52 protein-coding genes, 1 tRNA gene, 1 pseudogene and 3 riboswitches (1 of these 57 running past the window's edge) are annotated in these 55,724 nt (G+C 65.6%); of the genes and pseudogenes, 21 read left to right on the forward strand and 33 right to left on the reverse strand.

Translation table 11 applies throughout. The annotated features are described in order from the left end of the window. Positions 1–465 (reverse strand): annotated as a pseudogene (locus IV113_RS12690) (polyhydroxyalkanoate depolymerase); the annotation flags it as partial. Between the two features lie 133 nt (positions 466–598). Between IV113_RS12690 and IV113_RS12695 the strand changes: the two are divergent. Further along, positions 599–1,255: a glutathione S-transferase gene (locus IV113_RS12695; protein WP_291085400.1), complete on the forward strand. Its 657-nt coding sequence runs from the start codon at positions 599–601 to the stop codon at positions 1,253–1,255. A 191-nt stretch (positions 1,256–1,446) separates the two neighbouring features. Here the strand turns inward: IV113_RS12695 and IV113_RS12700 are convergent, their stop codons facing one another. Further along, a complete protein-coding gene (locus tag IV113_RS12700; protein WP_291085403.1) occupies positions 1,447–1,869 on the reverse strand; it encodes a cupin domain-containing protein in 423 nt (140 codons plus the stop codon). A 163-nt stretch (positions 1,870–2,032) separates the two neighbouring features. Here IV113_RS12700 and aroC point away from each other — a divergent pair, with 163 nt between their 5' ends. Both aroC and IV113_RS12710 read left to right on the forward strand, forming a co-directional pair. Further along, a complete protein-coding gene (aroC, locus tag IV113_RS12705) occupies positions 2,033–3,133 on the forward strand; it encodes a chorismate synthase (protein ID WP_291085698.1) in 1,101 nt (366 codons plus the stop codon). Between the two features lie 76 nt (positions 3,134–3,209). After that, the gene (locus IV113_RS12710; protein WP_291085407.1) at positions 3,210–4,388 is read left to right on the forward strand and encodes an MFS transporter; all 1,179 of its coding nucleotides are present in this window, start codon (positions 3,210–3,212) and stop codon (positions 4,386–4,388) included. Here the strand turns inward: IV113_RS12710 and IV113_RS12715 are convergent. Further along, a complete protein-coding gene (locus IV113_RS12715; RefSeq protein ID WP_291085410.1) occupies positions 4,345–5,235 on the reverse strand; it encodes a DMT family transporter in 891 nt (296 codons plus the stop codon). The genes IV113_RS12710 and IV113_RS12715 overlap by 44 nt on opposite strands. 7 nt (positions 5,236–5,242) lie before the next feature. After that, the gene (gene aroQ, locus IV113_RS12720) at positions 5,243–5,701 is read right to left on the reverse strand and encodes a type II 3-dehydroquinate dehydratase (protein WP_291085413.1); all 459 of its coding nucleotides are present in this window, start codon (positions 5,699–5,701) and stop codon (positions 5,243–5,245) included. 197 nt (positions 5,702–5,898) lie between these two features. Between aroQ and IV113_RS12725 the strand changes: the two genes are divergently transcribed. After that, positions 5,899–6,924 (forward strand): SGNH/GDSL hydrolase family protein, encoded by a 1,026-nt coding sequence (locus IV113_RS12725; protein ID WP_291085416.1) that lies wholly within the window; start codon positions 5,899–5,901, stop codon positions 6,922–6,924. On the opposite strand, the gene aroE is transcribed toward IV113_RS12725, so the two are convergent. Beyond that, positions 6,897–7,718 carry a shikimate dehydrogenase gene (gene aroE, locus IV113_RS12730; RefSeq protein ID WP_291085418.1) on the reverse strand — a complete coding sequence of 274 codons (822 nt, stop codon included), beginning with the start codon at positions 7,716–7,718 and terminating at the stop codon, positions 6,897–6,899. The genes IV113_RS12725 and aroE overlap by 28 nt on opposite strands. A 91-nt stretch (positions 7,719–7,809) precedes the next feature. On the opposite strand from aroE, the gene IV113_RS12735 reads away from it, so the two are divergent. Continuing rightward, positions 7,810–8,463 (forward strand): DsbA family oxidoreductase, encoded by a 654-nt coding sequence (locus IV113_RS12735; protein WP_291085420.1) that lies wholly within the window; start codon positions 7,810–7,812, stop codon positions 8,461–8,463. A 180-nt stretch (positions 8,464–8,643) separates the two neighbouring features. After that, positions 8,644–9,531: a LysR substrate-binding domain-containing protein gene (locus IV113_RS12740; protein ID WP_291085423.1), complete on the forward strand. Its 888-nt coding sequence runs from the start codon at positions 8,644–8,646 to the stop codon at positions 9,529–9,531. Here IV113_RS12740 and IV113_RS12745 read toward each other — a convergent pair. From IV113_RS12745 to IV113_RS12755, 3 genes are all read right to left on the reverse strand, one after another. Next, positions 9,522–10,268 (reverse strand): amino acid racemase, encoded by a 747-nt coding sequence (locus IV113_RS12745; RefSeq protein WP_291085425.1) that lies wholly within the window; start codon positions 10,266–10,268, stop codon positions 9,522–9,524. The genes IV113_RS12740 and IV113_RS12745 overlap by 10 nt on opposite strands. Continuing rightward, on the reverse strand, positions 10,265–11,122 hold the full coding sequence (locus IV113_RS12750; protein ID WP_291085701.1) for an amino acid ABC transporter substrate-binding protein: 858 nt from the start codon (positions 11,120–11,122) through the stop codon (positions 10,265–10,267). The genes IV113_RS12745 and IV113_RS12750 overlap by 4 nt, the downstream gene beginning before the upstream one ends. A 153-nt stretch (positions 11,123–11,275) precedes the next feature. Further along, on the reverse strand, positions 11,276–13,210 hold the full coding sequence (locus IV113_RS12755) for a B12-binding domain-containing radical SAM protein (RefSeq protein ID WP_291085428.1): 1,935 nt from the start codon (positions 13,208–13,210) through the stop codon (positions 11,276–11,278). Between the two features lie 147 nt (positions 13,211–13,357). Between IV113_RS12755 and IV113_RS12760 the strand changes: the two genes are divergently transcribed. Then, positions 13,358–14,098 (forward strand): Ivy family c-type lysozyme inhibitor, encoded by a 741-nt coding sequence (locus IV113_RS12760; RefSeq protein ID WP_291085431.1) that lies wholly within the window; start codon positions 13,358–13,360, stop codon positions 14,096–14,098. 7 nt (positions 14,099–14,105) lie between these two features. Here IV113_RS12760 and gcvP read toward each other — a convergent pair whose 3' ends face one another. The 5 genes from gcvP to IV113_RS12785 all read right to left on the reverse strand — a co-directional run bounded on the left by gcvP (position 14,106) and on the right by IV113_RS12785 (position 21,311). Continuing rightward, positions 14,106–16,997 carry an aminomethyl-transferring glycine dehydrogenase gene (gene gcvP / locus IV113_RS12765; RefSeq protein ID WP_291085434.1) on the reverse strand — a complete coding sequence of 964 codons (2,892 nt, stop codon included), beginning with the start codon at positions 16,995–16,997 and terminating at the stop codon, positions 14,106–14,108. Between the two features lie 155 nt (positions 16,998–17,152). Beyond that, positions 17,153–17,524 carry a glycine cleavage system protein GcvH gene (gene gcvH / locus IV113_RS12770; RefSeq protein ID WP_291085437.1) on the reverse strand — a complete coding sequence of 124 codons (372 nt, stop codon included), beginning with the start codon at positions 17,522–17,524 and terminating at the stop codon, positions 17,153–17,155. A 27-nt stretch (positions 17,525–17,551) separates the two neighbouring features. After that, positions 17,552–18,613 carry a glycine cleavage system aminomethyltransferase GcvT gene (gene gcvT / locus IV113_RS12775; protein WP_291085704.1) on the reverse strand — a complete coding sequence of 354 codons (1,062 nt, stop codon included), beginning with the start codon at positions 18,611–18,613 and terminating at the stop codon, positions 17,552–17,554. Between the two features lie 121 nt (positions 18,614–18,734). After that, positions 18,735–18,839, reverse strand: a riboswitch (glycine riboswitch). Positions 18,840–18,851: 12 nt separating this feature from the next. Further along, positions 18,852–18,953, reverse strand: a riboswitch (glycine riboswitch). A gap of 30 nt (positions 18,954–18,983) precedes the next feature. Beyond that, positions 18,984–19,496 carry a hypothetical protein gene (locus IV113_RS12780; RefSeq protein WP_291085440.1) on the reverse strand — a complete coding sequence of 171 codons (513 nt, stop codon included), beginning with the start codon at positions 19,494–19,496 and terminating at the stop codon, positions 18,984–18,986. 129 nt (positions 19,497–19,625) lie between these two features. Next, positions 19,626–21,311, reverse strand: a complete 1,686-nt coding sequence (locus IV113_RS12785; RefSeq protein WP_291085443.1) for an electron transfer flavoprotein-ubiquinone oxidoreductase — start codon at positions 21,309–21,311, stop codon at positions 19,626–19,628. 133 nt (positions 21,312–21,444) lie between these two features. Between IV113_RS12785 and IV113_RS12790 the strand changes: the two genes are divergently transcribed. Genes IV113_RS12790 through IV113_RS12800 form a run of 3 tightly spaced genes read left to right on the forward strand, consistent with a single transcriptional unit; the run spans position 21,445 to position 23,591 of the window. After that, complete coding sequence (locus tag IV113_RS12790; protein WP_291085446.1) at positions 21,445–22,227, forward strand: SDR family oxidoreductase; 783 nt, start codon at positions 21,445–21,447, stop codon at positions 22,225–22,227. Then, the gene (locus IV113_RS12795; RefSeq protein ID WP_291085449.1) at positions 22,228–23,172 is read left to right on the forward strand and encodes a DMT family transporter; all 945 of its coding nucleotides are present in this window, start codon (positions 22,228–22,230) and stop codon (positions 23,170–23,172) included. After that, positions 23,169–23,591, forward strand: coding sequence for an acyl-CoA thioesterase (locus IV113_RS12800; protein WP_291085451.1), 423 nt, complete (start codon positions 23,169–23,171; stop codon positions 23,589–23,591). Before IV113_RS12795 ends, IV113_RS12800 begins: the two co-directional genes overlap by 4 nt. A 2-nt stretch (positions 23,592–23,593) precedes the next feature. Here IV113_RS12800 and IV113_RS12805 read toward each other — a convergent pair whose 3' ends face one another. Then, positions 23,594–24,172 (reverse strand): peroxidase-related enzyme, encoded by a 579-nt coding sequence (locus tag IV113_RS12805; RefSeq protein WP_291085453.1) that lies wholly within the window; start codon positions 24,170–24,172, stop codon positions 23,594–23,596. Between the two features lie 69 nt (positions 24,173–24,241). Between IV113_RS12805 and IV113_RS12810 the strand changes: the two genes are divergently transcribed. Together IV113_RS12810 and IV113_RS12815 are read left to right on the forward strand one after the other, a co-directional pair. After that, complete coding sequence (locus IV113_RS12810) at positions 24,242–24,634, forward strand: carboxymuconolactone decarboxylase family protein (RefSeq protein ID WP_291085455.1); 393 nt, start codon at positions 24,242–24,244, stop codon at positions 24,632–24,634. A 54-nt stretch (positions 24,635–24,688) separates the two neighbouring features. Further along, positions 24,689–25,660, forward strand: a complete 972-nt coding sequence (locus tag IV113_RS12815) for a Bug family tripartite tricarboxylate transporter substrate binding protein (protein WP_291085458.1) — start codon at positions 24,689–24,691, stop codon at positions 25,658–25,660. A gap of 109 nt (positions 25,661–25,769) precedes the next feature. Here the strand turns inward: IV113_RS12815 and IV113_RS12820 are convergent, their stop codons facing one another. Continuing rightward, entirely contained in the window at positions 25,770–26,324 is a 555-nt protein-coding gene (locus tag IV113_RS12820) for a LuxR C-terminal-related transcriptional regulator (RefSeq protein ID WP_291085460.1), read from the reverse strand. 89 nt (positions 26,325–26,413) lie between these two features. Between IV113_RS12820 and IV113_RS12825 the strand changes: the two genes are divergently transcribed. From IV113_RS12825 to IV113_RS12840, 4 genes are all read left to right on the forward strand, one after another. Next, positions 26,414–27,121: a CoA transferase subunit A gene (locus tag IV113_RS12825; RefSeq protein ID WP_056275559.1), complete on the forward strand. Its 708-nt coding sequence runs from the start codon at positions 26,414–26,416 to the stop codon at positions 27,119–27,121. Between the two features lies 1 nt (position 27,122). Further along, positions 27,123–27,761, forward strand: a complete 639-nt coding sequence (locus tag IV113_RS12830) for a 3-oxoacid CoA-transferase subunit B (RefSeq protein ID WP_291085465.1) — start codon at positions 27,123–27,125, stop codon at positions 27,759–27,761. A 17-nt stretch (positions 27,762–27,778) separates the two neighbouring features. Next, positions 27,779–27,954, forward strand: a riboswitch (yybP-ykoY riboswitch). Positions 27,955–27,958: 4 nt separating this feature from the next. Beyond that, entirely contained in the window at positions 27,959–28,525 is a 567-nt protein-coding gene (locus IV113_RS12835; protein WP_291085468.1) for a TMEM165/GDT1 family protein, read from the forward strand. A gap of 227 nt (positions 28,526–28,752) precedes the next feature. After that, positions 28,753–29,730: a PEP-CTERM sorting domain-containing protein gene (locus IV113_RS12840; RefSeq protein WP_291085471.1), complete on the forward strand. Its 978-nt coding sequence runs from the start codon at positions 28,753–28,755 to the stop codon at positions 29,728–29,730. A gap of 124 nt (positions 29,731–29,854) precedes the next feature. Here the strand turns inward: IV113_RS12840 and IV113_RS12845 are convergent. The 9 genes from IV113_RS12845 to gabT form a co-directional block, all read right to left on the reverse strand. After that, a tRNA-Gly gene (locus tag IV113_RS12845) sits at positions 29,855–29,928 on the reverse strand. Between the two features lie 13 nt (positions 29,929–29,941). After that, entirely contained in the window at positions 29,942–31,432 is a 1,491-nt protein-coding gene (locus IV113_RS12850; protein WP_291085474.1) for an NAD-dependent succinate-semialdehyde dehydrogenase, read from the reverse strand. A 40-nt stretch (positions 31,433–31,472) separates the two neighbouring features. Then, on the reverse strand, positions 31,473–31,757 hold the full coding sequence (locus IV113_RS12855) for a cupin domain-containing protein (protein WP_291085477.1): 285 nt from the start codon (positions 31,755–31,757) through the stop codon (positions 31,473–31,475). A gap of 26 nt (positions 31,758–31,783) precedes the next feature. Then, complete coding sequence (gene speB / locus IV113_RS12860; RefSeq protein ID WP_291085480.1) at positions 31,784–32,743, reverse strand: agmatinase; 960 nt, start codon at positions 32,741–32,743, stop codon at positions 31,784–31,786. A 13-nt stretch (positions 32,744–32,756) separates the two neighbouring features. Further along, on the reverse strand, positions 32,757–33,575 hold the full coding sequence (locus tag IV113_RS12865; RefSeq protein ID WP_291085483.1) for an ABC transporter permease: 819 nt from the start codon (positions 33,573–33,575) through the stop codon (positions 32,757–32,759). A 13-nt stretch (positions 33,576–33,588) separates the two neighbouring features. Beyond that, the gene (locus IV113_RS12870) at positions 33,589–34,818 is read right to left on the reverse strand and encodes an ABC transporter permease (RefSeq protein WP_291085486.1); all 1,230 of its coding nucleotides are present in this window, start codon (positions 34,816–34,818) and stop codon (positions 33,589–33,591) included. A 2-nt stretch (positions 34,819–34,820) separates the two neighbouring features. Further along, a complete protein-coding gene (locus tag IV113_RS12875; protein ID WP_291085489.1) occupies positions 34,821–35,852 on the reverse strand; it encodes an ABC transporter substrate-binding protein in 1,032 nt (343 codons plus the stop codon). Positions 35,853–35,932: 80 nt separating this feature from the next. Continuing rightward, complete coding sequence (locus IV113_RS12880; protein WP_291085707.1) at positions 35,933–37,018, reverse strand: ABC transporter ATP-binding protein; 1,086 nt, start codon at positions 37,016–37,018, stop codon at positions 35,933–35,935. A gap of 313 nt (positions 37,019–37,331) precedes the next feature. After that, positions 37,332–38,630, reverse strand: coding sequence for a 4-aminobutyrate--2-oxoglutarate transaminase (gabT, locus tag IV113_RS12885; RefSeq protein WP_291085492.1), 1,299 nt, complete (start codon positions 38,628–38,630; stop codon positions 37,332–37,334). Between the two features lie 145 nt (positions 38,631–38,775). Here gabT and IV113_RS12890 point away from each other — a divergent pair, with 145 nt between their 5' ends. Both IV113_RS12890 and alaS read left to right on the forward strand, forming a co-directional pair. After that, entirely contained in the window at positions 38,776–40,182 is a 1,407-nt protein-coding gene (locus IV113_RS12890) for a PLP-dependent aminotransferase family protein (protein WP_291085495.1), read from the forward strand. Between the two features lie 133 nt (positions 40,183–40,315). Then, the gene (gene alaS, locus IV113_RS12895; protein WP_291085498.1) at positions 40,316–42,937 is read left to right on the forward strand and encodes an alanine--tRNA ligase; all 2,622 of its coding nucleotides are present in this window, start codon (positions 40,316–40,318) and stop codon (positions 42,935–42,937) included. A gap of 12 nt (positions 42,938–42,949) precedes the next feature. Here the strand turns inward: alaS and IV113_RS12900 are convergent, their stop codons facing one another. The 4 genes from IV113_RS12900 to IV113_RS12915 form a co-directional block, all read right to left on the reverse strand. After that, positions 42,950–44,155: a CoA transferase gene (locus IV113_RS12900; RefSeq protein WP_291085501.1), complete on the reverse strand. Its 1,206-nt coding sequence runs from the start codon at positions 44,153–44,155 to the stop codon at positions 42,950–42,952. Beyond that, positions 44,152–44,931, reverse strand: coding sequence for an enoyl-CoA hydratase/isomerase family protein (locus IV113_RS12905; protein WP_291085504.1), 780 nt, complete (start codon positions 44,929–44,931; stop codon positions 44,152–44,154). The genes IV113_RS12900 and IV113_RS12905 overlap by 4 nt, the downstream gene beginning before the upstream one ends. A gap of 10 nt (positions 44,932–44,941) precedes the next feature. After that, the gene (locus tag IV113_RS12910) at positions 44,942–45,919 is read right to left on the reverse strand and encodes a tripartite tricarboxylate transporter substrate binding protein (RefSeq protein ID WP_291085506.1); all 978 of its coding nucleotides are present in this window, start codon (positions 45,917–45,919) and stop codon (positions 44,942–44,944) included. A gap of 62 nt (positions 45,920–45,981) precedes the next feature. Then, the gene (locus tag IV113_RS12915; RefSeq protein ID WP_291085509.1) at positions 45,982–47,217 is read right to left on the reverse strand and encodes an aminotransferase class V-fold PLP-dependent enzyme; all 1,236 of its coding nucleotides are present in this window, start codon (positions 47,215–47,217) and stop codon (positions 45,982–45,984) included. A gap of 107 nt (positions 47,218–47,324) precedes the next feature. Here IV113_RS12915 and IV113_RS12920 point away from each other — a divergent pair, with 107 nt between their 5' ends. Continuing rightward, on the forward strand, positions 47,325–48,026 hold the full coding sequence (locus tag IV113_RS12920) for a GntR family transcriptional regulator (protein ID WP_291085511.1): 702 nt from the start codon (positions 47,325–47,327) through the stop codon (positions 48,024–48,026). Beyond that, entirely contained in the window at positions 48,023–51,124 is a 3,102-nt protein-coding gene (locus IV113_RS12925; protein ID WP_291085513.1) for an FAD-binding and (Fe-S)-binding domain-containing protein, read from the forward strand. Before IV113_RS12920 ends, IV113_RS12925 begins: the two co-directional genes overlap by 4 nt. A gap of 12 nt (positions 51,125–51,136) precedes the next feature. On the opposite strand, the gene IV113_RS12930 is transcribed toward IV113_RS12925, so the two are convergent. From IV113_RS12930 to trmB, 3 genes are all read right to left on the reverse strand, one after another. After that, the gene (locus IV113_RS12930; protein WP_291085516.1) at positions 51,137–52,033 is read right to left on the reverse strand and encodes a hypothetical protein; all 897 of its coding nucleotides are present in this window, start codon (positions 52,031–52,033) and stop codon (positions 51,137–51,139) included. A gap of 84 nt (positions 52,034–52,117) precedes the next feature. Continuing rightward, on the reverse strand, positions 52,118–53,050 hold the full coding sequence (locus tag IV113_RS12935) for a pseudouridine synthase (RefSeq protein WP_291085518.1): 933 nt from the start codon (positions 53,048–53,050) through the stop codon (positions 52,118–52,120). A gap of 36 nt (positions 53,051–53,086) precedes the next feature. After that, the gene (trmB, locus tag IV113_RS12940; protein WP_291085523.1) at positions 53,087–53,815 is read right to left on the reverse strand and encodes a tRNA (guanosine(46)-N7)-methyltransferase TrmB; all 729 of its coding nucleotides are present in this window, start codon (positions 53,813–53,815) and stop codon (positions 53,087–53,089) included. 247 nt (positions 53,816–54,062) lie between these two features. Between trmB and IV113_RS12945 the strand changes: the two genes are divergently transcribed. Next, positions 54,063–54,587 (forward strand): hypothetical protein, encoded by a 525-nt coding sequence (locus IV113_RS12945; RefSeq protein ID WP_291085526.1) that lies wholly within the window; start codon positions 54,063–54,065, stop codon positions 54,585–54,587. A gap of 63 nt (positions 54,588–54,650) precedes the next feature. On the opposite strand, the gene gluQRS is transcribed toward IV113_RS12945, so the two are convergent. Together gluQRS and IV113_RS12955 are read right to left on the reverse strand one after the other, a co-directional pair. Beyond that, the gene (gluQRS, locus tag IV113_RS12950) at positions 54,651–55,553 is read right to left on the reverse strand and encodes a tRNA glutamyl-Q(34) synthetase GluQRS (protein WP_291085529.1); all 903 of its coding nucleotides are present in this window, start codon (positions 55,551–55,553) and stop codon (positions 54,651–54,653) included. Positions 55,554–55,613: 60 nt separating this feature from the next. Further along, positions 55,614–55,724, reverse strand: the end of a protein-coding gene (locus IV113_RS12955; protein WP_291085710.1) for an FAD-dependent oxidoreductase. Its footprint extends 924 nt past the window's final position; the window shows 111 of its 1,035 coding nt (coding positions 925–1,035); its start codon lies off the right edge, out of view; the stop codon is at positions 55,614–55,616.

Genomic DNA, 55,724 nt, shown 5'->3' on the forward strand with positions numbered 1-55,724 from the left:
GATCATGTAGCTGATGTAGTCGTCGAGCGAAAAGCCGCCGTGCAGCAGCGAGACGTCGCGTGCGTTGTGCCAGTCGGTGATGTAGACATCGTGGTCCTGCAGCAAGGTGCGGGCGGTTTCGCGCAGCAGGGTGGCGAAGTGGCCCGAGAGCGGTGCCACCAGCAGCACCGGCGGCTGCGGCTCCACGCCCGCCTTGCGAAAATGCAGCAACGTGCCGAAGGGCAGGGTGAGCACAACTTCTTCGGTCACGGGCACTTCCTGGTCACCCACCATCACCTGGCCAATGTTGTAGGGCGGGCGCGAGTGCGTGAGACGCAGGCGCGAGATCACGTCGCAAGCCGAGGCCACTTTGCGCAGCACGCTGCGTTCGGTGTCTTGCAGCCACAGCGATGCGCTCAGGTGCTGGGCCATGAGTCGCAACGGCGAGAGCAGGTCGGACTGGGTCTGGTAGGCCTGGTACAGCATGGTGGGGTCCTGAAACAACGTGTTGCTGTGCAGGCAAGTAACGCGCCAGCCGGGTCTGCACCGCCCCGGTGCGTGGCTGGGCACTTTTGTGGCACAGCCCTTGCTCAGAGCAGGGTCAACCAGGAGCATGTCCATGACCGCCACGGTACTCACGATCAGCAGCAAGAACTACGGAGCCTGGGCCCTGCGCGGCTGGCTGATGGCCCGGCTGGCCAAGCTGGAGTTTTCCGAGAAGGTCATCTCGCCCGACGACCCGGCCATGAAGGCCGAGATGTTGCTGCTCTCGGCCTCGATGCGGGTGCCGGCGCTGGAGCACCAAGGCATTCACGTGTGGGACACGCTGGCCATTGGCGAATACATCAACGAAATCAAACCCAAGGCGGGTCTGTTGCCGGCCGACCGCGCAGCACGTGCGCACTGCCGGGCGATCTGTGGCGAGATGCATTCGGGCTTCAGTTCCATGCGTTCGTCGCTGCCGATGAACATCAAGGCGCATTTTCCGAACTTCAAGCTCTGGTCACGCGCGCAGACGGACATCGACCGCATCGAGGCGATCTGGATCGAGTGCCTGGAAACCTATGGTGGCCCATACCTGTTTGGGGCCAAGCCCTGCATGGCGGACGCGATGTTTGCACCGGTGGTGACGCGTTTCATCACCTACGGGGTGGCGATCGACGAGGCGTGTGTGGCGTATTGCGACACCATCATGGCGCTGCCGGCGATGAAGGAATGGGTGGCCGCTGCGGAGGCTGAGCCTGATGACATTGATGAGTTGGATGCTGAGTTCTGACGGGTTCTTCGTTCGCTGCGTTTCTGGCGTCTACCTCGCGGGATCGGGCACCTGGGCGCTCTGCTCCGCGAATGTCCTCCGTGCCGGCTTCAAGGAGGAGGGGGCCGCAGGCCACCGGGGGACATTCGCGGAGCCGCGCACCCATCCTCCCGGGCCACACAAACCAGGCAAGCCAGAAATCCCCCAACCACCTAAACCCAAGGCGCAGGTTTGGGAATCTCACACACCGGCTCAACATCAATGGTCTTGAAGTCCGCCGGCGACACGATCTCCAGGTACTCCATGTCCGGCGAATAGTCGAACAGGTAGTGGCGGATGCCCGGGCGCTGGTGCACGCAGTCGCCGGCTTCCACCAAGGTCACCTGATCCTCGTACATGAACTTTGCCCAGCCCTTGATCATGATCACGATCTGGAAGTCCGCCTCGTGGCGGTGCCAGCCCGTGCCCTCCTCGGGCGGCAGGTTGGCCTTGACCAGATGCGCAATCACCTGGCCGTGGGTGGCGGCGGCAATGCCGAGGTCGCGGTAAAGGAAAAAATCCCTCAGACCGCCGGTGGCGTAGGGGTTGTCGGTGCCTTTGACGTGCGAGAACAGGGTGCTGGTGCGGTCGAGCATGGAACGCTCCTTTCTGGGGCTGGACAGCAACGATTTGCTGCACTGCAGCGCGAAGCACGAAGTGTTCCTGTCGCCCGACGGCTCTCAGGCACGGCATGTCGGGCAGACCACGCACCAGACTGGCCCATCGGTGCACCAGCGAGCCTCAGGGATAATCCAGCGCATGAGCGGCAACACCTTCGGCACCCTGTTTTGCGTCACCAACTTTGGTGAATCCCACGGCCCGGCCATTGGCTGCGTGATCGACGGCTGTCCGCCGGGCATGGAACTCAGCGAGGCCGACATCCAGACCGACCTGGACCGCCGCCGCCCGGGCACCAGCAAGTTCGTCACGCAGCGCAACGAGCCCGATGCGGTGGAGATCCTGAGCGGCGTGTACGAGGGCAAGACCACCGGCACACCCATCGCCCTGCTGATCCGCAACACCGACCAGCGCAGCAAGGACTACGGCAACATCCTGCAGACCTTCCGCCCCGGCCACGCCGACTACACCTACTGGCAGAAATACGGCATCCGCGATCCGCGCGGCGGTGGGCGCAGCTCGGCCCGCCTGACCGCGCCCACCGTGGCCGCCGGTGCCGTGGCGCGCAAGTGGCTGAAAGAGAAGTTCGGCACCACGTTCGTGGGCTGCATGACGCAGATCGGCGATGTGGTCGTGCCGTTCGAGAGCTGGGAGCATGTGCCCAACAACCCGTTCTTCGCGCCCGTGGCCGACGTGTCGGCGCTGGAGGACTACATGAACGCGCTGCGCAAGAGCGGCGATTCGTGTGGCGCGCGCATCCGCGTCACCGCGCAGGGCATGCCCGTGGGCCTGGGCCAGCCGCTGTACGACCGGCTCGATGCCGACATCGCCTACGCCATGCTCGGCCTCAATGCCGTCAAGGGCGTGGAGATCGGCGCCGGGTTTGCCAGCGTGTCCGACAAGGGCAGCACGCACGGCGACAGCCTCACGCCCGAGGGCTTCGCGGCCAACAAGGCTGGCGGTGTGCTGGGTGGCATCAGCACCGGGCAAGACCTGGAGGTCTCGATCGCGATCAAGCCCACCAGCTCCATCCTGATCCCGCGCGAGACCATCGATGTGGCAGGCGCGCCCACCGAGATCATCACCAAAGGCCGTCACGACCCCTGCGTGGGCATCCGCGCCACGCCGATTGCTGAAGCGCTGCTGGCGCTGGTGGTGATGGACCACGCGCTGCGCCACCGCGCGCAGTGCGGCGACGTGCAACTGCCCACACCCGATATCGCTGCCAAAGCGCGCGGCTAACCATCGACCCGTTCGGGCTGAGCCTGTCGAAGCCCTCGCGAGCCCTTCGACGGGTTCAGGGCGAACGGAGATTCCTGTGAGCCAGAAAAGACAGTTGTTTCCGTTTGCCATGCTCAGCGCGAGCTACTTCGCGCACATCGGCTTCTTCAATCCCTACCTCCCGCTCTGGCTCAAGGAGCTCGGGTTCAGCCTGCTGGCCATCAGCGTGCTGACGTCGGTGCAGTCGGCATCGCGCCTGTTTGCGCCCTACCTTTGGGGGTCGCTGAGTGATCGCACCGGCGAGCGGGTGCGGCTGCTTCGCTATGGCGCCACCGTGGCCCTGCTGCTCTCGCTCGGCCTGTGGTTCGAACTGGGCGGCGTGGGGCTCTTTGTGGTGCTGCTGCTGATGTTCACCCACACCAGCGGGATGATGCCCATGAGCGAGGCCGCGCTGGCGCATCTGGTGAGCCACGGCGGTGCGTTCGACGCCCGGCGCTACGGCCGCATCCGCCTGTGGGGCTCGCTGGGGTTTCTGGTGACGGTGGTGACGGCGGGGTTCTGGTTCGAGCGGTTCGGTCTGGTGCACTTTCCCGCCTGGACACTGGCCACGCTGGCCGCCGTGACGATCAGCGTGTGGCTGCTGCCCGACTTTCGCGAACCGGCCCACGCCGACGAGGTGCAGCCCAGCGTGTGGCCGGTGTTGCGCCAGCCGCCGGTGCGCTGGTTCTTCGCGGCGGTGTTCTTTCATGTGCTCGCGCACATCTTCATCTACATCTTCTTCTCGCTCTACCTCGACTCGCTGGGCTACAGCAAGACGGTGATCGGTCTGCTGTGGGCGCTGTCGGTGGTGATCGAGATCGGCTGGTTCTTCACCCAGGGCCGTTGGCTGCCGCGCCTGTCGCTCTCGGCCTGGCTGGTGCTGGCCGCGGCGCTCATGGCCTTGCGCATGGGTCTCACCGCCGGTTTCCCGCTGGTGTGGCCGCTGCTGCTGGTGGCCCAGGCACTGCACGCCATCACCTTCGCCGCGCACCACACGGTGTGCATCGCGCTGCTGTCGCACCACTTTCCCGGCCGCCTGCGTGGGCGCGGCCAGGCGCTGTACACCGTGGTGGGCTACGGCCTGCCGGGCGTGGTGGGCGGTGTGGCCGGCGGGTTCCTCAGTTCGGCGCTGGGGCTGGCCAGCGTGTTCTGGCTGTCATCGGCCTGCGCCGTGGCCGCCTGCGCCTGCGCGCTCAGGGTTTGGGCGTTTCAGCGGACCAGCGCTGCAGCGGGTTGAAGCCCGTCACCAGCGCGGTGGCCAGCAGCACCAGCGCCCCGCCGGCAAAGATGCCGGACGACAAGGTCTCACCGAGGAACAGGTGGCCCCAGGTCACACCGAACACGGGAATCAGGAAGGCCGGGCTCATGGCCGCTACCGGGGTCACGTGTCGAATGATGCGCAAGTGCGCCCAGTAGGCCAGGCCCGAGGTGACCACGCCCATGACGACCAGCGCACCCGTTGCCGCCGGTGTGAACTGGGCTTGCGGCCAGGCCCACACAGCGCCGGGGAACACCAGCACCATGGCGGCGAGGTGGATGCCCGCTGCGATCGCCAGCGGCTGCATGCGGGTGGTGGCGCGTTTCATGAGCGGGGTGGAGCAGCCGTAGCAGGCGGCCGCCAGGATGCAGGCCAGGGCAGCGGCGATGGTCCCGGCGTCGGGATGCACCGGGCCCAGCCGCACGATCAGACCCACGCCGATGAAACCGCACAGGCAGCCCAGCAGCTTGCGCGCGGTGAGGGTGTCTTCCTTGAACCAGCTGGACGCCAGCGTGCCGAACAACACCGCCGTGGTGTTGAGCAGGGCGCTGTAGCCGGCCGGCAGGCGCAGCGCGGCCCAGGCGTAGAGCAGGAAGGGCACGGCCACCGACAGCGCGCCCAGCAGCAACAGCTCGCGCCAGTGCTCCCACGGCCAGCGCTGTTTCAGGCCCCGCATGATGAAGCCCAGGGTGAGACCGGCCAGCGCCACACGGCAACCCGCCAGCACCATCGGCCCCGTCACGGGACTGGCGATGCGGATGAACAGGAAGGACGCGCCCCAGAGGGCTGACAGGCCCACGAGCTGGGCGAAATGGCGGGTTTTCACCGCACGATCAGGCGGCGCCGGCTTTGCGAGCCAGGCCTTCGATGGCCAGGCGGTAGCCGTCGGTGCCAAAGCCGACCACGATGCCTGCCGCGGCCGGCGACAGGTACGAGTGGTGGCGGAAGGCCTCGCGTGCGTGCACGTTGGAGATGTGCACCTCGATCACCGGCAGGGGTTTGACGCCACCGATGGCGTCGAACAAGGCCACCGAGGTGTGGGTGAGGGCGCCAGCGTTGAACACCACGCCGGCCAGTTCTCCAGCCTTGAAGCGCCGGCCCGCGTCCTGGATCTGGTCGATCAGAGCGCCCTCGTGGTTGCTCTGGAAACACTCCACCGCAAACCCCAGCCGCTTGCCGTGGTCAACGCACTCGGCTTCCACCTCGGCCAGCGTGGTGGCGCCGTACACCGCGGGTTCGCGGGTACCGAGCAGGTTGAGGTTGGGGCCGTTCAGGATGAGCAGGGTCTTCATGGCGTTTGGGTGTGCTGGCCGAGGGTTGGGCGACGGAAGTATAGGCCGCGGGTGGCGGCTGTCCGGCCGGCGACTGCCTTGCGTGGGCCTGAGGGTTTGCCCCGTGTCGGCGGCCGGGACTCGCGGGGATGCTTCGGTTGCGCCCATCGTTTCCGCAAACAGAACGGCGCATCACAACAAACATCAGGAGACATTTCATGACTTTCAAGCGCATTCGCTCCTCCCTGCGCGCTCTGCTGCTGCCCGCGCTGGTCGCGGTGTCGGTATCGGCGCACGCCGGGCCGTTTTCCGGCATCTTCGTGTTTGGCGACAGCTTGTCGGACACGGGGAACCTGAGCCTGGCCACGGGCGGTGCCGCGCCGGGCACGGCACAACCCTACGCTGACGGTCGTTACTCGAACGGGCCGCTGTGGGTGGAAGGCCTTGCCTTTGGCCTGGGCCTCGCTGGGCAGGCCAGCTCCTATCTCACCGGCGGCAACAACTTCGCGTACGCCGGTGCCCGCACGGGCACGGGCAGCAGCCCGCCCGGGGTGTTGGCGCAGGTCGCGGGCATCTGGGGCAGCGGCCCGGTGCCCGTGCCCGGAAGTGCCGATCCCAACGCCTTGTATGTGGTGGTGGGCGGCGGCAACGACATGCGCGATGCCCGCCTTGCTTTTCAGGGGAACACGGCGGCCGATGTCCTGGGTCGCCAGGCTGCGGCGATCGCCGCCATCACCGACCTGGCCACCACCATCGGCTACCTCGCCGCCAGCGGTGCGCAAAACGTGCTGATCGCCAGCTTGCCCGACCTGGGCAACACACCCGAAGCCGCGCTGCTGGGACTTCAGGCCGCGTCTGCCGACGCCTCGGCCCGATTCAATGCGCTGGTGCCCACACTGTTCGGCCTGGAGTCGCTGTTTCCCAGCCTCAACGTCGAGCTGCTCGACATGGCGGGTATCGCGGTCAACGTGCTGGCGAATCCGGGCGCTTACGGCGTGACCAACACCACCCTGCCGTGCGGCGCCTTCTTCTTCAGCGCCGGCGCCGACTGCGCGAATTCGCTGTTCTCCGACACGCTGCACCCGTCTGCCTTCGTGCACGGCCTGTTTGCCCGGGCCTCGCTGGAGATCTACGGCGTGCCGACTCCTGGCACGCTGGCGCTCATGGTGCTGGCCTTGTTCGTGCTGGTGGGGGTGCAGCGCAGCCGTGCGGGCGTTCAGGCCAGCGGCACTGTGAGCTGCTGAATCACGGCGCGGGTTTCGGGCCGCACGCCGCGCCACCAGGCAAAAGCCTCTGCGGCCTGCTCGATCAGCATGCCCACGCCGTCGGCCACGGTGCTCACGCCGGCGGCCTGGGCCTGTTTCAGAAACGGTGTGAGGCCCTTGCCGTAGACCATGTCGTAGGCCACGGCGCCGGGTGCGAACAGGCCGGGCGGCAAGGGGAGGGTTTCGCCACTGAGCCCGGCCGAGGTTGCGTTGATCACGATGTCGAAGGCCTGGCCGGTCAGATCGTCGTAGCCACCCGTCTGCACGGTGGCGTGGTCGGCGAAATCGCGCCGCAGCTCGTGCGCCTTGTCGGCCGTGCGGTTGGCCACCGCGAGCAGCGCTGGCGCTTGTTCCGCGATAGGCAGCAGCGCGCCGCGTGTGGCACCGCCCGCGCCCAGCAGCAGCACGCGTTTGCCGGCGAGCGGGCAGCCCAGGTTGCGCTGCAGGTCGTTGACCAGGCCAACGCCGTCGAAGTTGTCGGCCAGGATGCGTTCCCCGTCGAACTTGAGGCAGTTGGCCGCTCCGGCCAGTCGGGCGCGTTCGCTCGGCTCGGTCGCGATTTCAAACGCCTGCAGCTTGAAGGGCAGACTCACGTTGAGCCCACGTCCGCCGCTGGCGCGAAAGCCCAGCACGGTGTCGCTGAAGCCGTCCAGCGGCGTCTCGATGGCGGTGTAGCCGATGTCCTGCCCGGTGGCCTGGGCGAACAGGCTGTGGATCAGGGGCGACTTGCTGTGGCCAATGGGGTTGCCGAGGACGGCGTAGCGGTCGGTCATGGACGTGAGGCAAAGTGGAGTGGGGTGCGGCAATTGTGTCGCAAGCCCCTGCGGCTTTTGCGGTCAAGGGGCACGGCCTACCATCGCGGCCATGACCACATCCTTCAAGATCGATTTTGTGTCCGACGTGTCCTGCCCCTGGTGCGCTGTCGGGCTGGGCGCGCTCGAAGAAGCGCTGGGCAAGCTGAAGGGCGAGGTGTCGGCCGAGCTGCATTTTCAGCCGTTCGAACTCAACCCGCAGATGGGTGCAGAAGGCCAGGACATCGGCGAGCACCTGACGCAGAAATACGGCTCCACCGCCGCACAGCAGGTGCAGATCCGCGAGACCATCCGCGCGCGCGGCGCCGAGGTGGGCTTTGCTTTCAATCCCGCAGGCCGCGGCCGCGTCTGGAACACCTTTGACGCTCACCGTCTGCTGCACTGGGCCGAGCTCGATGGCGCGCCGGGCCAACAACACGCGCTGAAGAAGGCGTTTCTCGCGGCCTGCCACACACGGTCGGAAGCCATGGCCGACCACGGCGTGCTGCTGGCCTGCGTGCGCGAGGTGGGGTTGGACGAGGCACGGGCGCAGGCCATTCTGGCGAGCGACGAGTTTGCGCAGGCCGTGCGCGAGCGCGAGGCCTTCTACACCAGTGCGGGCATTCATTCGGTGCCGGCGGTGATCATCAACGACCGGCATCTGATCTCGGGTGGGCAGCCTGCGGCGGTGTTCGAGCAGGCTTTGAGGCAGATTGCGGCAGGTTGAGTCCTGCCGCCCGCCTGCCGGTGTGGCCAGGCGGCGCGATGGCGCTGGAGGCCTCCGGAGCCAGGACAGCGCGGATTCGGGAGCGTGGCTGTTCGTGACAAACTTGCAGCCGTTTCGGCACTTTTTCCAGACCGCCCGGGAATCGTGTAGTCCGCCACCCCAGCTGCCTGGCACTTCCGTATGCGACTCAAACACATCGAAGTCTTCAATGCCATCATGCTCGCCGGCACCGTCGGTGGGGCCGCCCGGCTGCTGCATGTGACCCAGCCTGCCGTCACGCAGGCGCTTGCGCACGCAGAGCTGCAACTGGGCTACGCGCTTTTCTCCAGACAGCGGCGCAAACTGGTTCCAACCAAAGAAGCGATCTCGCTGTACGTCGAGGTGCAGCAGTTGATGGCGCAGCTTGAATCCGTGCGGCGCCTGTCGCTGGCACTCGGTAGCGATCAGGCGGCCGGACTGCGGATCTTGATCGTCCCGTCGCTGGCGGTTCGTGCGCTCCCCGATGCGCTGCGCATCTTTCGCAAACTGCATCCCGATGTGAACGTGTCCATCCGGGTTCAGCACTCGCGGGAGATCACGCAGTCGATCGCGCTGCAGGAGGCCGATGTCGGTGTCGTGTACGGCAGTCGGTCACATCCGGCGGTTCAAGAGGAGGCGATCGCCACCGGCCGCCTGGTGTGCGTATCCAAGGTGGGCGCACCCGGAGCGGACAGGCGCAGCACGGTGGCCCTGGAGGAAGTTCTTCGCACGCCCTTCATCCGCATCGATGAGCGCGACCCCATCGGGACCATGTTGGCGGAACAGTGGTCCCGTCTGGGCGTTGCTCCTCGCGCCAACATCACAGTGCAGACCCATCACATCGCCATGGTCCTGGCCGAAGAAGGTTTCGGTCCCGCCATCCTGGACTCGTTCACCGCGCGAGCTTCGCGCAGTTCCTTGTTGCACGTTCGAACTGTGTTGCCGGAGGTTGCCGTGGACATCAAGGCGCTGCTCCCCAACGGGCTTCGATCCTCTCGACTCGTCGGCGATTTCATCGAAGCCTTTCGCGCGGCGATCGATCAACCTTGAAGTGCTGCGCCATCGGCGCCGTTCAATGCCTGTTGGGACCTTGCCCAGGCCACACTGCGCCGGGCCAGGGATTGCGTTGCGTCGATGACCGGCAGAGGTGCATTCATGCTGTTGAGCACGATCGGGATTTCAGTGCATCCCAGAACCACGGCGGTGGCGCCTCGTTTTCCCAATGAGGCTGCCGCCTGCGCCAGCAAGGCCCCACCCCGCTTCGTGTCGCCGGATTTGACAGCGGAGATGCCGGGCATGACCAGCTCGATCATTTCGCTCGCGGTGGGCAACAGCCACTGCAAGGCATGACCCTGGGGCGACTTCCGGTTCACGTAGAGACCTGACGCGGTCGTCGCATCCGTGGCCAGCAGTCCTATGTGACCGCAAGGACCCACGACCGCGATGGCATCCTCCAGGGCGGCATCCACGATGTGGATCATGGGGATGGCCAGCGCGTCACGGAGCGGCTCATACCAGAGATGTGCGGTGTTGCAGGGAACAACGATGAGACTTGCGCCCGCGTCGATCAGCCGCTGCCCGCTTTCGATCATGGCCGGCAGCGGCGACACACCATCGCCGCGAAAGGCGGCGGTGCGGTCGGGAACTTGCGGTATCGACGCGGTGACCACGGGCACATGGTCCTGATCCATCGTGGCTGACGTTGCCGCCAGAAGCTTGTGGAGAAAGTCGATCGTGGCCAGCGGACCCATGCCGCCCAGCACCCCCAGCAGACCGGGCGATTTCATTCCGCCGGCTTGTCCGAGAGCGCTTTGAGGTTGGCCCGAAGCTCCGTGCTCATGGGGGCGTTGAGGTTGATGCCCTTGGGTGGGATGGGCGACAGAAACCACTTGGTGTAGAGCTTCTCGAAGTCGCCGCTCGAAATCAGGGTGGCGATCACGCCGTCGACCAGTTTCTTGAACGCCGCATCGTCCTTGCGAAGCATGATGGCGTAGGGTTCGATCTGCAGGGCGTCACCAACGACCTCGAATGTCGATGGGTTGGCGGCGCTGGCCTTGATGCCATAGAGAAGGATGTCATCCATGGCGAAGGCATCGGCGCGGCCGCTCTCGACCAGCAGTGCCGACTCACCGTGATCCTTTGCCGCGATCAGGTCGATGTCGAGGTTGTGTTCCTTGCTGGCTTTGCGCATGACCAGCAGGTTGGTGGTTCCCGTCGTCGAGACGACCTTGCGGCCCTTGAGATCCTGCAGCGTCTTGAGAGGCGCACCCGACTTGATGAGGAAGCGCGTCCCGGTGTAGAAGTAGTTGGTTGAAAAGTTGACCTGCTTGCCACGATCTGCGTTGTTGGTCGTGGACCCACACTCGATGTCGATCGTTCCGTTCTGGATCAGCGGGATGCGGTTCTGCGAGGTCACGGCCTGACTCTTGATGGAGAGGTCGCTGCGGCCGGTGACCCGCTTCACTTCGTCCACGATCCGCCCACAGATTTCCCAACCGAAGCCCACGGGTTGTCCGCCTGCCCCGAGATAGGAAAAGGGGATGGACGCTTCGCGATAGGCGACGGTGATGGCGCCGGAGGCTTTCACCTTGTCCAAGGTTGAGGGCGGTGTCTGCGCTTGTGCACAAAAGCTCGCCCACATGGCGAGCAGGGGCAGGGCGATGGAGAGTTGGAACTTCAAGATGGACTCCTTGGTTGGAAATTCATCGTTGATGCTAGTGACTGTCTTGACGCACGGTGGACAGCTTTTGGCGGCAGTTCATAGGTTTAACTTATGAATGCGGTCCTTCTGCCCTCATACGCGCTCGCGTTGGTCCAGCGCCCGGGTTATGAAATTTCGCTTGACCCGCGTCCGTGGCACAGGGTGTGGCAGGTGGCTGAACCAGGCACGCACGTCTTCATCCAGCCCGATGCCGTGCATGTAGTTGTAGATCGCCTTGCGCAGGCCCACACCCAGGGCGTCGTGGTCCACGCCGCTGGGGTCGATGAAGCCGATGTCGTTCTTGGCGAACGTCACAGGGGGCAGCGGGATAAGCTCGATGCCGTAGGCGGCCGGGTCCAGCCCCACGGGTGAGTGCACGGTGCACGAGAACCGGTGGAAGAAGCCGCTCTGGATGCAGCCGTTTTCGAACAGCTGGCGCACGTATTCCAGCGAGTCCACGGTGTCCTGCACGGTCTGGGTGGGAAAGCCGTACATCAGGTAGGCATGCACCAGGATGCCGGCGTCCGAAAAGCCCTTGGTGACGCGCGCCACCTGCTCGATCGTCACGCCTTTTTTCATCAGGGTGAGCAGCCGGTCGGAGGCCACTTCAAGCCCGCCGCTCATGGCGATGCAGCCGCTGTCGGCGAGCAACTGGCAGAGCTCGGGCGTGAAGGTTTTTTCGAACCGGATGTTGCCCCACCACGAGATCGGCAACTGGCGGCTGATCAGCTCGTCGGCCAGTGCTTTCAGTGCCTTGGGTGGCGCCGCTTCGTCCACGAAATGGAAGCCGGTCTGGCCGGTCTCGTTCACGATGGTCTCGATGCGGTCGGCCAGCGTGGTGGCAGACGCGGTTTCGTAGCGGCTGATGTAGTCGAGGCTCACGTCGCAGAAGCTGCACTTTTTCCAGTAGCAGCCGTGTGCCACGGTGAGCTTGTTCCAGCGCCCGTCGCTCCAGAGCCGGTGCATGGGGTTGAGCATGTCCAGCAGGCTCAGGTACCGGTCCAGCGGCAACCCGTCCCAGGTGGGGGTGCCGATCTCTTCGAACGGCACCTCGGGCTCGACGAAGTTGATGTAGCGCACCGTCTCCTCTTCGCGCACGAAGGTGCGCACCAGCCGCTGCTTGGAGCGTTTGCGCTGCAGAAAGTCCATCAGCGCCAGCAAGGGCCGTTCGCCTGAATCGAGCGTCACGAAATCGACGAAATCGAACAGGCGGGGCTCGGCCAGTTCGCGCAGTTCGGTGTTGATGAAGCCGCCACCCAGGGCAATGGTGATGTGCGGGTTCTGCGCCTTGATGGTCTGCGCGATGCGCAGCGCGGCGTACAAGGCGCCTGGGAAAGGCACGGAGAGCAACACCAGGTCGGGCTTGTGCTGCGACAGGGTGGCCAGCGTGAGGGTGTGCAGGATCTCGTCGACCAGCGTGAACGGTGCGGCGAGCGCCGCGGCCATGGGCTCGAAGGTGGGCTGGCTGCTGGCCAACGACTCGGCGTAGCGCACGAACGCAAAGCGCTCGTCCACCGCGTCGCGCAGCACGTCGGCGAGGTCGTTGAGGTAGAGCGTGGCGATGTGGCGCGCCTTGTCCTGCACGCCCAAGGCGCCGAAGGCCCAGGCCAGCGGGTCGCCGCCTTCTTCACTGAGCGCGGCGTCCACATACACCTCCAGCGCGTTGAAGCGCGGGCCTTCGGGCAGCAGCTCGCGCGCGGCGATGCGGTGCGCCAGGGTTGAGTCGCGGCCCTGCAGGAAGGCGATCACCAGGCCGACGGTGGCGCGGTAGCGCGCGAACTGGTCGAGGAAGGCGTGCACGCTGGCCGTGCGTTGTGCTTCGATTTGGGCCAGCGCGTGGCTGCGCACGGATTCCAGCCCGGCCGGCGAGAACAGCTTGAGCACCAGCGCCAGCGCCAGGTCGGCCTGCACCGCGTCGACCCCGCGCGAGCGCAGGAAGCCGGTGATGTACGCGGTGGAGGGGTAGGGCGTGTTGAGCTGCGTCATCGGTGGGATGAGGCTCAGCACACGCAGGGCGGGGGCGGTCATGGGCGGTGCGGTGAGGGTGGGGGGTGATCTTACGGCTTGGCTGCACCAGCGCAGAGGCGTCACGCGCATGACCGGCCATCCTTTGTGGGTGGACGCTGCGGGTGGGTCGCCCTAGCATTTCGGTCTGTGCACGGGCAGGAGAGCAGCATGAACACCTGGAAACAGGGTCTGCGGGCGTGTGGGGTGGCCGGGCTGCTGGTGGTCGGCGGGGTCGCGGGGGCGCAAAGCGGGCTCGATGCCGACAGCCTGAAGCTCTATGGCGGGCTGTACGCCATCGATTGCAGCCAGCCGCAGTCGCCGCGCGTGCGGGTGGAGCGCAACGCCATCAGCGTGGAGCAGGGCGACCGGCGGCTCACCGCGCAGTCGGTGCAGGCGGCGCATTCGTACTTCGGGCAGTCCCCGCCGCCAAGCTACGTGGTGGCCTTGCTGGCGCAGGTGCAGGGCCGCCACGAGATGCTGTTCGTCGTGCAGGCCGATGCGCGGGGTCAGTTCCTTGAAGTGGATGGCGACAAGGCGGTGCTGGCCACTCTGGGTCCTGCCTTGTCGAAGGCGCGTTACCGGCGTTGCGATGCGGCAGCCAACCAGCGGGCGGCGGCACAGGTGCGCCAGGAACAGCAGGCGCAGGCGGCGGCCCGCGCGCCGGTCAAGTCCGGCACCGCGACCTCGCCTTCGGAGTTGATACGGGATGCGCAGTTCACGCTGGCAGCGTTCTGCAAGCCGCACGATTGCGGCGACAACAACGCGGTGCTGCTGTACGACGCGCCACAGGCCAGGGTGTATGGCTTCGTGCACATGGCCGGGCGCAACACCGTGGTGGGCTCCCCACCGGGACCGGTGATGGCCGAACTCAACCGCCTCTGGCGCCGCGAGTGGCGCCAGAGCAAGTGAGGCGGCTTCAGGCCAGTTCGCTCAGCGGCACGCAGCTGCAGAACAGGTTGCGGTCACCGTAGACGTTGTCCACGCGACCCACCGGCGGCCAGTACTTGGCGTGTGCCCGGGTGGATGCGCTCGCCGCGCCCACCTCGCGCGCATAGGGGTGTGGCCAGTCGGCCGTCATGAGGCTGGCCGCGGTGTGCGGCGCGTTCTTCAGCGGGTTGTCGTCCTGCGGCCAGGTGCCGGTTTCCACCTGGCGGATTTCTTCGCGGATCGCGATCATCGCGTCGATGAAGCGGTCCAGCTCTTCCAGCGTCTCGCTCTCGGTGGGCTCGACCATCAGCGTGTTGGCCACCGGGAACGACAGCGTGGGCGCGTGGAAACCATAGTCCATCAGGCGCTTGGCGACGTCCTCGGCCATCACGCCGCTGGTGTCCTTGAAGTGGCGCAGGTCCAGAATGCACTCGTGCGCCACGTGCCCGTTGGCACTCGCGTACAGCGTGGGGTAGTGCGGCGCGAGGCGCTTGCTGATGTAGTTGGCCGCGAGGATGGCGGCTTCGGTGGCGTGCTTGAGACCATCGGCACCCATCATGCGGATGTACATCCAGCTGATCGGCAATACGGCCGCATTGCCCAAGGGTGCTGCCGAGATCGCGCCCACGCCGTTGACCGGCAGGCCACCCGTGGCGTGCCCCGGCAGGAAAGGCACGAGGTCTTCGACCACGCACACAGGGCCAACGCCCGGTCCACCACCGCCGTGCGGGATGCAGAAGGTCTTGTGCAGGTTGAGGTGGCTCACGTCGCCGCCGAACTCACCCGGCGCGGCCACGCCGACCAGCGCGTTCATGTTGGCGCCGTCCACGTACACACGCCCGCCGTGGCGGTGCACCAGGGCGCAGAGTTCCTTGACGGTGGTCTCGAACACGCCGTGTGTGCTGGGGTAGGTGATCATCACCGCGGCCAGGTTGGCGCTGTGCTGTTCACATTTGGCCTGCAGGTCGGCCATGTCGACGTTGCCGTTCTCGTCGCACTTGGTCACGACCACTTGCATGCCCACCATCTGCGCCGACGCGGGGTTCGTGCCGTGCGCGCTGCTGGGGATCAGGCAGATGTTGCGGTGGCTCTCGCCACGCGAACGGTGATACGCCTGGATCACCAGCAGGCCGGCGTATTCGCCCTGCGAGCCTGCGTTGGGCTGCAGGCTGATGCCGGCGTAGCCAGTGGCCTGGCACAGCCAGGCGCGCAGCTGTTCATCAAGCTTCTTGTAGCCCAGGAGCTGATTGGCCGGAGCGAAAGGGTGAACGTTGGCAAAGCCTGGCCAGGTGATGGGGATCATCTCGCTGGTGGCGTTGAGCTTCATGGTGCACGAGCCCAGCGGGATCATGCTGCGGTCCAGCGCCAGATCCTTGTCGGACAGCGCGCGGATGTAGCGCAGCATGCCGGTCTCGGAGTGGTGGCTGTGGAACACCGGATGCGTGAGGTAGGCGCTGGTGCGGCGCAGCTCGGTGGGAATGCGCGGCTCGATGCCTTTCTCGAACTCGGCAAAGCCGGGCAGGCTCTGACCTTGCAACGAAAATACCGCCCACAGCTTCTCGATGTCTTCGCGCGTGGTGGTCTCGTCCAGCGTGATGCCGACGTATTCGACCCAGGAGAGGCGCAGATTCATGCCGGCGTCCACCGCGCGCTTGAGCAAGGTGCTGGCGCGGTCGCCCGCCTTGAACGTGAGGGTGTCGAAGGCGGTCTCGCTGGTGCTTTTCCAGCCCAGTTGTTCCAGGCCCTGCGCAAGGATGGCGGTGTAGGCGGCCACGCGCTGTGCGATGCGCTTGAGACCCGCAGGCCCGTGGTAGACGGCGTACATGCTGGCCACCACCGCTGGCAAGACCTGCGCCGTGCAGATGTTGGAGGTGGCTTTCTCGCGGCGGATGTGCTGCTCGCGGGTTTGCAGCGCCAGGCGGTAGGTGGGGTGGCCGTGCGCGTCCACGCTCACGCCCACCAGGCGGCCCGGCAGGGAACGCTTGAATTCGTCGCGGCAGGCCATGTAGGCGGCGTGTGGCCCCCCCGCGCCCATGGGCATGCCGAAACGCTGCGTGGTGCCCACCGCGATGTCGGCGCCCCATTCACCGGGCGGCACCAGCAGCGTGAGCGCGAGCAGGTCGGCGCAGGCGATCAGCGCGGCGCCTTTGGCGTGGATGCGGTCCGCGTCGGCCTTGAGGTCGTCAATGCGGCCACTCGTGGACGGATAGGGCGCGATGACGGCGAAATACTCGCCGTCCAGCAGCGAGTCCCATTCGCTGGCCGAGCCCGCTTGCGCCACTTCGAGACCCAGGGGCGCTGCGCGGGTCTGCACCACCTCGATGACCTGCGGATGGCAGTCGGCGGCAATCACGAGCCGATTGCTCTTGCTCTTCACGCTGCGCCGGGCCAGCGTCATGGCTTCGGCGGCAGCCGTGGCTTCGTCGAGCATGGAGGCGTTGGCCACGGCCAGGCCGGTGAGGTCACACACCATGGTCTGGAAGTTGATCAGCGCTTCCATGCGGCCCTGCGATATCTCGGCCTGGTACGGCGTGTAGGCGGTGTACCAGGCGGGATTCTCCAGCACGTTGCGCAGGATCACGCCGGGCGTGTGGGTGCCGTGGTAGCCCTGCCCGATGAAGCTCTTGAGCACCTGGTTCTGCTCTGCGATTTCCTTCATCTCGGCCAGCGCGGTGGCTTCGGTGACGGCAGGGGGCAGCTGCATGCCCTGGCTGCGCGCGATGCTGCGCGGCACGATCCCGTCGATCAGCGCACGGCGCGAGGCCTCGCCAATGACCGAGAGCATCAGCGTTTCGTCGGCTTCGCCGATGCCGATGTGGCGGGCCACGAACTCGGACGGGTTCTCGAGTTCATCCAGGGGTTTGACAGACGGCATCAGCATGGTGAGTGACCTGTTTCCCGTTCGCCCTGAGCCTGTCGAAGGGCAGCGAACGAAACGATGTGCGAGGGCTTCGACAGGCTCAGCCCGAACGGTGGTGGTGGGTATTCCGATCATCCTGAGCTTGTCGAAGGGCAAGCTCAGCCCGAACGGTGATTTCAGGCGTTCGAAGAGAAGGCGTTGTAGGCGGTCTCGTCCAGCAAGGCGTCGACCTGTGCCGGGTCGGACAGCTTGACCTTGAAGAACCAGCCGGTCTTGAGCGGGTCGCTGTTGGCCAGCGAGGGGTCCGCGCGAAGGGCTTCGTTGACCTCGGTCACTTCGCCGCTGACGGGCATGTACACGTCGGCTGCGGCCTTGACCGATTCGACGACGCCGGCGACGTCTTTCTGCGCAAAGGTCTTGCCAACCTCGGGCAGGTCGACGAATACCACATCGCCCAGCGCATCCTGCGCGTGCACGGTGATGCCGACGGTGGCGACGTCGCCGTCAACGCTGATCCATTCGTGGTCTTCGGTGTATTTGGTGGTCATGTGCAATCTCCTGAAAAAAGAAAGAGGTCAGCCGCGGAAATAGCGGTTGGGAACAAAAGGCATGGCGCTCACTTCCATCGGCACCGGCTTGCCACGCACCATGGCCTGCACGCGCGTGCCCACCGCGGCATGCGTGGGGCTCACATAGCCCATGGCCACGGGCTTGTCGGCGCTGGGGCCGAGCAGGCCGCTGGTGACTTCGCCGATGGTCTCGCCGCTGGTGGTTTGCAGTTCGGTGTGGTCGCGCACTGGAATGCGCTCCAGCGCCATCAGGCCCACGCGCTTGCGGCTCAGGGACTCGTTGCCGTCAAGCTGGGCCAGCACGTGCGCCGCGCCCGGGAAGCCGCCCGCGCGCGCGCCGCCGGTGCGGCGCACCTTCTGCATCGCCCAGTTGAGCGCGGCTTCCACCGGTGTGGTGGTGGTGTCGATGTCATGGCCATAGAGGCACAGGCCGGCTTCCAGGCGCAGCGAGTTGCGCGCACCGAGGCCCACCGGTTTCACCTCGGGCTCGGCCAGCAGGGCGCGGGCGAAGGCTTCAGCCTGATCGCCCGGCACCGAGATTTCGAAGCCGTCTTCGCCGGTGTAGCCGCTGCGGGTGATGAAGAGATCGGCGCCTTGCCACGTGTAGGCGCCACCGGTCATGAAAACGAGTTTTTCGACGCCGGGCACGAGGCGTTGAAGCGCTGTCACAGCCTGGGGGCCTTGCAGCGCCAGCAGGCCGCGGTCGAACTGGGGCTCGATGGTGCAGCGGCTGCCGATGCGTTCAACGATGTGGGCCAGGTCGCCGTGTTTGCATGCACCGTTGACGATCACGAAGATGTCGGCGCCCCGGTTGACGAACATCAGGTCGTCGACGATGCCGCCCTCGTCGTTGAGCAGCAGGCCGTAGCGCTGTTTGCCCACGCCCAGGTCGATCACGTCCACCGGCATGAGCGACTCGAAGGCCGCCGCGGCATCCGCCCCGACCAGGCGCAGCTGGCCCATGTGCGAGACGTCGAACAGGCCGGCTGCAGCGCGGGTGTGGTGGTGTTCGGCCATGAGGCCGGCGGGGTATTGCACCGGCATGCTGTAGCCGGCAAACGGCACCATGCGGGCGCCGAGTTCGGTGTGCAGTGCGTGCAGTGGCGTCTTGAGGAGATCGGTGTCGGACACGGAGGACTCGCAGGCAAAAGGGGCAGGCCCCGGTGGGGCGAAACACGGTTCATCCGTGCGCTGCCCCACTGTCCGCTTTACCTGAGAGATTCACGCGGGCGATGCCGCGTTTGCTCCTTCGGTGGGTCGCCTCGGTGAGCGACCTCTCTCCAGGGGGGTACACGGGCCTTGCGGCCCGTGTTTGCCAGTCCTTTTGCCTGAGCGTTCAGGGCCACGTGGGTGACCTCCTGCGCCTTCGGCGGCCGCCTCTTGGGCGGCACTCTCCTGACCCGGCCGAGTGTATCCGAGAGAGTCCGGGATAGGCGGCTCAGGCGTTTTCCAAGGTCGATTCGGGCAGCAGTCTGGCCAGCCGCTCGCTGATGCCATCGGCCCGGCCGGCGCCAGCCATCTGCTCGATGGCGGCCAGCATCTCGCGGCTCACCGCCAGCATGGTCGCGGCATCGCGTGCCTCGCGCAAAGCATCGCGAAATCGCTTGGCCAGTGCCTTGTCGCGCGGCGCGAACATGCGTTCGCTGAGGTCGAACAGGAACATGCGCGCGCTGGCGAGGGAGCGTGGCCCCGAAAAGGCATCGACCGAACCCCTGGGCGCGATGGGTTCAGGCGGCGGTGGGGCTACCGGGGCGGGTGGTGCTTCCTCAACGATGTAACCGTTGGCAAGCAGCTCACGCACGATGTCGTCGCCCAGGCCGCCGAAGAGGGCCTGCAGCGATGCCGTGGCCTTGCGGCCGTCGGCCACCAGCAGCACGGCGCGCTCGCGCTGGCCCAGGGTGCGTTGGCCAGGCTGCAGTTCAGCACGGCCCTTGTCGGTCTTGTTGAGCATGGTGTAGCGGGATGTGAGGGCACAAGCCCGCACTGTGGCCACGCCATGTGACGACGAGGTGAATCGCAAACGTGAAAAGGCCGCCCGGGGGCGGCCTTTTGCATGAATGTTCGAAGGCTGTGACTTCGCTCACATGCCCGCGTAGTTGGGACCACCACCACCTTCGGGTGTGACCCACACGATGTTCTGCGTCGGGTCCTTGATGTCGCAGGTCTTGCAGTGCACGCAGTTCTGCGCGTTGATCTGCAGGCGGTCGGTGTTGTCGTCGTTCTTCACGAACTCGTAGACGCCGGCCGGGCAGTAGCGGCTCTCGGGGCCGGCGTACTTCGCCAGGTTGATCTGCACCGGCACGCTGTCGTTCTTGAGCGTGAGGTGGGCCGGTTGGTTTTCTTCGTGGTTGGTGTTGGACACGAACACGCTGGAGAGCCGGTCGAAGGTGATCTTGCCGTCGGGCTTGGGGTAGCTGATCTTCGGCATCTCCGCGGCCGGCCGCAGCTTCAAGTGGTCGGGTGTGCTGTTGTGCAGCGTCCAGGGCGGCGTCTTCACGCCCACCTTGGGCAGGAACCAGTGCTCCACACCGGTCATGAGCTTGCCCAGCAGCGGGCTCTTTTTGAACCAGTTCTTGAAGTTGCGGTAGGTCCAGAGCTCCTCATGCAGCCAGCTTTTCTCGAAGCGCTCGGGAAAGCCGGCGAGCTCGTCGCCCTGACGGCCGGCGGCCACCGCTTCAAAGGCGGCCTCGGCGCAGAGCATGCCGCTCTTGATCGCCGCGTGGCTGCCCTTGATGCGCGCGGCGTTCAAAAAGCCGGCGTTGCAGCCCACCATGGCGCCGCCCGGGAACACCAGCTTGGGCAGGGCTTGCGGCGTGCCGTTGTTCAATGCGCGCGCGCCATAGCCGAGGCGCTTGCCGCCTTCGATGTGGGCCAGGATGCTGGGATGCGTCTTCCAGCGCTGCATTTCTTCGAACGGCGACATCCAGGGGTTTTGATAGTCCAGGCCGACCACCAGACCCAGCGTGACCTTGTTGCCTTCGAGGTGGTAGAGGAAACCGCCGCCGAAGGTGTCATCGTCCATGGGCCAGCCGGCGGTGTGCACCACCAGACCGGGTTTGGCCTTGTCGGCCGGGATTTCCCAGAGTTCCTTGATGCCGATGGCGAAGGTCTGCGCGTCCTTGCCCTCGGTGAGCTTGTATTTGGCAATGAGTTGTTTGCCCAGGTGTCCCCGCGCGCCCTCGGCGAACACGGTGTACTTGGCGTGCAGTTCCATGCCGAGCTGGAAGTGGCCGGTGGGCTCACCGTCTTTGCCCAGTCCCAGGTGGCCGGTGGCCACGCCCTTGACCGATCCGTCGTCGTTGTAGAGCACCTCGGCCGCGGTGAAGCCGGGGAAGATTTCCACGCCCAGCGCTTCGGCCTGCTCGCCCAGCCACTTGGTGACCGCGCCCAGGCTGATCACGTAGCAGCCGTCGTTGTGGAAGTTGCGCGGCATCAGCCAGTCGGGCGTGCGCGTGGCACCGGTCTCGGTGAGCACCAGCAAGTCGTCGCCGGTCACGGGCTGGTTCAGCGGCGCGCCCAGTTCTTTCCAGTTCGGAAAGAGCTCGGTGATCGCGATCGGGTCCATCACCGCACCGCTCAAGATGTGCGCGCCGGGCTCGGAGCCTTTTTCCAGCACGCACACATTGATCTCGCTGCCCTTCTCGGTGGCCAGCTGTTTCAGGCGGATGGCGGTGGCCAGGCCTGCGGGGCCGCCGCCGACCACGACCACGTCGTATTCCATGGCTTCGCGGGGGCCGAACTGGGTCAGCAATTCATCATGGGTCATCGGGAGGTCTCGCAGATAATGATTTTTGAGAAGGCGCAGAGTGTGCCTTGCGTGTCACTCGACAGGCAGCATTTTATGCGGCACCCGCACAGAATCGAACGGTCGTACTTTTCATCACCTGGGAGCTTGCATCGTGGCATACAGCATGGACTTGTCGGGCCGAGTGGCCTTGATCACCGGCGCATCGGGCGGCCTGGGCGAACAGTTTGCCAAGACACTGGCCAAGGCCGGCGCGGCCGTGGTGCTGGCCAGCCGCCGCACCGACCGCCTGATGGCCTTGCGTGCGCACATCGAGGCCGCGGGCGGCGACGCCCACGTGGTGGCCATGGACGTGACCGACCAGGCTTCCATCAAGGCCGCGGTGGCCCACGCCGAAACCGAGGTGGGCGCGATCGACATCCTTGTCAACAACTCGGGCGTGAGCACCACGCAGCGCCTGCAGGACGTCAACGAGGAAGACTACGACTTCATCTTTAACACCAACACCAAGGGCGCGTTTTTCGTGGCTCAGGAGGTGGGCAAGCGCATGCTGGCCCGCGCCAAGGGCGCCGCGCCAGGCACCTACGTGGGCGGGCGCATCGTCAACATCGCGTCCATGGCGGGCCTGAAGGTGCTGCCGCAGATCGGCGTGTACTGCATGAGCAAGGCCGCCGTGGTGCAGATGACCAAGGCCATGGCGGTGGAGTGGGGCAAGTTCGGCATCAACGTCAACGCCATCTGCCCGGGCTACATCGACACCGAGATCAACCACCACCACTGGCAGACCGAACAGGGCCAGAAGCTCATCGGCATGTTGCCGCGCAAACGCGTGGGTGTGCCGACCGACCTCGACGCGGTGCTGGTGATGTTGTGTTCGAGCGAAAGCCATTTCATCAACGGCGCAGTCATTGCCGCCGACGACGGTTTCGGAGCCTGAATGAACGTTGCTGTTCTGGGCCGGCCCTCAGGCTGGCCGCCGGGCATGGTCACCGGCATCCTGGCGGGCTTGGGCGCCGGCGCGTTTTGGGGGACGGCCTTCGTGGCCCCCTTGATCACGCCCGGGTTCAGTTCGATCGATCTCACGGTAGGCCGCTTTCTCGCGTGCGGAATCTTGTCGGTGTTGCTGCTGTTGTGGGCCGGGTTGCGTGGCGGCGCGCACCTGCCCACATGGCGCCAGACGGGCGCTGCCCTGTGGCTCAGCTTGCTGGGCTATACCGGCTATTACTTGCTGCTGGTGCTGGCCATCCAGGCCGCGGGGGCGGCGCTGCCGGTGCTGATCATCGGCACCATTCCCCTGTGGATCATGTTGATCGGCAAGCCCAAGGGGCTGCGCTGGCGTTCGCTGGTGCCTGGCTTGCTGCTCACCATGGCTGGCCTCGCGCTGATGATGCGGGTGACCGCGCACGGAGCCGAGGCGGGTGACGGATCGAATCTCTGGCTCGGCATCTTCTACGCTGTGCTCGCCATGGCCGCCTGGACCGCTTTCGGACTCTTGAACGCGCGCTGGCTGGGCCGGCATCCCGAGGTGAATTCCACCGTGTGGGCCAACTGGCTGGGCGTGGCGGCAGGCCTGGGAGCGCTGGGCATCTGGGCCGTGGCCGGCTCCGATCTGGACACACTGATGGCACGCCCCGGCTTCGGCACCTTCCTGATCGTCTGCGCGGTCACCGGCATTGGTTCTGCGTGGATCGCTTCGGTGCTCTGGAACATGGCCAGCCGCCGCCTGAGCCCGAGCCTGGCGGGCCAGCTCATCGTCAGCGAGACCGTGTTTGGTCTCGTCTACAGCTTCGCCTGGGATGGCGCCTGGCCTGCTGCGTTGCAGTGGGCAGCCTGTGCGCTCTTCGTTCTGGGCATCCTCGCGTCCATCAAGGCCCACAGATGAAGTTCGAACTGCCCGAGCAGAAAAAAGAAGTGTTCCGCATGACCATCCCGATCCGCTGGGGCGACATGGATGCGATGGGCCACGTCAACAACACCACCTACTTCCGCTATCTCGAGACGATTCGCATCGAGTGGATGCGCAGCATCGGCTGCCAGCCCGACCCGCAGGGTGAAGGCCCTGTCATCGTCAACGCGTTCTGCACCTTCCACAAGCAGCTGGAGTTTCCCGGCGATGTGATCGCCACGATGTTCGTGAGCGACACCGGGCGCAGCAGTTTCGAGAGCTGGTGCACGCTCACGCGGTCCGACGATCCGGACACGCTGTACGCCTCGGGCGGTGCGACGACGGTGTGGGTGAACTTTCCGCAACAGAAATCGGCGCCGATCCCGGACCATTTGCGGGTCCGGCTGCAACACTGAGCTCAGGCCGCCTTGGTTTTGGGCACGCGACCCATCAGATAGAACTCCGGGTTCGGCTGCATGTTGCTGAAGCTGGCCATGCGGTTGGACAGGCCGAAGAACGCGGTGATGGCCGCGATGTCCCAGATGTCTTCGTCGGAGAAGCCGTGTGCGTGCAGCGGTGCGAAGTCGTCGTCGTTGACCTCGTGTGAGTTCAGGCAGACTTTCATCGCGAAATCGAGCATGGCTTTCTGACGCGGGGAGATGTCGGCCTTGTGGTGGTTCACCGCCACCTGGTCGGCCACCAGCGGCTTTTTCTCGTAGATGCGCAGGATGGCACCGTGGGCCACCACGCAGTAGAGGCAATGGTTGGCAGCGCTGGTGGTGGTCACGATCATCTCGCGGTCGCCCTTGGTCAGCGAGCCTTCTTCCTTGAGCATGAGCGCGTCGTGGTACGCGAAGAACGCGCGCCACTCGGCCGGACGGCGCGCCAGCGCCAGGAACACGTTGGGCACGAAGCCGGCCTTTTCCTGCACCTCCAGCACTTTGGCCTTGATGTCCTCGGGCAGATCGTTGATGTCGGGTGCGGGGTAGCGGTTCATGGAGTCTCCTTCGGGTGGGTTCATCGAATGTAGCGACTATGCTGGCGGTTTTTGCCTTGGAGCCCCGGTATGAACCCACCCGCCACCGACAAAGACTTTGACAAAGGTCTCGCCACCCGCAAGCGCGTGATGGGCGAGGACTTTGTGGCGCACGCTTTCGGCAACGCCACGCCCTTCACCGAGCCCATTCAGCAGTACATCACGCGCAATGCCTGGGGCGATGTCTGGCAGCGTCCGGGGCTCGATCTGAAAACCCGCAGTCTCATCACCGTGGCCATGCTCATTGCGATGGGCAAGCAGCACGAGCTCAAAGGTCATGTGCGTGGCGCGCTCAACAACGGCGTCACACCCGAAGAGCTGCAGGAGGTGCTGCTGCACGCGAGCATCTACTGCGGCGTGCCCACCGCGGTGGAAGCTTTCCGCACGGCGGCCAGCGTGGTCGACGGCGAGAACAAGGCCTGAGGGCCTGAAGGCTGGCGCTACGATCGGGTTTTTCATCCATCACGGAGTTTCGTCATGTCATTTCCCAGCCCATCCCTGGTTCGTCGCGCGCTGCTGGCCGCTGGTGTGATCTGCACCTTCGGCCTGGCGCAGGCGCAGTCCACCACCCGCATCCTGGTGGGTTTTCCTCCGGGCGGCGGCACCGACGCGATTGCGCGCATCCTCGGTGAGCGGCTCAAGGAAGAGCTGGGCCACGCGGTGTTGGTGGACAACAAACCCGGTGCGGGCGGGCAGATTGCGGCGCAAACCCTCAAGGCCTCGGCGGCCGACGGCAACACCCTTTTTCTGAGTCACGACCACAGCATCACCATCCTGCCGATGGTGATGAAAGCACCGGGTTACGAGCCGGCCAAGGACTTCGTGCCGGTGGCCGGCTTCGCCACCTTCGTCAACGCGTTTGCGGTGAGCAGCGGCACGCCCGCCACCAGCTTCAAGGCGTATGTGGACGGTGTGAAGGCCGCCGGCGGCAAAGGCACGGTGGGCATTCCCGCACCGGCCTCAGTGCCGCAGTTTCTGGTGCAGGTGATCGCCAAGCAGAATGGGCTGGACCTGGTGGCCGCGCCTTACCGCGGCAGCGCGCCCATGATGGCCGACATGCTGGGCAACCAGATCCCGGCCGGCGTGGCCTCCATTCCCGACTTCATTGAAAACCACAAGGCCGGCAAGCTGCGCGTGGTCGCCGTCATGGGCTCGCAGCGCCAGGCGGCGATGCCCGAGGTGCCCACGTTTGCCGAGCTGGGTCTCAAGGGTTTTGAGGATGTGCCGTACTACGGTCTGTTTGCCCCGGCCGGCACGCCCAAGGCCACGCTGGACCGCATCGCCCAGGCGGTGCAGAAAGCCGTTGCCCAGCCCGATGTGCGCGAGAAGCTCACCGCCATGGGCCTCAGCGTGGGCTTCATGACTGGTGAACAGCTCGGCGCGCGGGAACAGGCTTACGGCAAGGTGTGGGCGAAGATCATCCAGGACAGCGGCTTCGTGCCGCAGTAGACACACTGGTCGCCAACAGCACAACACCGTTCACCCTGAGTCTGTCGAAGGGCATCCTCGGACGTTGGCGCAGAGGCTTCGACAAGCTCAGCCCGAACGGGGAAGTTGTTCAGCCCGTCAGCAATCGATGCACCAGGTCCGGCGTGCTGTGCGCCCCGTACTTGCGCATGAGCCGCGCCCGATAAATCTCCACCGTGCGGTGGCTGATCGCCAGGGCCTTGCCGATTTCCTTGCTGGTCAGGCCGCTCATGAGGTGGGCCGCCACCTCGCGCTCGCGGGGCGTGAGGTCGGCTTTCACCATGCGGCGTGAGCTCAAGTCTTCAAAGCTCCAGATGCCGGCCGCGTGCGGCGTCTCGCGGTTCAGTGCACGCCCGGTCACATGACACCAGAAGGTTTCGTCCTGCAGCCGACCTCCCACGCGTTTCATGATGCGGTCGTCCGCATAGGTGCCGCCTTTGCCCAGCAAGGGCGCCATGCGTGCGCCGAGGCGTTCGTATTCGTCGGCGCTGGGGTAGAGGATCTGGAAGCTCTGGCCCACGAGCTGCTCGCGCGTGGCGCCGAACATCTCGCACAGGGCCTGGTTGCAGTCGACCATGGTGCGCTGGCGCGACAGCGCGAGACCCACGGGGGCCAAGTCGAAGGCCAGGCGGTAGTCGATGTCCATGCAGATGAGGGTTTTACTTTACGAATTACTACGTATGCTGTTACGTAGTATCGTACCGGCTTCCTTGCTTCAACCCAGGAGACAGCAACGTGAACAAGATCCACCCGAGCGCAGCCGACGCGCTCAAAGACATCGTGGCCGACGGCCAGCTGTTCGCCGTGGGCGGCTTCGGCCTCTGCGGCATTCCCGAGGCCCTCATCGACGCCCTGCGCGACAGCGGCAAGAAGAACCTCACCGTGATCTCGAACAACGCGGGTGTGGACGGCTTCGGCCTGGGCAAGCTGCTGGAAACGCGCCAGATCACCAAGATGATCTCCAGCTATGTGGGCGAGAACAAGGAGTTCGAGCGCCAGTACCTCGCCGGTGAATTGCAACTGGAGTTCACGCCCCAGGGCACGCTGGCAGAGAAGCTGCGTGCCGGCGGCGCGGGCATCCCCGCGTTCTTCACCAAGACCGGCGTGGGCACCATCGTGGCCGAAGGCAAGGAACTGCGTGAGTTCGATGGTGAAACCTACGTGATGGAACGCTCGCTGGTGCCCGACGTCTCTCTGGTGAAAGCTTGGCGCGCCGACACCTCGGGAAACCTGCAGTTCCGCTTCACCGCGCGCAACTTCAACCCCGCCGTGGCCATGGCCGGCAAGATCTGTGTGGTCGAGGTCGAGGAGATCGTGGAGAAGGGCGCCATCGAGCCCGACCATGTCCACCTGCCGGGTATCTACGTGCACCGCCTGGTGCTCAATGCCACGCCCGAGAAGCGCATCGAGAAACGAACCATCACCGAAAAGGCGGGAGTCTGATATGCCCTGGAACCAAGACCAGATGGCTGCGCGCGCAGCCCACGAACTCGAAGACGGTTTTTACGTGAACCTGGGCATCGGCATTCCCACGCTGGTGGCCAACTTTGTGCCCGCCGACAAAGAGGTGTGGCTGCAGAGCGAGAACGGCATGCTGGGCATCGGCCCCTTCCCAACCGAAGACGAGGTGGATGCCGACCTCATCAACGCCGGCAAGCAGACCGTGACCACCATCGCAGGCTCCAGCATCTTCGGCAGCCACGACAGCTTCGCCATGATCCGTGGCGGCAAGATCAACTTGAGCATCCTGGGTGCGATGCAGGTGAGCGCGAAGGGCGATCTCGCCAACTGGATGATCCCCGGCAAGATGGTCAAGGGCATGGGCGGCGCCATGGACCTGGTGGCGGGCGTCAAGCGCGTCATCATCTTGATGGAGCACGTGGCCAGGAAAAAAGACGGCACCGAAGACCTGAAGATTCTCGACCAATGTTCCCTGCCGCTCACCGGCGTGGGCGTGGTCAACCGCATCATCACCGACCTCGGCGTGATGGACGTGACCCCTCAGGGCCTGAAACTGGTGGAGCTCGCCCCCGGCGTGACGCGCGAGTTCATCCAGTCCAAGACCGGGCCCACGCTGATCTGATGGCTATACTCCCGGCTGCACCCGTCATTGGGGAGTAGCCGCTCTGCACCTTGCAGAGGTCTGCGTCAACACACTTGGCCCTCAAGGCCATGGCGCCGACAGCCTCCAGCCTGGCAAGACCTTTGACCACACTGCCTCCGGATGGGCCGGGGATGCCGTGTGGTCTTTTGGTTTCTGCCGGCCCTCGGAGCACTGTCTTGGAAGCTTTCCTCATATCCACCGGCATCGTCGCCCTCGCTGAAATGGGCGACAAGACGCAACTGCTCGCCCTTGTGCTGGCCGCGCGCTTCAAGCGCCCCTGGCCCATCGTCTGGGGCATCCTGGTGGCCACCTTGCTCAACCATGCACTGGCTGGCCTGGCGGGGGCCTGGATCATGGCCGCTGCGGGGCCGAGCGTGATGCGCTGGGTGCTGGGCGTTTCGTTCATCGCCATGGCGCTGTGGATGCTCATCCCCGACAAGCTCGACGACGAGAACGCCCTGCCCAAACGGCGGATGGGCGTGTTTTTCGTCACCGTCTGGGCATTCTTCCTGGCCGAGATGGGCGACAAGACCCAGATCGCCACCGTGGCGCTCGGCGCGCAGTACCAACCTCTGATCGCGGTGGTGTTAGGCACCACCTTCGGCATGATGCTGGCCAACGCGCCGGTGGTGTTCTTTGGCGATGCGATCACGCGCAAGGTGCCCATCGCGCTGGTGCACCGGGTGGCGGCGGGCATTTTTGCGGTGCTGGGGGTGCTGGCGCTGTTCGGCGTGGGGCCTTGATCGCCCGCTGACCTCCAGTCGGTGCTTGAAACGCTCCACGCAGAGCTGTCTCCGATGTTGCTTGTGAGTGTCGGGATTTTTTCCACAGGAAGGACCCTGCAGCACTGCCAAGCGGCGAACCCTTTGAATTTCTTCGGGTTTTTGATTGGGCTCAAAGATTGCTTATTTGAATCAAAGATGTCAGGGGGAGATTTTCTGATGTCAACCATCCTTGTATGAGGCACCCCATGAACAACAAACTCCTTCAAATTCTGCGCACCGCCTCCCTGGTTTCTGCGTTCGTCGCGACGTCGAGCGTTCAAGCGCTGACGCTGCCCACCGTGACGAATTGTGGATATGGTGGCTCCTTGTCAAATCTTCTTTGTTACGAGCCTTCTCCTGGCGTGAAGATCTATGTCGCGAGTTCTCACGACGACTTCATTTCGTATTCCGTGAATGCCCTGCAGCAACTCACCAACAGTTTCGGCTACGCCGGCCTGAGTGACTGGAGCAATCTGCCTTCGTTCGGTTCGGGCCAGATCGTCAAGCTGTTCTCGTTCAACAACTCGAACAATGGGACGTTTCCCGACGCAACCGGGGGGACTGGGGATAACCAGGCGACATCACTCGACGGGGATCAGACCGGCACGAATGACAATCAGTACCTGGGTGAGTGGCCCTACCTTGTAGATGTGACCGTGGCTGATCTTCAGGCGTTTTTGGGGGGCACTCTGTTCACGCCTGTGTTCAGCTTCGACCTCAACAACACGTCCGGTACGGATTTAAGCCTGAATGGCTTGTTGGAAGTCCGGCGCGATGGGCTCACGATCGAGACCCTGGCGTTTGACAACATCGTCAACAGCGAATACGACGCGGCCTCGTTGGTGACTGCACAGGCCGAGGTGGTGGTCGAGTGGTTTGATGCCAGCAACACCAGTGCGGGTTGCGTGGCTGGCTTCTGCTCGATGACCGTGGACAACAATGTGGGAAGCGGCAAGCCCGATTTCTTTGCCTATGCGCCGTCCTTCGACCTGACAGATTACCTGCCATCGGACGTCTTGTACTTCAAGCTGTACATGTTGGGTCTGGACGCTGGCGGTGAGGAGCTGGCCCTGACCAACGCGGTCAACGTTCCTGGCGAAGTGCCAGAACCGGGTGTTCTTGCTTTGATTGGTGTGGCGCTGGCTGGTCTTGGTGCTGCCCGCCGTTTCAGGAAGGTCGCTTGAAGCGTTCCGTCCTTGATCCCGATCCGTCTTGCGAAGCTTGTGATCGACTGATTCAGGGCTGACTCTGAATCTGAACCCCTCCCAGCGTGAGCTGCGAGGGGTTTGTTCTTTTGGCCACTCAATCTGGAGCGGGTGAAGGGAATCGAACCCTCGTATGAAGCTTGGGAAGCTGCCGTTCTGCCATTGAACTACACCCGCAGAGGGCGCAAGTTTACTTGAGGATGTCGCCCACGCAGAGGTACTTGATCTCCACGTAGTCGTCCATGCCGTGGTGCGAGCCTTCCCGGCCCAGGCCCGACTGCTTCACGCCACCAAAAGGCACGTGCTCGGTGGCAAGAATTCCGACATTGATGCCGACCATGCCGTATTCGAGTGCTTCGCCCACGCGGAAGATGCGGCCCACGTCGCGGCTGTAGAAGTAGCTGGCGAGACCAAACTCGGTGTTGTTGGCGGCGGCTATGGCTTCCTGCTCGGTGTTGAACTTGAACACCGGGGCGAACGGGCCGAAAGTTTCTTCTCTGGCGCAGAGCATGTCGGCGGTCGCGTCTGCCACCACGGTGGGCTCGAAGAACTGACCACTGCCGATGTTTGTCAAGCGCTTGCCGCCGGTCATCACGCGCGCGCCCTTGGCCACTGCGTCGTCCACGTGCCGCTGCACCTTCACCAGCGCCGCTTCCTCGATCAGCGGACCCTGGCCCACGCCTTCGTCGAATCCATTGCCGACCTTGGTGGTCTTCACCTTGGCGGCGAACTTCTCCACGAAGCTGTCGTACACGCCGGCCTGCACGTAGATGCGGTTGGAGCACACGCAGGTCTGGCCGGCGTTGCGGTACTTGCTGGCGAAGGCGCCTTCCACCGCGCTGTCGATGTCGGCATCGTCGAACACGATGAAGGGCGCGTTGCCGCCGAGTTCGAGTGACATTTTCTTGACCGTGGGCGCGCACTGCGCCATGAGGATGCGACCGACTTCGGTGGAGCCTGTGAAGCTGATGTGGCGCACCACGTCGCTGGCACACAGCACTTTGCCCACAGCGATGCTGTTGTCGGCGTCGGCGCAGACCATGTTGAGCACTCCGGCCGGGATGCCTGCGCGGATGGCCAGCTCGGCCGCGGCCAGCGCGGTCAGCGGCGTGAGCTCAGCGGGTTTGATGATCACCGGGCAGCCAGCGGCCAGGGCCGGTGCCACCTTGCGCGTGATCATGGCGAGCGGGAAGTTCCACGGCGTGATGGCCGCGCACACGCCGATGGGCTGCTTGAGCACGATCAGGCGGCGGTTGTTGTCGAACTGGGGCAAGGTCTCGCCGTTGACGCGTTTGGCCTCTTCGGCGAACCACTCCACGAAGCTCGCGCCGTAGGCGATCTCGCCCTTGGCTTCGGCAAAGGGTTTGCCTTGCTCGGCGGTGAGGATGCGCCCCAGGTCTTCCTGGTTGGCCATGAGCAGATCGAACCATTTGCGCAGGATGGTGCTGCGCTCTTTGGCCGTCTTGGTCTTCCAGGCAGGCCAGGCGGCGTTGGCCGCGGCTATTGCCGCCTCGGCGTCTTTCGGGCCGAGGTTGGCCACATCGGCCAGCTTGTGGCCGGTGGCGGGGTCCAGCACGTCGAAACGGCTGCTGCCGGCCACCCACTGGCCGTTGATCAGGCCGTCGGTCTTGAGCAGGGTCGGGTCCTTCAGCAGGGCCAGGGGGGAAGTCTTCATGTCCATGGGATGTCTCTTCGTCAGGGGGTGATGCAAAAGGGCGTGTTCAGCGCATTTCAATTTCCACGAACACGACTTCGTGTCCGGTGGGGTTGATGACGTTGTGCTCCACGCCCACGTTTCGGGTGTACGACTGGCCCAGCGTCAGCGGTGCCGTGCGGTTGCCTTCGGGCGTCTCCAGCAGGAGTTCGCCGCCGGTCATCGGCACGACCACATAGTCGTGTGCGTGGCGGTGCCAGCCCGTCTCCGCGCCCGGCGCGAAACGCCACTCGGTGACGATAACGCGTTCGTTGGAAATCTGCACGGTGGGGACGGCCTGGGGGCGGCTCATGGGGTCTTCCTTGTGACAACGGGGATTCAGCGGTAGGCCACGCCGGGCAGCACGCAGAGCATTTCAAACAGCAGGTTGGCGCCCAGCAGGGCGGTGTTGCCGCTGGTGTCGTAGGCGGGAGAGACCTCGACCAGATCGCAGCCCACCAGGTTCAACCCGCGGCAGCCACGCACGATCTCCAGTGCCTGCGGCACGGTCAGGCCGCCGATTTCGGGCGTGCCGGTGCCGCCGGCGTAGGCCGGGTCGATGCCGTCGATGTCGAAGCTGAGATAGGTGGGCGTGTCCGGGCCGATCTTTTCGCGGATCTGCGCCATCAAGGGCGCGAGCGACTGCCACCAGACCTCATGCGCCGGCACCACGGTGAAGCCCTGCTGGCGCGGCCAGTCGAAGTCCTCGGCCGAATAGCCACTGCCGCGCAGGCCGATCTGCCAGACCTTGTCGCCGATGAGCAGGCCTTCTTCCACCGCGCGGCGAAACGGTGTGCCGTGAGCAATGGCCTCGCCGAACATGTCGGGGTTCACATCCGCGTGCGCATCCACATGGACCATGGCCACCGGGCCGTGTTTTGCCTTCAGGGCGCGCAGGATCGGCAGGGCGATGGTGTGGTCGCCGCCGAGTGTGAGCGGGATGCAGCCGATCTCGATGATCGGGCGGTAGTGCTGCTCGATGAGGTCCACCGATTTCAGCAGGTTGTAGGTGTTGATCGCCACGTCGCCCAGGTCGGCCACCTGCAGCGCGTCGAAGGGCGCGGCGCCGGTGGCCATGTTGTACGGGCGGATCAGGCACGACTCGGCGCGGATCTGGCGCGGACCGAAACGCGCGCCGGGCCGGTGGCTGGTGCCGGTGTCGAGTGGCACGCCGATGAAGCCGGCGTGGAGGCCCGCAGCCGATGTGGCCACGGGCAGCCGCATCATGCTGGCCAGGCCACCGAAGCGAGGCATTTCATTGCCGCCCAGCGGCTGGTTGAAATGGGTGGGATGGGACATGGGGTGTTCCGGGCTACTTGCGCCGTCCGCGCAGCCACTCCAGCGTCAGCATCAGCGCGGTCGTGAACAGGATCAGCAGCGTGGCAACAGCGGCGATGGTCGGAGAGATGTTCTCGCGGATGCCGGTGAACATCTGGCGCGGCAGCGTGACCTGCTCGGGGCCGGCGAGGAACAGCGTGACAACGACCTCGTCGAACGAGGTGGCGAACGCGAACAGGGCGCCCGAGATCACGCCCGGTGCGATGACGGGCAGCGTGACGCGGAAGAAGGTTTCCAGCGGGCTCGCACCCAGGCTCAGGCTGGCTTTCACCAGGTTCTGGTTGAAGCTCTGCAACGTGGCCAGCACGGTGGTCACCACGAATGGCGCGCCGAGCGCCGCGTGCACCAAGATCAGGCCGAGGTAGGTGTCGTTCAGGCCCCATCTGGCGAAATACAGGTAGGTGCTGACCCCCACCACCACGATGGGCACCACCATCGGCGCGATCAGCACACCGGTGATGAAGCCCTTGCCGAAGAACCTCGTATGGGCCAGGCCCATGGCCGCCAGCGTGCCGAGCGTCGTCGCCAGCAGCGTGGCCAGCGGCGCGACGATGAAGCTGTTCTTCGCGGCACGCGCCCAGTCGTCGGACGCAAACATCTCGCGGTACCACTTCAGCGACCAGCCTTCGATGGGGTATGCGAGGAACGAGGAGTCGCTGAACGACAGAGGAATGATCACCACCACCGGCAGCAGCAGAAAGGCCAGCACGGCCACGCCGCCCAAGCGCAGGGCAAACCAGCCGAGTTTGTCGAGCAGGGTGTAGTAGGCGGGGAAGTCGGGGAGTTTGAACATGTGCGCTTTCTGATCAACCCAGACTGAGCTCGGCTTTGGAGACCTTGCGATAGATCGCGTAGAGGATCAGCGTGGTGGTCAGCAGCACGCCGCCGAGCGCGCAGGCCATGCCCCAGTTCACTTCCACGTTGGTGTACTGCGCCACGTAGTAGCTCAGCATCTGGTCGCTCGGGCCGCCAAGCAGGGCAGGCGTCACGTAGTAGCCGATGCTGGTGATGAAGACCAGCAGGCCGCCCGCGGCCACGCCGGGGTAGGTCTGCGGCAGGTACACGCGCACGAAACCCGAGAACGGCGTGCTGCCCAGCGAGATGGCGGCGCGCAGGTAGTTCTGTGGCACCGACTTCATGACGCTGTACAGCGGCAGGATGGCAAAAGGCAGCAGGATGTGGACCATCGCGATGATCACGCCCACGCGGTTGAACAGCAGCGGGATGGGCGTGTCGGTGACACCCAGCCACATGAAGAAGCGGTTGACCAGGCCGTTGTTCTGCAGCAGCACGATCCAGGCGGCGATGCGCACCAGCACCGAGGTCCAGAACGGCAGCAGCACCAGGATCAGCATCACGTTGGCCTTGCGCTCGGGGAGCGTCGAGAGCCAGTAGGCCAGCGGATAGGCCAACAGCAGGCAGAAAAAGGTGACGACCGCGCTCATCTGGAAGGTGCGGCCGAGGATGTCGCTGAAGGCAGCTTCGCCTTCGCCCACCTTGACGATGTCGCCTTGCGGTGTGCGTTTGAGGTCGACCGCGGTCAGCAGGTAGTCGAGCGTCCAGCGTGAGCTGTTTTTCGCGATGGCTTGCCAGTAGGGCAGTTCTTCCCAGCGCGCATCAAATTCGATCAGCCTGGCTCTGGCTTCGTCGGGGCCCAGGTTCTCGCCCAGGGGCAGGGCGCGGTAGGTGCCCATGACCAACGAACGGCCGCCGGCCACTTCGCTGTTGAGGCGCCGCGCCAGCACGCCGGCTTGCGCGGTTTCCTGTATGGCCGACAGGTCGGCCAGCAAAGCGGCGTAGGCCGCAGTGGGGGGCGGGCTGTTGCGGTCCCAGTCACCGAGCGCCTGCCCCGTGCGGGGCAGCGCATCGGCCACTTCGGGGTTCTCAACCGCCCGCACCAGCAAAGACGCCAGTGGAACCAGGAAGAACACCAGCAGGAATGCCAGCAGGGGCAGCGTCAACGCGAACGCGCGCGTCTTGCGCCGCCGCTCGGCACGGCTCAACTGGGCGACCAGATCGAGGGTTCCACCGGCCATCATCACTTCGCTGCCCAGGCGGAGAAGCGCTTCTCCAGGGCTTCACCCTGGTCGGCCCAGAAGCCGACGCTGAACTGCAGTGCGTCCTTGCTGTTGGCGGGCGAGGTGGGCAGCATGCCCAGCACCTTGGCGTCGAGCTGGGTCAGGGCCTTGTTGTTGGTCGGGCCGTAGCTGATGTTTTTGGCGTAGTCGGCCTGGGCATCGGGCGAGCTGGCCATGGCGATGAACTTCAGAGCAGCGTCCTTGTTGGGCGTGCCCTTGGGCATGACCCAGTAGTCCAGGTCGTAGATGCCACCGGTCCAGGTGATCTTGAGGTTCTTGCCTTCGCGCTGGGCGGCGTCGATGCGGCCGTTGTAGGCGGTGGTCATGGCCACGTCACCGGCCACCAGGAACTGGGGCGGCTGCGCGCCGGCTTCCCACCACTGGATGTTGGGCTTGAGCTCGGTCAGCTTCTGGAACGCGCGCTCGGCACCTTCCTTGGTGGCCAGCACCTTGTAGACGTCGGCGGTCTTGACACCGTCGGCCATCAGGGCGAATTCGAGGTTGTAGCGGGCGCCCTTGCGCATGCCGCGCTTGCCGGGGAATTTCTTCACGTCCCAGAAATCTGCCCAGGTGGTGGGCGCGGTCTTGAGCTTGTCGCCATCAAAGGCCATCACGGTGGACCACACGAAGGTACCGACACCGCACTCGTGCACGGCGGCCTTCTGGAAGTCGGCCTTGTTGCCGATCTTGGCCCAGTCCATCTTCTCGAACAGGCCTTCGTCACAGCCACGGCTCAGGTCCGGGCTTTCGACTTCGACCACGTCCCAGGTCACCTTCTTGGCTTCGACCATGGCCTTGATCTTGGCTTGTTCGCCGTTGTATTCCACCGCGGTGATCTTGCCGCCGCCGGCTTTTTCATAGGCCTCGAAGTAGGCCTTTTTCTGGGCGGCACCGTTGGCGCCACCGAAGTTGACGACGGTGAGCTGGCTCTGGGCCATCACCGGCAGGGCGATCATCATGGCCGCGGCCAGAAAAACGGGTTTCAGTTTCATCGGATTGAACTCCAGGGGTTGAGGAACGGGGAAGGGGAAATCGGTAGCGCACCGGAGCGCGTGTCTCGCGGCGCAGGGGGTCATCTGTATATCCGCAGGTGTTCGGGCGGGATGTGCAGACCGATGGTCTGACCCGCCGCCATGTGGCCGAGGTGTTGCAGGGGCACCTTGACGCTGATCTCGGGCTGACCGCTGACCTGGCAGCGCAGGCGCAGGTGGTCGCCGAAATAGATCACGTCGCCGATGGCCGCGCCCAAGCGGTTGTGGGTGGGGCCAACGCCGTTGACCACGGCGATGCGTTCCGGTCGCACGCTGCACTGCACGGCCTCGCCGGCTTGCGCCTGGTTGACGTTGACGCCGGTCAGGCGCGTGCCGTCGGCGAGCGCCACCTCGCAGTGTTCGCCCGTGTTCTGCACCACCTGGGCGTCAAGCACCGAGTTGTCGCCCACGAAGCTGGCGACAAAACGGTTGGATGGGGTTTCGTAGAGCCGGTCGACCTGGTCGATCTGCTGGATCACGCCTTCGTTGAACACCGCCACGCGGTCGGACATGGTGAGCGCTTCCGACTGGTCGTGCGTCACGTAGACAAAGGTCACGCCCAAGCGGCGGTGCAACGCCTTGAGCTCCAGCTGCATGTGCTCGCGCAACTGCTTGTCGAGTGCGCCGAGCGGCTCGTCCATCAGCACCAGTTGCGGGTCGAACACCAGCGCGCGGGCCAGCGCCACGCGCTGCTGCTGGCCGCCCGAGAGCTGACCCGGGAAGCGACTGCCCATGTGACCCATCTGCACCATGTCGAGGGCGCGCTTCACCTTGGCTTCGACGTCGGCCTTGCCCAGCTTGCGCACCGTGAGCGGGTAGGCAATGTTGTCGGCCACGGTCATGTGCGGGAACAGGGCGTAGTTCTGGAACACCATGCCGAAGTTGCGCTTGTGCGGCGGCGTGCGCGTGATGGGCACGCCGTTCAGGCTGATCTCGCCCGAGGTCGGCGACTCGAAGCCCGCCAGCATCATCAGCGTGGTGGTCTTGCCCGAGCCCGATGGGCCCAGCAGCGAGAGGAACTCACCCTTCCGGATCTCCAGGTTCAGGTCCCGGACCACCAGGATGTGGCCATCGTAGGTTTTCTGCACACCGGTGAAGGTGACGAGTGCGTTGCTGGTGGTGGTCATGGGCGCGATCGGGTCTGAGGTGTGGACTGAAGGAGGTTCAGGACTGGTCATGCAACCATCGTGCCGGGTGGGCGCCGAGGGCAGGGGCGGCAGATCGGCGACCGGGCGTTGCCCGTCCAGCACCATCGGGTTGGCGATCATGGGTGGCACTGTGGCACTTTCGGGTTGTGTCCGCAAACAGCACGTTCTCGATCAGCACGTCTGCGAGTGGGCGGTGAGGGGTGGGGGTTCATGCGATCCGGCGCCGGGCCGCCCCAAGCCGGATCAGCCCCCTCCGGGGGCAGCGACCCGCGCAGCGGCGGAGCGTGGGGGCTCATGCAGCCAGAGCGGCTTCCAGCGCGGCGGCAATGATCGCCAGGCCTTCATCGAGCAGGGCGTCGCTGGCGGTCAGCGGCACCAGGATGCGCACCACGTTGCCGTAGGTGCCGCAGGTCAGGATGATCAGCCCGCGTCTTGTGGCTTCGGCAGCGAGGGCTTTCGTCAGGTCGGCATCGGGCTGGTGCACGTCACCGTTTTTGCACAGCTCCATGGCGACCATGGCGCCCAGGCCGCGCACGTCGGCGATGCATGAGTGTTTCTTTGCCAGCGTCTGCAGGCTGGCGGTGATGCGCTGGCCGACGTCGCGGCTGCGCTGAAGCAGGTCGTGTTTTTCGAACTCGTCCATCACGGCCAGGGCGGCGGCGCAGGCCACGGGGCTGCCCGCGTAGGTGCCGCCCAGGCCACCGGCGGCGGGTGCGTCCATCACCTCGGCGCGTCCGACCACGGCCGAGATGGGGAAGCCGCCAGCCATGGACTTGGCCAGGGTGATCAGGTCGGGTGCGATGCCGCTCTGTTCGCAGGCGAACCAGGTGCCGGTGCGCCCGGCGCCGGTCTGCACCTCGTCGCAGATCAGCAGGATGCCGTGCTGGTCGCACAGCGCACGCAGGCGCTGCATCAGCTCGGGTGGCGCGACGTTGAAGCCGCCTTCACCTTGCACCGGCTCGATGATGATGGCCGCCACGCGGCGCGCTTCGATGTCGTTCTTGAAGATCTGCTCGACCGAGTCGATCGCGTCTTGAACGCTCACGCCGTGCAGCGCGTTCGGGAAGCGGGCGTGGAAGATTTCGCCGGGGAAGGGGCCGAAGCCGGTCTTGTAGGGCGCGACCTTGCCGGTCAGGCCCAGGGTCAGCAGGGTGCGGCCGTGGTAGCCGCCGGTGAATGCGATCACGCCCGAACGGCCGGTGTGGGCGCGCGCGATCTTGATGGCGTTTTCCACCGCTTCGGCGCCGGTGGTCAGGAACAGGGTTTTCTTGGCGAAGCCGCCCGGGGCCTTGGCGTTCAGGCGCTCGGCCAGTTCCACGTAGGGTTCATAGGCCAGCACCTGGAAGCAGGTGTGGGTGTACTGGTCGAGTTGGGCCTTCACGGCCTCGATCACGGCCGGGTTGCGGTGGCCGGTGTTGAGCACGGCGATGCCGCCGGCGAAGTCAATGTAGCGGCGACCTTCCACGTCCCAGATCTCGGCGTTTTCGCCCTTGGCAATGAAGATCTGGTGACTGTGGCCCACGCCGCGCGGGATGGCGGCCTGGCGGCGGGCCATGAGCATGGCGTTGGTGGCTTGGGATTCGCGTTGCATGCAGTGGGCTCCGATCAAGAAGAGATTTCAGACTGGGGCGGACTGTAGGGCGCTTGGGCCACGGCTAACATATACAGACAGTGCCTGCACAGCGATGCACTGTGCAGCCCCACAGACCTGTACAGCATTACCCTGATAGCCGCCCATGTTTACCTTGAACCCCAAAAGCACCAGCCCGCTTGTGGTGCAGATCGTCGAGGGGTTTCGCGACCTGATCCAGAGCGGCAACCTGCGCCCGGGCTCCAAGGCACCCTCCATCCGCCAGTTCGCCCACGCCCACGGCGTCAGCGTCTACACCGTGGTCGATGCCTACGACCGCCTGGTCGCACTGGGCTATTTCGTATCGCGCCCGCACTCGGGGTTTTTCGTGCGCAAACGCGAAGGTGTGGCACCGCAGGCCCCCGGTACCGTGCCTGCCGAAACGGCGAACTACAACTTCGACTCCATGTGGTACCTGCGCCGGGTGTTCGAAGCCCGCGCGTTGCGCATGAAACCAGGCTGCGGCTGGTTGCCGGGCAGTTGGCTGTTTGAAGAAGGCCTGCGCCGCAGCTTGCGCACCTTGGCAGGCGAGAACGTGGACCTGGGCGGTTACGGCGAACCCAAGGGCTTTGCGCCGTTGCGTCAACTGGTGCGCGACCTGCTGGCCGAACAGGAAATCGCCGTCAGCGCCGACCAGGTGCTGCTCACGCAAGGCTCCAGCCAGGCCATGGACCTGGTGGCGCGCCGTCTGGTGCGCCCGGGCGACGCGGTGCTGGTGGACGACCCCGGTTACCCCAACCTGCTGTTTTCACTGCGCTTCCTGGGCGCCAGGCTGATCGGTGTGCCACGCACGCCGGCCGGCTACGACCTGGCCGCGCTCGAAGCCCTGGTGCTGGAACACCAGCCCAAAGTGTTCTTCACCCAGCCGCGGCTGCAAAGCCCCACCGGCTCGGTGGCCAATCTGGCGCACCTGCACCGCGTGGTGCAGTTGGCCGAGCAGCACCATTTCACCGTGGTGGAAAACGACATCTACGCCGATCTCGATCCCGAGCCCCGGCCTTCGCTGGCCAGCCTGGACCAGTTGCAGCGCGTGGTCTACATCAGCAGCTTTTCCAAGACCATCTCGCCCAACATCCGCGTCGGCTTTCTGGCCGCGCCGCCCGATCTGCTGGAAGACTTTGCGCAGCTCAAGATGATTTCGGGCCTGACGTCTTCGGAATTCAGCGAGCGTCTGGCCTATGGCGCGCTGGTGGACGGGCGCTGGCGCAAACACCTGCGCAGCCTGCGCGAGCGCCTGGCGCAGGCCCACCAACGCGTGGCCCAGCAGTTGGAGAACGTGGGTTTCGAGCTTTTCTGCGAGCCCAAGGCCGGCATGTTCTTGTGGGCGCGCCATCCCTACATTCAGAACGCCACCGAGCTGGCCTACAAGGCGGCGGAGCAGGACATCCTGCTCGGGCCGGGCCACCTGTTCGCGCCCGACCTGCAGCCCAGCCCCTGGTTCCGTTTCAACGTGGCCTTCACCGAAGAACCGCAGGTTCTGGCCTTCCTGAAAAGCCAGCGGCAGGCCGCCTGAAGCCCGGTTTTGCGGGCCCGATGCGGCCCACCGGGCACCCGGGCCACCAGTTTGCGAAAATACGGGGTTTCGCGCGCCCGCGCACCACCGACGCCGACACCCGCTCCCCTCGACCGAAAACCACAAGGCCACCATGACCCGCCCCGCCTCCGTTGCCGACATCCGCAAGAGCTTCCTGGACTTCTTCGCCTCCAAGGGCCACACCGTGGTCGCGTCCAGCTCGCTGGTCCCGGGCAACGACCCCACGCTCATGTTCACCAACTCGGGCATGGTGCAGTTCAAGGACGTGTTCCTCGGCACCGACAAACGCCCCTATGTGCGCGCGGCCTCGGTGCAGGCCTGCCTGCGCGCCGGCGGCAAACACAACGACCTGGAAAACGTGGGCTACACCGCGCGCCACCACACCTTCTTCGAGATGCTGGGCAACTGGTCGTTCGGCGATTACTTCAAGCGCGAGAGCCTGAAGTGGGCCTGGGAACTGCTGACCGAGGTTTACAAGCTGCCGCCCGAGCGCCTGCTGGCCACGGTGTACGAAGAGGACGACGAGGCCTACGACATCTGGACCAAAGAGATCGGCCTGCCGCCCGAGCGCGTGATTCGTATCGGCGACAACAAGGGCGGGCGCTACAAGAGCGACAACTTCTGGATGATGGCCGACACCGGCCCCTGCGGCCCCTGCTCGGAAATCTTCTACGACCACGGTGACCACATCGCCGGCGGCCCTCCCGGCAGCCCCGATGAAGACGGCGACCGCTTCATCGAGATCTGGAACAACGTGTTCATGCAGTTCAACATGGACGAGACCGGCGCCGTCACGCCGCTGCCCGCGCCCTGCGTGGACACCGGCATGGGCCTGGAGCGCCTGGCTGCGATCCTGCAGCACGTGCACAGCAACTACGAGATCGACATCTTCGACGCGCTGATCAAGGCCGCGGGTCGCGAGACCGGCACCGCTGACCTCACCACCCCCTCGCTCAAGGTGATCGCCGACCACATCCGCGCCACCTCGTTCCTCATCAGCGACGGCGTGATCCCGAGCAACGAAGGCCGAGGCTACGTGCAGCGCCGCATCGTGCGCCGCGCCATCCGCCATGGCTACAAGCTGGGCCAGAAGACCCCGTTCTTCCACAAGATGGTCCCCGACCTGGTGCGCATGATGGGCGAGGCCTACCCCAACCTGGCCAACCAGGCGCAGCGCATCACCGACGTGTTGCGGGTGGAAGAAGAGCGCTTCTACGAGACGCTGGCCAACGGCATGGAGATTCTCGACACGGCACTGGCCGACGGCGCGAAAGTGCTGCCCGGTGACGTGGCCTTCAAGCTGCACGACACCTACGGCTTTCCGCTCGACCTCTCGGCCGACGTGTGCCGCGAGCGCGGCCTCTCGGTCGATGAAGCCGGTTTCCACGCCGCCATGGACAAGCAGAAGGCCCAGGCCCGCGCGGCGGGCAAGTTCAAGATGGACAAGGCGCTCGACTACACCGGCGCAGGCAACACCTTCGTGGGCTACGAAGAGCTCGATGCCACCGGCAAGATTGTGGCGCTGTACCTCGACGGCACGTCGGTCGCCACGCTCAAGGCCGGCCAGATCGGTGTGGTCGTGCTGGACAGCACGCCGTTCTATGCCGAGAGCGGCGGCCAGGTGGGTGACGAGGGTGTGATCACCAGCGGCTCGGCACGCTTCGACGTGGCCGACACGCAGAAGATCAAGGCCGACGTGTTCGGCCACCACGGCGTGGTGGTGCAGGGCACGATCAGCGTGGGCGACAGCGTGGCGGCCCAAGTGAACACGGCGGTGCGCGCCGCCACCGTGCGCAACCACAGCGCCACCCACCTGATGCACAAGGCCTTGCGCGAGGTGCTGGGCGACCACGTGCAGCAGAAGGGCTCGCTGGTGAATGCCGAGCGCACGCGCTTCGACTTTGCGCACAACGCGCCCGTGACCGACGCGCAGATCCGGAAAATCGAAGCGCTGGTGAACGAAGAAGTGCTGGCCAACGCCGCCACGCAGGCGCGCCTGATGGACATCGAGTCGGCGCAGAAGACTGGCGCCATGATGCTGTTTGGCGAGAAGTACGGCGAGACCGTGCGCGTGCTCGACATCGGCGGCAGCCGCGAACTCTGCGGTGGCACGCACGTGCAACGCACCGGCGACATCGGTCTCTTCAAGGTGGTGGGCGAGGGCGGTGTGGCCGCCGGTGTGCGCCGCATTGAGGCCATCACCGGCGCCAACGCGCTGAGCTACCTGCAGTCGCTCGAAGACACCGTGGCGCAGGCGGCGGGCGCACTCAAGGCGCCCACGGCCGAGCTCACCCACCGCATCGGCCAGACGCTGGAACAGGTGAAGGCGCTGGAGAAGGAAGTGGCCGCGCTCAAGGGCAAGCTGGCCTCCAGCCAGGGCGATGATTTGATGTCGCAGGCGGTGGATGTGAAGGGCATCAAGGTGTTGGCCGCTGTGCTCAACGGCGCCGACGCCAAGACCCTGCGTGACACGCTCGACAAGCTGAAAGACAAGCTCAAGACCGCCGCCATCGTGCTCGCTGCCGTGGACGGCAACAAGGTGCAGCTGGCCGCTGGTGTCACCGCCGACAGCGTGGGCAAGGTGAAGGCCGGTGAACTGGTGAACTTCGTCGCCCAGCAGGTCGGCGGCAAGGGCGGCGGCAAGGCCGACATGGCCATGGCCGGCGGCACCGATGCGTCGGGTCTGGACGCCGCGCTGAAGTCGGTGCAGGCCTGGGTGTCCGAGCGGGCCTGAGCCCGCGGTCTCTCAGGGTTCCGCGATCACGCCCTCGGCCACGAGGGCGTCGATCTCCGCCTCCGGCAGATCGAACTCGCGCAGCACCTCGCGTGTGTGCTGGCCCAGCAGCGGCGCGGGTGTGCTGCTGCGGTCAGGTGAGGCCGAGAAGTGGATCGGGCAGCCAATGGCCCGTGTCGCACCGGCTTGCGGGTGCTCCACCTCCACCACCATGCCGCGCGCGATCGTCTGCGGATGACTCAGCGCTTCTCCGATGGTGTGCACCGGTCCGGCCGGCACACCCGCCGCGTCAAATGCGGCCTGCCACTCGGCGCGGGTGCGCGTGCGCAGCACCGCGTTCATGAGGCCCACCAGCACGGAGAGGTTGGCCATGCGGTCGCTGTTGGCGGCAAAGCGCGCGTCGCTTCGCCACTCGGGGTGGCCCAGCACGTCGCAGATGCGTTCCCAGTTGGTCTGGTTGGCGCCGCCGATGTTGATCCAGCCGTCGCTGGCTTCAAACGCCTGGTAGGGCGCGGTGAGGATGTGCGCTGAACCAGTGGGCTCGGGCGAGCGCTGCGTGGCCAACCACACCGCCGCGTGCCAGTAGGTCTGTTGCAGCGCCGCGTCGCTGAGCGACGTGTCCACCACCTGGCCTTCACCGGTTTTGAGTTTGTGGATGTAGGCGGCGAGGATGCCGAGTGCGCCCAGGATGCCGGCGTTCATGTCCGACACCGCGTTGCCACTTTTGGCCGGCGGGCGGCCCGCCTCGCCGGTGATGGACATCAGCCCTGCGAAGCCCTGCGCGATGAGGTCGAAGCCGCCCTTCTCGGCATAGGGTCCGGTGCGCCCGTAACCGGTGATGGCGCAGTAGATGAGGCCCGGGTTTTCGGCTTTCAGGTCCTCGTAGCCCAGGCCCAGTTTGTCCAGGGTTCCGCCGCGGAAGTTCTCCACCAGCACGTCGGCGTTCTTCACCATGCGCAGCAGCAAGTCACGCCCTTTGGGGCTCTTGAGATTCAACGCGAGACCGCGCTTGTTGCGGTTCATCATCATGAAGGGCGCCGACACGCCGCCCACCTGTGGGTCGCGGTAGCCGCGCGCGTCGTCGCCGCCGGGGATTTTTTCGATCTTGATCACGTCGGCGCCCATGTCGGCCAGCAGCAGGCCGCAGGTGGGGCCCGACATGATCTGGGTGACTTCGAGCACGCGCAGGCCCGCGAGCGGGCCGGTGGGTTTGTTCACTGGCCGCTCCAGACGGGGGGTCGTTTGGCCACGAAAGCAGCCACGCCCTCGTGAAAATCGTCGCTGCCGTATGCAGTGCGGATCAGGTCTTCGGATTCCGCCAGATCGTGTGTGGTCAGGCGCTCCAGCGTGGTCTTGCTCACGCGCTGCGTCACCGGGGCGAGCGACGCGAGGCGTTGCACCAGCGACGCGGAAGCTGTGTCGATGGCCTCGGGCGTTTCGATGGCATGCAGGAAGCCACAGGCCAATGCCTCCTCGGCGTCGATGAACTCGGCCAGCACCAGCATGCGTTTGACGCGCTGGTGCCCGAAGGCCGCGCGCAGCCGCGCCACGTTGGCAATCGCCAGGCAGTTGCCCAGCGTCTTGGCAATCGGCACACCAAATTTCGCGCCGGGCGTGGCCAGGCGGAAGTCGCACGCGGTGGCGATTGCCAGCCCGCCGCCCACGCACCAGCCCTCGACCACGGCCACCGTGGGCATGGGCAACTGGCACATCAGTTCGATACCGGCCTCGATCTGGCGCTCGTAGGCCACGCCGTCCTCGCCGGTCTTGAAGGCAGCGAACTGCTCGATGTCGGTACCGGCCACGAAGGCCTGTCCGCCAACGCCGCGAAACACCGCCACCCGCACGCTGCGGTCCGTGCTCAGCTGGCGGTTGATGGCCGCGAGTTGTTCGTACATGGCCCAGGTCATCGCGTTGCGCGCCTGGGGTCGGTCAAACAGCACCGAGGCCACACCGGCCTCGATCTGCAGGCGCACTTGGCCTTGGTCGGTCATGAGGCAGCGCTCAACTGTCGATCGTTACCTTGGCGTCCTTGATCACCTTGGACCACTTCACCTGTTCGGTGCGAATGAAGTCGGCGAACTGCTGGGCCGAGCCGCCACCGTCTTCGGCGCCGTACAGGTCCAGCTTCTCCTTCACGTCGGGCATGAGCAGGACCTTGTTGATGTCTTCGTTCATGCGCTGCGCAATCGCCGGCGGCATCTTGCCCGGACCCACCAGGCCGTACCAGGTGGTGGCCTCGAAGCCGGGGAAGCCGGACTCGGCCATGGTCGGCACGGTCGGGTGGCCCGAGGCGCGCTTGGCGCGGGTCTGCGCAATCGCGCGCACCTTGCCACTTTTCACATGCGGGGTGGCGGCGGTCATCGTGTCGAACGAATAGCCGATCTGCCCACCCATCAGGTCGGTCAGCATCGGGCCCGAACCTTTGTACGGGATGTGCAGCGCGAACACACCGGCGGCGAGCTTGAACGACTCCAGCGCCAGGTGCTGGGCCGAACCCTGACCCGCCGAACCGAAGGTGACCTTGCCCGGGTTGGCCTTGCACAAAGCCACCAGTTCGGCCACGGTCTTGGCCGGCTGGTCGTTGTTGCTGATGAGCAGGTTGGGCGTGACGCCGACCAGGGTGAGCGGTGTGAAGTCGCGTTCCACCACGTAGCCCAGCTTGGGCATGAGGCCTGGGGCCAGCGCATGGCTGTTGATGTGTGCCATGAGCAGCGTGTTGCCGTCGGGTGGCGCCTTGGACACCATGTCGGCAGCGATCACACCCGACGCGCCCGCGCGGTTCTCCACCACCACCGTGAGGTTCCACATGGCCTGCAGCTTCTGGCCCACCAGACGCGCGAGCGCATCGGTGCCGCCGCCGGGCGCGAAGCCCACGATGATGCGCACCGGCCCGTTGGGCAGGGTCTGGGCTCTCAGCATGGGCGCGGCCAGCGTGGCTGCGGTGGCCGCCGTGGCGGTGACGAAGGTTCTGCGTTGCATGGTGTCTCCTGGGGTCTTGTGGGTGTGGAACGCGTGGGGAATCGGTCAGACCGGCGAGCGGGTCAAGCGGCCTTGCGCAACGGCACGGCGGCGGGGTGGCTGGCGTAGTAGTCCATGAGGGTCTGCACGCCGGAGCCGGCGAGCTTCACGCCGGCGAGCTTCAGGCCCATTTCGCAGCCGGCCACGGCGGCGATCAGCGTGAGGTCATTGGTGTCGCCCAGGTGGCCGATGCGGAACATGCGGCCCTTGATCTTGCCCAGGCCCGTGCCCAGCGAGCAGTCGAAGCGTTCGTAAATGATCTTGCGCACCGCGTCGGCGTCCACGCCCTCGGGTGTCATCACGCCGGTGAGGATGGGCGAGTGCACACCGTTCTCGGCGCACTGAATGGGCAGGCCCCAGGTCTGCACGGCGGCGCGCACGCCGTCGGCCCAGCGCTGGTGGCGCGCGAACACCACGTCCAGGCCCTGACCCAGGATCATGTCGGCCGCTTCGCTCAGGGCGTAGAGCAGGTTGGTGTTGGGGGTCGACGGCCAGTAGCCGGTCTTGTTCATCTCGATGATCTCGTCCCAGGCCCAGAAGGCCTTGGGCAGCTTCGCGGTCTTGCTGGCCTCGATGGCCTTGGGCGAGAGGGCATTGAAGCTGATGCCGGGCGGCAGCATCAGGCCCTTTTGTGAACCGCTGATGGAGACGTCCACGCCCCATTCGTCGTGGCGGTAGTCGGCGCTGGCCAGGCCCGAGATGGTGTCCACCAGCAGCAGGGCAGGGTGCCTGGCCGCGTCGATCGCCTTGCGCACGGCGGCGATGTTGCTGGTGACGCCGGTGGAGGTTTCGTTGTGCACCACGCACACCGCGCGGATAGCGTGCGCGGTGTCGGCCTTCAGGCGCTCTTCGATCAGGTGCGCGTGCACGCCGTGGCGCCAGCTGGCGGGCACGCCGTTGTCGGTGCCGGGCAAGGCCAGCACCTCGGCTTTCAGGCCCAGGCGGGTGGCCAGCTTGTTCCACAGGAAGGCGAAGTGGCCGGTCTCGTACATCAGCACGTGGTCGCCCGGGCTCAGGGTGTTGGCCAGCGCTGCCTCCCAGGCGCCTGTGCCCGAGGCCGGGTAAATCATCACGGGGTGTTTGGTCTGGAAGATCTTCTGCATGTCGGCCAGCACCTTCAGACCCAGCACAGCGAACTCCGGGCCGCGGTGGTCGATGGTGGGCAGGCTCATGGCGCGCAACACCCGGTCGGGCACGGGCGAAGGGCCCGGAATCTGCAGGAAGTGGCGGCCGGTGGGGTGAAAGTCGGTGGTCAGCATGGCAATGTGTGGTTGGATGACAGACGCATTTTTTGCATACAAAATCAATCTGTCAACCGGATCAGCCCTAAAATGCCGAAAAACAGCCATATTTTTGAATACAAAACATGACGGCCCAGATTTTCTCCATACCTCCCGCAGCCTTGCACGAGCAGGCCACCCATCGCCTGCGCCAGATGCTGGTCGAGGGGCAGATCGCCCCCGGCGCCAAGCTCAACGAGCGCGAACTGTGCGAGCAGCTCAACGTGTCTCGCACGCCGCTGCGCGAGGCCATCAAGACGCTCGCGGCAGAGGGCCTGGTGGAACTGGTGCCCAACCGCGGCGCGGTGGCGGTGCAGCTGAGCGAGGCCGATGTGCACAACACCTTCGAGGTGATGGCCGGGCTGGAAGCGGCCTCCGGGCAACTGGCCGCGCAGCGCATCACCGACGCCGAGCTCATCGAGATCAAGGCCCTTCACTACGAGATGCTGGCGGCCTACACGCGGGGCGATCTCTCGGCCTACTACCCGCTCAACGCGGCGATCCACCGCGCCATCAACGCCGCCGCGCGCAACCCGGTGCTCACCAGCACCTACAACCAGGTCAATGCGCGGCTGCAGGCCCTGCGTTTCCGTTCCAACCAGGACGGTGAGAAATGGAGCCGCGCGGTGAAGGAGCACGAAGCCATGATCCAGGCGCTGGAAGAGCGCGACCCTGTGGCACTGGCCAGGGTGCTCACCACCCACCTCAACAACAAGCGCGACGTGGTCTTGGAGCAGTTGCGTTCGATGGAAGTGCAGACGATGCAACAGCGGGGAAATGCCGAATGAACGCACCCTTGCCCTTGGCTGTGGCCCGTGAGAATCCGGATGCGATTTACGAGCGCGTAGCCGAGATCAGCAACGAAGTGGCCGGTCAGCTGGCTCGCCGCCTGACCCATGAGACCCAGGGCGAAGTCTTGTTCAGTCCCGCCGACCGCGGCCGCTACGCCACCGACGCATCGATCTACCAGCAGATGCCGGTGGGCGTGTTCGTGCCGCGCGATGCGGACGACGTGCGCGTGACGCTCGACATCTGTCGCGACCTGGCCGTGCCTATCGTGCCGCGCGGCGGCGGCACCAGCCAGTGCGGCCAGACCGTGGGCGCGGGCCTCGTGATCGACCACAGCAAACACATGCGCCGCGTGCTTGACGTGGACGTGCAAGGCCGCACCGCCACGGTGGAGCCGGGCCTGGTGCTCGATCACCTCAACGCGCAGCTCAAGCCCCATGGCCTGTGGTACCCCGTGGACGTGTCCACCAGCGCGCAGGCCACGCTGGGTGGCATGGCCGGCAACAACTCCTGCGGCAGCCGCTCGGTGGCCTACGGCAACATGGTGCACAACGTGCTCGGCGCACAGGCCTGGCTGGCCGACGGCAGTCTGGTCGACTTTGGTGACCACGCCACGGCCAGCCCACAAGCCAAAGCCATCGGTGACTTCGTGCGTGACCTCGCCCTGGAGCACGCCGACGAGATCGACGCGCGCTGGCCCAAGGTGCTGCGCCGCGTGGCCGGGTACAACCTCGACATCTTTCGCAACCAGAACGAAAAGCCGTACACCCACGACGGCTCGGTGAATCTCTCGCACCTGCTGGTCGGTAGCGAAGGCACGCTGGCGCTCACGCGTTCGCTCAAGCTGCGCCTGAGTGAGCTGCCGCGCGCCAAGGTGCTCGGCGTGGTGAACTTCCCCACCTTTTTCCAGGCGATGGACAGCGCGCAGCACATCGTGAAGCTCGGCGAGGGCATGGCCGTGGGCCAGCTCACCGCAGTGGAGCTGGTCGATCGCACCATGATCGAGCTCTCGCTGCAGAACCCGGCGTTCGCACCCACCATCCGCACCGCGCTCTCGCCGCACATCAATGGCGGCAAGCCCGAGGCGGTTTTGCTGGTCGAGTTCAGCGGCCCGAGCAAGGCCGACATCGCGCACAAGATCCGCGAGCTCGTGGAACTCATGGGCGATCTCGGCCTGCCCGGCAGCGTGGTGGAGATGGTGGACGACGCGCCGCAGAAGAACCTGTGGGAAGTGCGCAAGGCGGGCCTGAACATCATGATGAGCCTGCGCGGCGACGGCAAGCCGGTGAGCTTCATCGAAGACTGCGCCGTGCCGCTGATGCACCTGGCCGAATACACCGATGCACTCACCCAGGTGTTTCACAAACACGGCAGCCGTGGCACCTGGTACGCCCATGCTTCTGTGGGCACGCTGCACGTGCGCCCCATCCTGGACATGCGCCGTGGCGGCGCCAGCAAGATGCGCGCGATCGCCGAAGAAGCCAGCGAACTCGTGCGCAAGTACAAAGGCGCCTACAGCGGTGAACACGGCGACGGCCTGTGCCGCGGCGAGTGGATCGAATGGCAGTTCGGCCCGCGCATCAACGAGGCGTTTGCCCGCATCAAGGAAAAGCTCGACCCGACCCAGCTGTTCTCACCCAACCGCATCATTGATCCGCCCAAGATGGACGACACGCGGCTCATGCGGTTTCCGCCGGGCTACAAGGTGGTGCCCATCACCCCCGTGCTCGACTGGAGTGCGTGGGACGTGCAGGCCGATCCGGTGACCGAAGTGACCACCGCACCCGGCACCGGCGAAGACCCCGCGCGCGGCCTGGCCAAGGCGGTGGAGATGTGCAACAACAACGGCCACTGCCGCAAGTTCGATGCCGGCACCATGTGCCCGAGCTACCGCGTGACGCGCGACGAACAGCACCTCACGCGCGGCCGCGCCAACACCCTGCGTCTGGCGCTCAGCGGCCAGATCCCGGGCCTGGCGGGGAGCGACGCGCTCACCAGCGAGGTTGTGCGCGAAGCCATGGACCTCTGCGTGGGGTGCAAGGGCTGCAAACGCGACTGCCCCACCGGCGTGGACATGGCCAAGATGAAGGTCGAGTTTTTGCAGCACTACAAGGCGAAACACGGCCACACGCTGAAAGACCGCATGGTCGCGCAACTGCCCGACTACGCTGCCTGGGCCGCACGCCTCGCGCCGGTGCTCAACCTGCGCAACCGCATGCCGCTGCTGGCCAAGCTGTCGGAAAAGTTGCTGGGCCTGTCGGCCCGCCGCAGTCTGCCGCAGTGGCATGGGCAGCATTTTTTCAACGTACCCATCAAGACCGCCACGCGCGAAGAAGTGCTGGCAGCCGAACGCGGCGTGGTGCTCTTCGTCGATACCTTCAATGGCTACTTCGAATCGGAGAACGCACGCGCAGCCGTGAAGGTATTGCAAGCGGCGGGCTACACCGTGCACGTGGCCACCAAGGCCAAGGACGACGGCAAACACCTGTGTTGCGGGCGCACGTATCTCGCCAGCGGCATGGTGGAGCAGGCGCGCGAGAAAGCGCGCGAGGTGGTGCAGAGCCTGCTGCCGTTTGCGCACAAGGGCATCGCCATCGTGGGGCTGGAGCCTTCCTGCCTGCTCACGCTGCGCGACGAGATGCTGGTGATGGGCCTGGGCTCGGCACCGCAACAGATTGCCGAGCACGCTCTGCTGTTTGAAGAGTTTCTGGCACGCGAAGCCAGGGCAGGGCGTCTGGACGGTTTGAAGACCCGGCTCAAGGCGGTGGACAAGCCGGTGCTGCTGCACGGCCACTGCCACCAGAAGGCGTTTGACGCGGTCTCACCCATCATGGAAGTGCTGCGCTGGATTCCCGGTGCGAAGCCGCAACTGATCGAGAGCAGCTGCTGCGGCATGGCCGGCAGCTTCGGCTATGAAGCCTCGCACTTTGAGGTGTCGATGCAGATGGCCGAGCTCAGCCTGCTGCCCGCCGTGCGCGCCGAGCCGGACGCGATCGTGGTGGCTGACGGCACCAGCTGCCGACACCAGATCCATGACGGTGCACAGCGTGAGGCGGTGCACGTGAGCCGCTTGTTGGCAGGTTTGCTGACAGATTGAAAGGCGCCGCGCTCAGGCCTGCAGCGGGGCGGCCCGGTGCAGAGCGGCTGGCGAGGTGCTGTCAAAGCCCAGACGGCCAAGCATGAACAGCATGTTCTGCAGCAGGCGTGCCATCTGGGTGCGTGCGTCCCTGGAGTTGGCGTTCGCCATCAGCGTGATGGACGGCATCATCGTCTCCAGCTCGTCGTCCTCGGGATCGGACCACCGCTGCAGCAGGTGATCCTTGCCCATGGTCAGGCGGGCGTCCACCAGGCCAATGGCCCGCTCAAGCAAGCCGATGTCCTCGAAGTGGATCTCCCAGCAGACCTTGCTGCCCTCGCTGCGCTCGATCACCTGGCATCCCACCGGCAGGGTCCAGCGCTGCAGGTCTTCCTTGCCCGAGAGGCGCCGCCGGGCGCTGCGCCACAGCGAGTCCACGTCGGCGACGAATGCGCTCAGGGCCTGGCGGATTTCCAGCGCGGCATCACCCTGAGAGCTGGGTCCGGGCACCACCACCGCCGTATCGGTCTGCACCTGCGAGCCATCCACCGTGACGCGTTCGGGGTGCAGGCTGGACGACACCGAGCGCATGATCGCGCGCACGTCGTCACGCGCGCTCCAGGGCGCAAACACCAGCGTGACACCCCTGGCGTGCAGCACGCGGATGGCGTCGGGCATCAATGGTCCCGCGGCGATCAATCGTTGCAGTGCGCTGGCGGCCTCGCGCTGTTCGTACCGGGTTCCGCCCATGAGCGCGGTGATGATCTGGGGTGCGCCCCTTTTCATGGCAGGCGATGTGCAGACCATGGTGAGGACCTTGGCGGTTTCCCGTGAAAAAACGTCGCAGCGCGACTTGGGCGGCAGGACCCAGCCGTCGTTGGCGAGTGCCTCTGCGAGAGCGGCGGGCGTGTCGATGGCGGTGCGGGGCATGGGCGGCGTTCCTGTGATGGCGCTGCCCCTCTTATCGGCCGACGGCGCCGAATTCTTGAGGCCCATGTGACCTCCATCGGGCCGTCAATCCTCAGGCCATGCCATCAACCGTGCGCTCTCGAACCGCCGGTCCATCCCTGTCACCGGATCGGTGAACGCAATGCCGCGCGCCAGCAGCCGCAGCGGTTCGGCAAAGTCCTCGGCGTCGTCCGGCCCGCGCAGCACCTGCGGGTAAAACTGGTCGCCCGCGATGGGGGCACCGAGCGCGTTCATGTGCACGCGCAACTGGTGCCGCTTGCCGGTCACGGGTGAGAGCGTGTAGCGCGCCCAGGCGCCATGCACCTCGGTGCGTTCGATCCGCGTTTCGCTGTTGGGCTCACCGGCGGCTTCGACCATGCGGAAGAAGCGTTCGCTGTCTTCCTCGATGCGGCTGCGGCGCGTGAGCGGGAAGCCCAACTCCGGGCGGTGGGGCGCGATGGCCTCGTAGGTCTTGTGCACCGCGCGGTCACGAAACAGGGCCTGGTAAGCGTTGCGGTCTTGCGCTCGCACGCTGAAGAGCACCAGGCCAGCGGTCTCGCGGTCGATGCGGTGGATGGGGCTCAGGGTGTCGATGCCGGTGCGGCGTTTCAGGCGCACCAGCAGGCTTTGCTGCACGTAGCGTCCACCCGGCGTGACCGGCAAAAAATGCGGTTTGTCGGCCACCAGCAAATGCTCGTCCTGAAACAGCACGGCCTCAATGAACGGGATGGCGGGCTCATCGTCGAGGTGGCGGTAGTAGTGGATGCGCGCACCGGGCTGGAACGGAGCGTCGGGTGGCAGCGGCTGGCCGTTGTCGTCCAGTACCTCACCGCGCGCCAGCCGCTCGGCCCAGGCCGCGCGATCGACCACGCTCAGGCGCTCGGCCAGGTAGTCGAGCAGCAAGGGCCAGGGTGCCGCCTTGGCGTGTGGCAACGCCACGCAGCTGGCGGACACGCCGTGGCGTGCGGGGATGTGCTGACTCTTCGGCGGGCGTGCCACGGTGGGGGGTGGGCTGGCCTCAGGCGCCGGGGGGTGTCAGACCCGGCGGAACACCAGGTCCCACACGCCGTGGCCGAGCTTCAAACCACGGTTCTCGAACTTGGTGAGCGGCCGGTAGCCGGGCTGGGGCACGAAGCCGTTGCCGCCGGCCTCGGCGGTGTTCTGCAGCAGCGGCTCGGCGCTCAGCACGTCGAGCATCTGGTGAGCGTAGGGCTCCCAGTCGGTGGCCAGGTGCAGATAGCCACCAGGTTTGAGGTGGCGTGCGAGCTGGTTCACGAATGGCCCCTGGATCAGACGGCGCTTGTGGTGGCGGCTCTTGTGCCAGGGGTCGGGGAAAAAGATGTGCACGCCGTCCAGGCTCGATTCGCCGAGCATGTGATTGAGCACTTCCACCGCGTCGTGACGCAGGATGCGGATGTTTTCCAGGTTCTGTTCGCCCACGAGCTTGAGCAGCGCGCCCACGCCGGGCTCGTGCACCTCGCAGCACAGGAAGTTGTCTTCGGGGCGCACGGCGGCGATGTGCGCGGTGGCGCCACCCATGCCGAAGCCGATTTCCATGATGAGTGGGGCGCTGCGGCCAAAGGCGGCGGTGGCGTCAAAGGTGCCGGGCGCGTAGTTCAGCAGAAAGCGCGGGCCGTGTTGCTCGTATGCCCGTGCCTGCCCGGGTCCCATCCGACCGGCGCGCAGCACATAGCTTTTCACTTGCCGCACGTAGGGCACTTCGCTCAGGGGAATGCGCGGTTGCGCGTGTCGAGGATCGGTCATGGTGGCGGTTTGAGGGTGCCAGATTGTAGGAGAGAGGGTTGACTTGCCCCCGTCCGCGTGCCACGGCTCGGCTAGACTGCGCGGCAGTTGCCGTCCTGCATGGGGAAGATGCGTGCTTTGAGCGCGGGGCCAAGTGGCCTGGCTGGCATCAAAGCAATGGCGAGCAACCGTGAGGGGTGAGGCCGATAGGCGGTCTTGCCGAGGAGTTTTGCTTTCGCCAACAACCAGAAAGTCATTCATGAAAATTGTGTTCCTGGCCACGCTCGCCGCCGTAGCGATGTTGTCCGGTTGTGCCTACAACGCGTCTCCATATGGGGCGTCGGTCAAGAATGTGGAATCCATCAAGTTCCTCAACATCAAACCGGTCGCCGTGGCGAAATTCGAGTCCTCGAAACCGGGATTGGCCTCCATCACCTGCCGCGCAGCCGGCCCGGTCACGGTGTCACCCAGTTTCGAGAGCTACATCGAGAAGGCGTTCATAGACGAGCTCAAGCTCGCGGGCGTGTATGACCCCGCATCTTCGATGGTCGTTTCCGGCAAGCTTGAGGAGGTGGACTTCAGCTCAGGCATCACGGACGGCAAGTGGCTGTTCACGTTGGTGGTGTCGAACGCGCGCAAGGAGAGCGTCAGCATCAAATCGGTGTTTGGATTTTCGGGCAGTTTTGTTGCGGACAAGGCGTGCCAGGAAGTCGCGCAAGCTCTGGGGCCCGCGGTTCAGAAGCTGATCGAGGACGTTGTTCGCGATCCGAAGTTCAAGCAGATCGCGATGTAATCGAAGGCCGGGGGAGGCACCCCGTTCTTGCGGTGTCGGCCGCTTTCCCAAGGGGGCTCCGCGCTATGCGGCGCCCCCTCGTCGTTGAATCCACCGCTGACCCCACTCAGATGTCCAGCTGTCGAGGGCCAGCGCGGGACGGGCGGTTGTGTTGTGCAACCCCAGCACGTTTGCGGCTTGGCTGAGGGCCGTGATGGGATCGCTCAAGTCCAGCGGCTGCGCGCCGTTCTGCTTGCTGAGCTTTTCGCCGTTGTCACCCAGCACCAGGGGCGTGTGCAGGTAGTCCGGCGTGGGCAGGCCGAGGGCGCGCTGCAACAGGATCTGGCGCGCGGTGTTGTCGGTGAGGTCTTCGCCACGCACCACGTGGGTGATGCCTTGTGCGGCGTCGTCCACCACCACGGCGAGCTGGTAGGCCCAGAGACCGTCGGCGCGTTTCAGGACGAAGTCGCCGACCTCGGTGGCGACGTTTTGCGTTTGGCGGCCAAGGCGACGGTCGGTCCACCTCACATCACTCAGGCCCGGTATCTGGAGCCGCCAGGCGCGCGCGGGTTTGCCTTGCAGGCCGCCGCGCTCGGGTCGGCAGGTGCCGGGGTAGACGGCGATGTGGTGGCGCTCGCGGCCGGTGCCTTGCGCTTGCAGGGCGGTTTCAATGTCCTTGCGCGAGCAGCCGCAGGGGTAGGCGTGGCCTTGCTGCACGAGGCGCTCCAGTGCCTGTTGGTACAGCGCACCACGCTGCGATTGCCAGACCACGGGTTCATCGCTCACCAGCCCACAGCGGGCGAGTTGCTGCAGGACGGTCCGGTCCATGCCGGGCAGGCAGCGCGGCGTGTCCACATCTTCGATGCGCACCAGCCAAGTGCCACCGTGGGCGCGAGCGTCGAGCCAGCTGGCCAGCGCGGCAACGAGCGAGCCCGCGTGCAGCGGGCCGGTGGGGGAGGGGGCGAAACGGCCTCTGTACGCAGCCATCTTGGGGAGGGCTTCGATCCTTCGACAGGCTCAGGATGAGCGGATGCAAGAAGGGCGGTTTCAGGCGATGGCCAGAGCCATTTCGAGCCCGGAGACAAACGCGTCCTCGACCCGGTGGCCCAGGCACCAGTCGCCACACGCGCCGATGCCCAGCGCCTTGTCGAGCAGGTG

This window comes from Hydrogenophaga sp. (genome assembly GCF_018780385.1).
Taxonomy (GTDB): domain Bacteria; phylum Pseudomonadota; class Gammaproteobacteria; order Burkholderiales; family Burkholderiaceae_C; genus Hydrogenophaga.

What these genes read in the sequence shown, in the direction of transcription:
- aroC (WP_291085698.1), top strand. Translation starts at nt 2,033, where the DNA reads ATGAGCGGCAACACCTTCGGCACCCTGTTTTGCGTCACCAACTTTGGT.
- IV113_RS12700 (WP_291085403.1), bottom strand. Translation starts at nt 1,869, where the DNA reads ATGCTCGACCGCACCAGCACCCTGTTCTCGCACGTCAAAGGCACCGAC.
- IV113_RS12890 (WP_291085495.1), top strand. Translation starts at nt 38,776, where the DNA reads ATGTTTACCTTGAACCCCAAAAGCACCAGCCCGCTTGTGGTGCAGATC.
- trmB (WP_291085523.1), bottom strand. Translation starts at nt 53,815, where the DNA reads ATGACCGATCCTCGACACGCGCAACCGCGCATTCCCCTGAGCGAAGTG.
- IV113_RS12850 (WP_291085474.1), bottom strand. Translation starts at nt 31,432, where the DNA reads ATGGACATGAAGACTTCCCCCCTGGCCCTGCTGAAGGACCCGACCCTG.
- IV113_RS12915 (WP_291085509.1), bottom strand. Translation starts at nt 47,217, where the DNA reads ATGCTGACCACCGACTTTCACCCCACCGGCCGCCACTTCCTGCAGATT.
- IV113_RS12920 (WP_291085511.1), top strand. Translation starts at nt 47,325, where the DNA reads ATGACGGCCCAGATTTTCTCCATACCTCCCGCAGCCTTGCACGAGCAG.
- IV113_RS12750 (WP_291085701.1), bottom strand. Translation starts at nt 11,122, where the DNA reads ATGTGGGCGAGCTTTTGTGCACAAGCGCAGACACCGCCCTCAACCTTG.
- gcvT (WP_291085704.1), bottom strand. Translation starts at nt 18,613, where the DNA reads ATGGTGCCGTTTGCCGGCTACAGCATGCCGGTGCAATACCCCGCCGGC.
- IV113_RS12740 (WP_291085423.1), top strand. Translation starts at nt 8,644, where the DNA reads ATGCGACTCAAACACATCGAAGTCTTCAATGCCATCATGCTCGCCGGC.
- alaS (WP_291085498.1), top strand. Translation starts at nt 40,316, where the DNA reads ATGACCCGCCCCGCCTCCGTTGCCGACATCCGCAAGAGCTTCCTGGAC.
- IV113_RS12830 (WP_291085465.1), top strand. Translation starts at nt 27,123, where the DNA reads ATGCCCTGGAACCAAGACCAGATGGCTGCGCGCGCAGCCCACGAACTC.
- IV113_RS12780 (WP_291085440.1), bottom strand. Translation starts at nt 19,496, where the DNA reads ATGCTCAACAAGACCGACAAGGGCCGTGCTGAACTGCAGCCTGGCCAA.
- gabT (WP_291085492.1), bottom strand. Translation starts at nt 38,630, where the DNA reads ATGCAACGCGAATCCCAAGCCACCAACGCCATGCTCATGGCCCGCCGC.
- gcvH (WP_291085437.1), bottom strand. Translation starts at nt 17,524, where the DNA reads ATGACCACCAAATACACCGAAGACCACGAATGGATCAGCGTTGACGGC.
- IV113_RS12735 (WP_291085420.1), top strand. Translation starts at nt 7,810, where the DNA reads ATGACCACATCCTTCAAGATCGATTTTGTGTCCGACGTGTCCTGCCCC.
- IV113_RS12865 (WP_291085483.1), bottom strand. Translation starts at nt 33,575, where the DNA reads ATGTTCAAACTCCCCGACTTCCCCGCCTACTACACCCTGCTCGACAAA.
- IV113_RS12755 (WP_291085428.1), bottom strand. Translation starts at nt 13,210, where the DNA reads ATGACCGCCCCCGCCCTGCGTGTGCTGAGCCTCATCCCACCGATGACG.
- IV113_RS12805 (WP_291085453.1), bottom strand. Translation starts at nt 24,172, where the DNA reads ATGAACCGCTACCCCGCACCCGACATCAACGATCTGCCCGAGGACATC.
- IV113_RS12695 (WP_291085400.1), top strand. Translation starts at nt 599, where the DNA reads ATGACCGCCACGGTACTCACGATCAGCAGCAAGAACTACGGAGCCTGG.
- IV113_RS12725 (WP_291085416.1), top strand. Translation starts at nt 5,899, where the DNA reads ATGACTTTCAAGCGCATTCGCTCCTCCCTGCGCGCTCTGCTGCTGCCC.
- IV113_RS12815 (WP_291085458.1), top strand. Translation starts at nt 24,689, where the DNA reads ATGTCATTTCCCAGCCCATCCCTGGTTCGTCGCGCGCTGCTGGCCGCT.
- gluQRS (WP_291085529.1), bottom strand. Translation starts at nt 55,553, where the DNA reads ATGGCTGCGTACAGAGGCCGTTTCGCCCCCTCCCCCACCGGCCCGCTG.
- aroQ (WP_291085413.1), bottom strand. Translation starts at nt 5,701, where the DNA reads ATGAAGACCCTGCTCATCCTGAACGGCCCCAACCTCAACCTGCTCGGT.
- IV113_RS12795 (WP_291085449.1), top strand. Translation starts at nt 22,228, where the DNA reads ATGAACGTTGCTGTTCTGGGCCGGCCCTCAGGCTGGCCGCCGGGCATG.
- IV113_RS12820 (WP_291085460.1), bottom strand. Translation starts at nt 26,324, where the DNA reads ATGGACATCGACTACCGCCTGGCCTTCGACTTGGCCCCCGTGGGTCTC.
- IV113_RS12870 (WP_291085486.1), bottom strand. Translation starts at nt 34,818, where the DNA reads ATGGCCGGTGGAACCCTCGATCTGGTCGCCCAGTTGAGCCGTGCCGAG.
- IV113_RS12930 (WP_291085516.1), bottom strand. Translation starts at nt 52,033, where the DNA reads ATGCCCCGCACCGCCATCGACACGCCCGCCGCTCTCGCAGAGGCACTC.
- aroE (WP_291085418.1), bottom strand. Translation starts at nt 7,718, where the DNA reads ATGACCGACCGCTACGCCGTCCTCGGCAACCCCATTGGCCACAGCAAG.
- IV113_RS12880 (WP_291085707.1), bottom strand. Translation starts at nt 37,018, where the DNA reads ATGACCACCACCAGCAACGCACTCGTCACCTTCACCGGTGTGCAGAAA.
- IV113_RS12760 (WP_291085431.1), top strand. Translation starts at nt 13,358, where the DNA reads ATGAACACCTGGAAACAGGGTCTGCGGGCGTGTGGGGTGGCCGGGCTG.
- IV113_RS12905 (WP_291085504.1), bottom strand. Translation starts at nt 44,931, where the DNA reads ATGACCGACCAAGGCCAAGTGCGCCTGCAGATCGAGGCCGGTGTGGCC.
- IV113_RS12840 (WP_291085471.1), top strand. Translation starts at nt 28,753, where the DNA reads ATGAACAACAAACTCCTTCAAATTCTGCGCACCGCCTCCCTGGTTTCT.
- IV113_RS12910 (WP_291085506.1), bottom strand. Translation starts at nt 45,919, where the DNA reads ATGCAACGCAGAACCTTCGTCACCGCCACGGCGGCCACCGCAGCCACG.
- speB (WP_291085480.1), bottom strand. Translation starts at nt 32,743, where the DNA reads ATGTCCCATCCCACCCATTTCAACCAGCCGCTGGGCGGCAATGAAATG.
- IV113_RS12745 (WP_291085425.1), bottom strand. Translation starts at nt 10,268, where the DNA reads ATGAAATCGCCCGGTCTGCTGGGGGTGCTGGGCGGCATGGGTCCGCTG.
- IV113_RS12855 (WP_291085477.1), bottom strand. Translation starts at nt 31,757, where the DNA reads ATGAGCCGCCCCCAGGCCGTCCCCACCGTGCAGATTTCCAACGAACGC.
- IV113_RS12810 (WP_291085455.1), top strand. Translation starts at nt 24,242, where the DNA reads ATGAACCCACCCGCCACCGACAAAGACTTTGACAAAGGTCTCGCCACC.
- IV113_RS12925 (WP_291085513.1), top strand. Translation starts at nt 48,023, where the DNA reads ATGAACGCACCCTTGCCCTTGGCTGTGGCCCGTGAGAATCCGGATGCG.
- IV113_RS12800 (WP_291085451.1), top strand. Translation starts at nt 23,169, where the DNA reads ATGAAGTTCGAACTGCCCGAGCAGAAAAAAGAAGTGTTCCGCATGACC.
- gcvP (WP_291085434.1), bottom strand. Translation starts at nt 16,997, where the DNA reads ATGCTGATGCCGTCTGTCAAACCCCTGGATGAACTCGAGAACCCGTCC.
- IV113_RS12875 (WP_291085489.1), bottom strand. Translation starts at nt 35,852, where the DNA reads ATGAAACTGAAACCCGTTTTTCTGGCCGCGGCCATGATGATCGCCCTG.
- IV113_RS12785 (WP_291085443.1), bottom strand. Translation starts at nt 21,311, where the DNA reads ATGACCCATGATGAATTGCTGACCCAGTTCGGCCCCCGCGAAGCCATG.